This window comes from Domibacillus sp., from assembly GCF_031181085.1.
In the GTDB taxonomy this organism is placed as follows: Bacteria; Bacillota; Bacilli; order Bacillales; family Domibacillaceae; genus Domibacillus.
The window spans coordinates 1-56,241 of sequence record NZ_JAPSLE010000011.1 but is presented as its reverse complement, the minus strand read 5'-3'; the positions used below and the strand labels follow the sequence as shown (position 1 = coordinate 56,241).

General features: G+C 44.5%; 62 protein-coding genes, 10 tRNA genes and 1 riboswitch (1 of these 73 only partly in view). Of the genes, 53 read left to right on the top strand and 19 right to left on the bottom strand.

The genetic code is table 11. The features are described from left to right. The 4 genes from RIN81_RS14470 to RIN81_RS14455 all read left to right on the top strand — a co-directional run. Positions 1 to 648, top strand: partial view of a bile acid:sodium symporter family protein gene (locus RIN81_RS14470; RefSeq protein ID WP_309091337.1) — the 3' portion only. 303 nt of this gene lie to the left of the window's left edge; only the last 648 of its 951 coding nucleotides appear in the window; its start codon lies off the left edge, out of view; it ends in the stop codon at positions 646 to 648. Then, positions 645 to 2,222, top strand: a complete 1,578-nt coding sequence (dcuS, locus tag RIN81_RS14465; RefSeq protein WP_309091335.1) for a DcuS/MalK family sensor histidine kinase — start codon at positions 645 to 647, stop codon at positions 2,220 to 2,222. The genes RIN81_RS14470 and dcuS overlap by 4 nt, the downstream gene beginning before the upstream one ends. Further along, entirely contained in the window at positions 2,219 to 2,923 is a 705-nt protein-coding gene (locus RIN81_RS14460; protein WP_309091333.1) for a response regulator, read from the top strand. The genes dcuS and RIN81_RS14460 overlap by 4 nt, the downstream gene beginning before the upstream one ends. 117 nt (positions 2,924 to 3,040) lie before the next feature. Beyond that, a complete protein-coding gene (locus RIN81_RS14455; RefSeq protein ID WP_309091331.1) occupies positions 3,041 to 4,375 on the top strand; it encodes a 2-hydroxycarboxylate transporter family protein in 1,335 nt (444 codons plus the stop codon). A gap of 39 nt (positions 4,376 to 4,414) precedes the next feature. Here the strand turns inward: RIN81_RS14455 and RIN81_RS14450 are convergent, their stop codons facing one another. Beyond that, on the bottom strand, positions 4,415 to 4,639 hold the full coding sequence (locus RIN81_RS14450) for a hypothetical protein (RefSeq protein WP_309091329.1): 225 nt from the start codon (positions 4,637 to 4,639) through the stop codon (positions 4,415 to 4,417). A 165-nt stretch (positions 4,640 to 4,804) separates the two neighbouring features. Between RIN81_RS14450 and RIN81_RS14445 the strand changes: the two genes are divergently transcribed. After that, positions 4,805 to 6,214, top strand: coding sequence for a DHA2 family efflux MFS transporter permease subunit (locus RIN81_RS14445; RefSeq protein WP_309091327.1), 1,410 nt, complete (start codon positions 4,805 to 4,807; stop codon positions 6,212 to 6,214). Positions 6,215 to 6,691: 477 nt separating this feature from the next. On the opposite strand, the gene RIN81_RS14440 is transcribed toward RIN81_RS14445, so the two are convergent. The 5 genes from RIN81_RS14440 to RIN81_RS14420 are packed head-to-tail and all read right to left on the bottom strand — an operon-like array spanning position 6,692 to position 10,389. Then, positions 6,692 to 7,717, bottom strand: coding sequence for a ThiF family adenylyltransferase (locus RIN81_RS14440; RefSeq protein WP_309091325.1), 1,026 nt, complete (start codon positions 7,715 to 7,717; stop codon positions 6,692 to 6,694). After that, positions 7,714 to 8,481: a thiazole synthase gene (locus RIN81_RS14435; protein ID WP_309091323.1), complete on the bottom strand. Its 768-nt coding sequence runs from the start codon at positions 8,479 to 8,481 to the stop codon at positions 7,714 to 7,716. The genes RIN81_RS14440 and RIN81_RS14435 overlap by 4 nt, the downstream gene beginning before the upstream one ends. A 2-nt stretch (positions 8,482 to 8,483) precedes the next feature. After that, complete coding sequence (gene thiS / locus RIN81_RS14430) at positions 8,484 to 8,687, bottom strand: sulfur carrier protein ThiS (RefSeq protein ID WP_309091321.1); 204 nt, start codon at positions 8,685 to 8,687, stop codon at positions 8,484 to 8,486. Further along, positions 8,684 to 9,820: a glycine oxidase ThiO gene (thiO, locus tag RIN81_RS14425; RefSeq protein ID WP_309091319.1), complete on the bottom strand. Its 1,137-nt coding sequence runs from the start codon at positions 9,818 to 9,820 to the stop codon at positions 8,684 to 8,686. Before thiO ends, thiS begins: the two co-directional genes overlap by 4 nt. An 8-nt stretch (positions 9,821 to 9,828) precedes the next feature. Next, entirely contained in the window at positions 9,829 to 10,389 is a 561-nt protein-coding gene (locus tag RIN81_RS14420) for a thiamine phosphate synthase (RefSeq protein ID WP_309091317.1), read from the bottom strand. A 73-nt stretch (positions 10,390 to 10,462) separates the two neighbouring features. Then, positions 10,463 to 10,573: riboswitch (TPP riboswitch) on the bottom strand. Positions 10,574 to 10,740: 167 nt separating this feature from the next. On the opposite strand from RIN81_RS14420, the gene RIN81_RS14415 reads away from it, so the two are divergent. After that, positions 10,741 to 10,887, top strand: coding sequence for a Fur-regulated basic protein FbpA (locus RIN81_RS14415; protein WP_309091315.1), 147 nt, complete (start codon positions 10,741 to 10,743; stop codon positions 10,885 to 10,887). A gap of 7 nt (positions 10,888 to 10,894) precedes the next feature. Here RIN81_RS14415 and RIN81_RS14410 read toward each other — a convergent pair whose 3' ends face one another. Continuing rightward, positions 10,895 to 12,127: an MFS transporter gene (locus tag RIN81_RS14410; protein ID WP_309091313.1), complete on the bottom strand. Its 1,233-nt coding sequence runs from the start codon at positions 12,125 to 12,127 to the stop codon at positions 10,895 to 10,897. Positions 12,128 to 12,237: 110 nt separating this feature from the next. Between RIN81_RS14410 and RIN81_RS14405 the strand changes: the two genes are divergently transcribed. From RIN81_RS14405 to RIN81_RS14385, 5 genes are all read left to right on the top strand, one after another. Beyond that, on the top strand, positions 12,238 to 13,134 hold the full coding sequence (locus RIN81_RS14405) for a LysR family transcriptional regulator (RefSeq protein ID WP_309091311.1): 897 nt from the start codon (positions 12,238 to 12,240) through the stop codon (positions 13,132 to 13,134). A gap of 62 nt (positions 13,135 to 13,196) precedes the next feature. Continuing rightward, positions 13,197 to 14,201 carry a lactonase family protein gene (locus RIN81_RS14400; protein ID WP_309091309.1) on the top strand — a complete coding sequence of 335 codons (1,005 nt, stop codon included), beginning with the start codon at positions 13,197 to 13,199 and terminating at the stop codon, positions 14,199 to 14,201. 1 nt (position 14,202) lies between these two features. Then, a complete protein-coding gene (locus RIN81_RS14395; RefSeq protein WP_309091307.1) occupies positions 14,203 to 14,982 on the top strand; it encodes an SDR family oxidoreductase in 780 nt (259 codons plus the stop codon). 153 nt (positions 14,983 to 15,135) lie between these two features. Next, positions 15,136 to 16,005 (top strand): DUF6612 family protein, encoded by an 870-nt coding sequence (locus RIN81_RS14390; RefSeq protein WP_309091305.1) that lies wholly within the window; start codon positions 15,136 to 15,138, stop codon positions 16,003 to 16,005. A 77-nt stretch (positions 16,006 to 16,082) separates the two neighbouring features. Next, the gene (locus RIN81_RS14385) at positions 16,083 to 16,727 is read left to right on the top strand and encodes a uracil-DNA glycosylase (protein ID WP_309091303.1); all 645 of its coding nucleotides are present in this window, start codon (positions 16,083 to 16,085) and stop codon (positions 16,725 to 16,727) included. On the opposite strand, the gene RIN81_RS14380 is transcribed toward RIN81_RS14385, so the two are convergent. After that, positions 16,698 to 17,969, bottom strand: coding sequence for an MFS transporter (locus RIN81_RS14380; protein WP_309091301.1), 1,272 nt, complete (start codon positions 17,967 to 17,969; stop codon positions 16,698 to 16,700). The genes RIN81_RS14385 and RIN81_RS14380 overlap by 30 nt on opposite strands. 194 nt (positions 17,970 to 18,163) lie before the next feature. Between RIN81_RS14380 and RIN81_RS14375 the strand changes: the two genes are divergently transcribed. The 4 genes from RIN81_RS14375 to RIN81_RS14360 all read left to right on the top strand — a co-directional run bounded on the left by RIN81_RS14375 (position 18,164) and on the right by RIN81_RS14360 (position 21,788). Continuing rightward, positions 18,164 to 19,096 (top strand): manganese-dependent inorganic pyrophosphatase, encoded by a 933-nt coding sequence (locus RIN81_RS14375; RefSeq protein WP_309091298.1) that lies wholly within the window; start codon positions 18,164 to 18,166, stop codon positions 19,094 to 19,096. A gap of 127 nt (positions 19,097 to 19,223) precedes the next feature. Then, complete coding sequence (locus RIN81_RS14370) at positions 19,224 to 20,126, top strand: YitT family protein (protein ID WP_309091295.1); 903 nt, start codon at positions 19,224 to 19,226, stop codon at positions 20,124 to 20,126. A gap of 129 nt (positions 20,127 to 20,255) precedes the next feature. Further along, positions 20,256 to 20,786, top strand: a complete 531-nt coding sequence (locus RIN81_RS14365) for a YceI family protein (RefSeq protein ID WP_309091293.1) — start codon at positions 20,256 to 20,258, stop codon at positions 20,784 to 20,786. A gap of 387 nt (positions 20,787 to 21,173) precedes the next feature. Beyond that, positions 21,174 to 21,788 carry a PH domain-containing protein gene (locus tag RIN81_RS14360; RefSeq protein ID WP_251273277.1) on the top strand — a complete coding sequence of 205 codons (615 nt, stop codon included), beginning with the start codon at positions 21,174 to 21,176 and terminating at the stop codon, positions 21,786 to 21,788. A 33-nt stretch (positions 21,789 to 21,821) separates the two neighbouring features. Here the strand turns inward: RIN81_RS14360 and RIN81_RS14355 are convergent, their stop codons facing one another. The 3 genes from RIN81_RS14355 to RIN81_RS14345 form a co-directional block, all read right to left on the bottom strand. Next, the gene (locus RIN81_RS14355) at positions 21,822 to 22,247 is read right to left on the bottom strand and encodes a hypothetical protein (protein WP_309091291.1); all 426 of its coding nucleotides are present in this window, start codon (positions 22,245 to 22,247) and stop codon (positions 21,822 to 21,824) included. A gap of 70 nt (positions 22,248 to 22,317) precedes the next feature. Next, on the bottom strand, positions 22,318 to 23,103 hold the full coding sequence (locus RIN81_RS14350) for an HAD family hydrolase (protein ID WP_309091286.1): 786 nt from the start codon (positions 23,101 to 23,103) through the stop codon (positions 22,318 to 22,320). A 36-nt stretch (positions 23,104 to 23,139) separates the two neighbouring features. Then, positions 23,140 to 23,553, bottom strand: coding sequence for a MerR family transcriptional regulator (locus tag RIN81_RS14345; protein WP_251273279.1), 414 nt, complete (start codon positions 23,551 to 23,553; stop codon positions 23,140 to 23,142). Positions 23,554 to 23,690: 137 nt separating this feature from the next. Between RIN81_RS14345 and RIN81_RS14340 the strand changes: the two genes are divergently transcribed. The 6 genes from RIN81_RS14340 to RIN81_RS14315 all read left to right on the top strand — a co-directional run bounded on the left by RIN81_RS14340 (position 23,691) and on the right by RIN81_RS14315 (position 28,740). Beyond that, positions 23,691 to 24,821 (top strand): YegS/Rv2252/BmrU family lipid kinase, encoded by a 1,131-nt coding sequence (locus RIN81_RS14340; protein WP_309091284.1) that lies wholly within the window; start codon positions 23,691 to 23,693, stop codon positions 24,819 to 24,821. Between the two features lie 124 nt (positions 24,822 to 24,945). Continuing rightward, entirely contained in the window at positions 24,946 to 25,455 is a 510-nt protein-coding gene (locus tag RIN81_RS14335) for a DUF4178 domain-containing protein (protein WP_309091282.1), read from the top strand. Positions 25,456 to 25,475: 20 nt separating this feature from the next. Next, positions 25,476 to 26,147 carry a PspA/IM30 family protein gene (locus tag RIN81_RS14330; RefSeq protein ID WP_309091280.1) on the top strand — a complete coding sequence of 224 codons (672 nt, stop codon included), beginning with the start codon at positions 25,476 to 25,478 and terminating at the stop codon, positions 26,145 to 26,147. 57 nt (positions 26,148 to 26,204) lie between these two features. After that, positions 26,205 to 26,765, top strand: coding sequence for a DUF4247 domain-containing protein (locus tag RIN81_RS14325; RefSeq protein WP_309091278.1), 561 nt, complete (start codon positions 26,205 to 26,207; stop codon positions 26,763 to 26,765). 25 nt (positions 26,766 to 26,790) lie between these two features. Next, complete coding sequence (locus RIN81_RS14320) at positions 26,791 to 27,186, top strand: DUF350 domain-containing protein (RefSeq protein ID WP_242235291.1); 396 nt, start codon at positions 26,791 to 26,793, stop codon at positions 27,184 to 27,186. 12 nt (positions 27,187 to 27,198) lie between these two features. Further along, positions 27,199 to 28,740, top strand: a complete 1,542-nt coding sequence (locus RIN81_RS14315; RefSeq protein WP_309091276.1) for a polyamine aminopropyltransferase — start codon at positions 27,199 to 27,201, stop codon at positions 28,738 to 28,740. A gap of 85 nt (positions 28,741 to 28,825) precedes the next feature. Here RIN81_RS14315 and RIN81_RS14310 read toward each other — a convergent pair whose 3' ends face one another. Together RIN81_RS14310 and cls are read right to left on the bottom strand one after the other, a co-directional pair. Then, the gene (locus tag RIN81_RS14310; protein WP_309091274.1) at positions 28,826 to 29,008 is read right to left on the bottom strand and encodes an SE1832 family protein; all 183 of its coding nucleotides are present in this window, start codon (positions 29,006 to 29,008) and stop codon (positions 28,826 to 28,828) included. Positions 29,009 to 29,300: 292 nt separating this feature from the next. Then, entirely contained in the window at positions 29,301 to 30,773 is a 1,473-nt protein-coding gene (cls, locus tag RIN81_RS14305; protein WP_375164557.1) for a cardiolipin synthase, read from the bottom strand. 160 nt (positions 30,774 to 30,933) lie between these two features. Between cls and RIN81_RS14300 the strand changes: the two genes are divergently transcribed. Continuing rightward, positions 30,934 to 31,092 carry an Lmo0850 family protein gene (locus RIN81_RS14300; protein ID WP_309091272.1) on the top strand — a complete coding sequence of 53 codons (159 nt, stop codon included), beginning with the start codon at positions 30,934 to 30,936 and terminating at the stop codon, positions 31,090 to 31,092. An 18-nt stretch (positions 31,093 to 31,110) separates the two neighbouring features. Then, positions 31,111 to 31,995, top strand: a complete 885-nt coding sequence (locus RIN81_RS14295) for a diacylglycerol/lipid kinase family protein (protein WP_309091270.1) — start codon at positions 31,111 to 31,113, stop codon at positions 31,993 to 31,995. 57 nt (positions 31,996 to 32,052) lie between these two features. Here RIN81_RS14295 and RIN81_RS14290 read toward each other — a convergent pair whose 3' ends face one another. From RIN81_RS14290 to mgtE, 6 genes are all read right to left on the bottom strand, one after another. Further along, positions 32,053 to 32,667, bottom strand: a complete 615-nt coding sequence (locus RIN81_RS14290; RefSeq protein ID WP_309091268.1) for a DedA family protein — start codon at positions 32,665 to 32,667, stop codon at positions 32,053 to 32,055. Between the two features lie 92 nt (positions 32,668 to 32,759). Further along, positions 32,760 to 33,878, bottom strand: a complete 1,119-nt coding sequence (locus RIN81_RS14285; RefSeq protein ID WP_309091266.1) for an MGDG synthase family glycosyltransferase — start codon at positions 33,876 to 33,878, stop codon at positions 32,760 to 32,762. A gap of 15 nt (positions 33,879 to 33,893) precedes the next feature. Then, positions 33,894 to 34,478 (bottom strand): DedA family protein, encoded by a 585-nt coding sequence (locus RIN81_RS14280; RefSeq protein ID WP_309091264.1) that lies wholly within the window; start codon positions 34,476 to 34,478, stop codon positions 33,894 to 33,896. Between the two features lie 33 nt (positions 34,479 to 34,511). Next, positions 34,512 to 35,216: a polysaccharide deacetylase family protein gene (locus tag RIN81_RS14275; RefSeq protein WP_309091262.1), complete on the bottom strand. Its 705-nt coding sequence runs from the start codon at positions 35,214 to 35,216 to the stop codon at positions 34,512 to 34,514. Positions 35,217 to 35,308: 92 nt separating this feature from the next. Beyond that, positions 35,309 to 36,214: a hemolysin family protein gene (locus tag RIN81_RS14270; RefSeq protein ID WP_309091259.1), complete on the bottom strand. Its 906-nt coding sequence runs from the start codon at positions 36,212 to 36,214 to the stop codon at positions 35,309 to 35,311. Between the two features lie 192 nt (positions 36,215 to 36,406). Next, a complete protein-coding gene (mgtE, locus tag RIN81_RS14265; protein WP_309091255.1) occupies positions 36,407 to 37,765 on the bottom strand; it encodes a magnesium transporter in 1,359 nt (452 codons plus the stop codon). A 192-nt stretch (positions 37,766 to 37,957) separates the two neighbouring features. Between mgtE and RIN81_RS14260 the strand changes: the two genes are divergently transcribed. From RIN81_RS14260 to RIN81_RS14115, 30 genes are all read left to right on the top strand, one after another. Beyond that, positions 37,958 to 38,728, top strand: a complete 771-nt coding sequence (locus RIN81_RS14260; RefSeq protein WP_309091253.1) for a hypothetical protein — start codon at positions 37,958 to 37,960, stop codon at positions 38,726 to 38,728. A gap of 208 nt (positions 38,729 to 38,936) precedes the next feature. Beyond that, positions 38,937 to 39,992, top strand: coding sequence for a D-alanine--D-alanine ligase (locus RIN81_RS14255; RefSeq protein ID WP_309091251.1), 1,056 nt, complete (start codon positions 38,937 to 38,939; stop codon positions 39,990 to 39,992). A 12-nt stretch (positions 39,993 to 40,004) separates the two neighbouring features. Next, a complete protein-coding gene (locus RIN81_RS14250; RefSeq protein ID WP_309091248.1) occupies positions 40,005 to 41,381 on the top strand; it encodes a UDP-N-acetylmuramoyl-tripeptide--D-alanyl-D-alanine ligase in 1,377 nt (458 codons plus the stop codon). Between the two features lie 18 nt (positions 41,382 to 41,399). Continuing rightward, on the top strand, positions 41,400 to 42,086 hold the full coding sequence (locus RIN81_RS14245; protein WP_309091246.1) for an alpha/beta hydrolase: 687 nt from the start codon (positions 41,400 to 41,402) through the stop codon (positions 42,084 to 42,086). Between the two features lie 136 nt (positions 42,087 to 42,222). Beyond that, positions 42,223 to 43,689, top strand: coding sequence for a degradosome RNA helicase CshA (cshA, locus tag RIN81_RS14240; protein ID WP_242235261.1), 1,467 nt, complete (start codon positions 42,223 to 42,225; stop codon positions 43,687 to 43,689). A 66-nt stretch (positions 43,690 to 43,755) separates the two neighbouring features. Next, entirely contained in the window at positions 43,756 to 44,106 is a 351-nt protein-coding gene (acpS, locus tag RIN81_RS14235; protein WP_309091243.1) for a holo-ACP synthase, read from the top strand. 46 nt (positions 44,107 to 44,152) lie between these two features. Then, a complete protein-coding gene (locus tag RIN81_RS14230; protein ID WP_309091241.1) occupies positions 44,153 to 45,118 on the top strand; it encodes a LolA family protein in 966 nt (321 codons plus the stop codon). 150 nt (positions 45,119 to 45,268) lie between these two features. Next, complete coding sequence (gene alr, locus RIN81_RS14225; protein ID WP_309091239.1) at positions 45,269 to 46,429, top strand: alanine racemase; 1,161 nt, start codon at positions 45,269 to 45,271, stop codon at positions 46,427 to 46,429. 135 nt (positions 46,430 to 46,564) lie between these two features. Continuing rightward, positions 46,565 to 46,846: a CopG family ribbon-helix-helix protein gene (locus RIN81_RS14220; protein ID WP_050182177.1), complete on the top strand. Its 282-nt coding sequence runs from the start codon at positions 46,565 to 46,567 to the stop codon at positions 46,844 to 46,846. Positions 46,847 to 46,851: 5 nt separating this feature from the next. Continuing rightward, a complete protein-coding gene (locus RIN81_RS14215; RefSeq protein ID WP_018395451.1) occupies positions 46,852 to 47,202 on the top strand; it encodes a type II toxin-antitoxin system PemK/MazF family toxin in 351 nt (116 codons plus the stop codon). A gap of 171 nt (positions 47,203 to 47,373) precedes the next feature. Next, the gene (locus RIN81_RS14210; RefSeq protein WP_251273301.1) at positions 47,374 to 48,201 is read left to right on the top strand and encodes an RsbT co-antagonist protein RsbRA; all 828 of its coding nucleotides are present in this window, start codon (positions 47,374 to 47,376) and stop codon (positions 48,199 to 48,201) included. Beyond that, positions 48,198 to 48,560, top strand: coding sequence for an STAS domain-containing protein (locus RIN81_RS14205; RefSeq protein ID WP_172645569.1), 363 nt, complete (start codon positions 48,198 to 48,200; stop codon positions 48,558 to 48,560). Before RIN81_RS14210 ends, RIN81_RS14205 begins: the two co-directional genes overlap by 4 nt. A 4-nt stretch (positions 48,561 to 48,564) precedes the next feature. Continuing rightward, positions 48,565 to 48,960 (top strand): anti-sigma regulatory factor, encoded by a 396-nt coding sequence (locus RIN81_RS14200; protein ID WP_242235251.1) that lies wholly within the window; start codon positions 48,565 to 48,567, stop codon positions 48,958 to 48,960. Between the two features lie 10 nt (positions 48,961 to 48,970). Then, the gene (locus tag RIN81_RS14195; protein WP_309091233.1) at positions 48,971 to 49,981 is read left to right on the top strand and encodes a PP2C family protein-serine/threonine phosphatase; all 1,011 of its coding nucleotides are present in this window, start codon (positions 48,971 to 48,973) and stop codon (positions 49,979 to 49,981) included. Positions 49,982 to 50,064: 83 nt separating this feature from the next. Beyond that, the gene (locus RIN81_RS14190) at positions 50,065 to 50,394 is read left to right on the top strand and encodes an anti-sigma factor antagonist (RefSeq protein ID WP_242235246.1); all 330 of its coding nucleotides are present in this window, start codon (positions 50,065 to 50,067) and stop codon (positions 50,392 to 50,394) included. A 2-nt stretch (positions 50,395 to 50,396) separates the two neighbouring features. Then, positions 50,397 to 50,861: an anti-sigma B factor RsbW gene (gene rsbW / locus RIN81_RS14185; RefSeq protein WP_309091230.1), complete on the top strand. Its 465-nt coding sequence runs from the start codon at positions 50,397 to 50,399 to the stop codon at positions 50,859 to 50,861. Beyond that, entirely contained in the window at positions 50,839 to 51,633 is a 795-nt protein-coding gene (gene sigB, locus RIN81_RS14180; protein ID WP_242235241.1) for an RNA polymerase sigma factor SigB, read from the top strand. Before rsbW ends, sigB begins: the two co-directional genes overlap by 23 nt. Then, positions 51,633 to 52,229, top strand: coding sequence for a PP2C family serine/threonine-protein phosphatase (locus tag RIN81_RS14175; RefSeq protein WP_309091228.1), 597 nt, complete (start codon positions 51,633 to 51,635; stop codon positions 52,227 to 52,229). Before sigB ends, RIN81_RS14175 begins: the two co-directional genes overlap by 1 nt. A 64-nt stretch (positions 52,230 to 52,293) precedes the next feature. Further along, positions 52,294 to 54,444, top strand: a complete 2,151-nt coding sequence (locus RIN81_RS14170) for a Tex family protein (RefSeq protein ID WP_309091226.1) — start codon at positions 52,294 to 52,296, stop codon at positions 54,442 to 54,444. Next, positions 54,441 to 54,908 carry a SprT family protein gene (locus RIN81_RS14165; protein WP_309091224.1) on the top strand — a complete coding sequence of 156 codons (468 nt, stop codon included), beginning with the start codon at positions 54,441 to 54,443 and terminating at the stop codon, positions 54,906 to 54,908. The genes RIN81_RS14170 and RIN81_RS14165 overlap by 4 nt, the downstream gene beginning before the upstream one ends. 159 nt (positions 54,909 to 55,067) lie before the next feature. Beyond that, a tRNA-Asn gene (locus RIN81_RS14160) sits at positions 55,068 to 55,142 on the top strand. Between the two features lie 5 nt (positions 55,143 to 55,147). Beyond that, a tRNA-Ser gene (locus RIN81_RS14155) sits at positions 55,148 to 55,238 on the top strand. A 14-nt stretch (positions 55,239 to 55,252) separates the two neighbouring features. Then, a tRNA-Glu gene (locus RIN81_RS14150) sits at positions 55,253 to 55,324 on the top strand. Positions 55,325 to 55,376: 52 nt separating this feature from the next. Beyond that, a tRNA-Asp gene (locus RIN81_RS14145) sits at positions 55,377 to 55,453 on the top strand. 15 nt (positions 55,454 to 55,468) lie between these two features. Then, positions 55,469 to 55,543: transfer RNA gene (locus tag RIN81_RS14140), tRNA-Gln, on the top strand. A 7-nt stretch (positions 55,544 to 55,550) separates the two neighbouring features. Then, positions 55,551 to 55,626 (top strand) — tRNA-Lys (locus RIN81_RS14135). 101 nt (positions 55,627 to 55,727) lie between these two features. Next, positions 55,728 to 55,813, top strand: a tRNA-Leu gene (locus RIN81_RS14130). A 9-nt stretch (positions 55,814 to 55,822) separates the two neighbouring features. Continuing rightward, a tRNA-Arg gene (locus RIN81_RS14125) sits at positions 55,823 to 55,899 on the top strand. Positions 55,900 to 55,917: 18 nt separating this feature from the next. Next, positions 55,918 to 55,991, top strand: a tRNA-Pro gene (locus tag RIN81_RS14120). A 13-nt stretch (positions 55,992 to 56,004) separates the two neighbouring features. After that, positions 56,005 to 56,078, top strand: a tRNA-Gly gene (locus RIN81_RS14115). Positions 56,079 to 56,241: the final 163 nt, after the last annotated feature.

Sequence of the window (56,241 nt, the reverse complement as noted above, 5' to 3'; positions counted from 1 at the left end):
ACACTGGCGCTTGTGATTCCGACTGGAATTACAAGTGTGATCTGGGTAACGATGTACCGGGGCAGTGTACCGCTTGCGCTTGTAATTATTTTACTTGATACAATTCTGTCACCCATTGTTGTGCCGTTCAGCATGTCTGTGCTGGCCGGAAGTAAAGTGGAAATGGATGTTTTCGAGATGATGAGCGGGCTGTTTTGGATGATTGTGCTGCCGTCTTTGCTTGGCATGCTTGTGAACGAGTGGGTAAAATCAGAAAAAGCAAGCCGGATCAGCCAGACACTGTCGCCTTTTTCAAAGTTGTCGCTTCCACTCGTTATTGCGATTAACAGTGCTGTGGTCGCCCCTTATTTACGTGATATTGATTTGAAATTTGTTCAAATTCTCACGACTATTTTATTTGTCGTGTTGTGCGGCTATCTGCTTTCCTGGGCCCTTGCCGTAGCGTGCAGACAGCCGCATGAAACCATTGTGACGCTGATTTACACAGGCGGTATGCGCAATATCAGCGCAGGTGCCGTCATCGCCGTTAACTTTTTTCCACCGCAGGCAGCAGTGCCGGTTGTGGTATGCATGCTCTTTCAGCAAATGCTCGCGGCATTTCATGGGTTTCTGCTTAAAAGAGTGTACCCTAGGGAGGTAAGGGCATGAGAAAAGGAAGATGGAAGCTGCAGACCGTTATTATTGCTTTTGTTTGTGCAGTCGTTGCTTTTTCTCTGCTTGTCACAGATATTTTAGTTACAAAAACCGTTACCGATTCCGTTGAAGCAGGACAAGCAGAAAAAGCGCAAAATGCATCGCGCATGGTGGCGCATACACCGCTTGTCGCTCAAGCGCTTACGGGAGCACGAAGAGAAGAGGACATTCAGGCCTTTGCTAGCGATATCCGCAGGGAAACCGGTGTTCAGTTTGTTGTTGTCATGGATATGAATGGGGTACGCAAGTCACATCCAGACCCTGACAAAATCGGCCAGCCCTTTACTGGCGGCGATGAGGAACATGTACTCGCTGGTGAGGAATATGTGTCTACAGCTGAAGGGACACTGGGACCCTCTGTCCGCTCGTTTACCCCTGTCTTCGATCCAGCTGGAAAACAAGTTGGGGCAGTGGCCGTCGGCATTTCACTGGAAAGTGTTCAAAATGCGGTTGCCAGCAGCCGAAACAATATTCTGGCAGGAACAGCTGCTGGTATTTTGGCTGGTGTTCTCGGCGCTGTACTGCTGGCTCGTTACATCAAAAAAGTGCTGCTTGGCCTGGAGCCTTTTGCGATTGCCCGGCTCGTTGAAGAACGTGATGCCATCCTTCAATCCGTGCATGAAGGCATTATTGCAGTGGACCGCGATTCGACGATTACGCTCATGAACAGGGCAGCCATGTCCCTTTTTAGAGAGGGGAAAACAGAATCGATTCCTCTTCATTCTCTGCAGCGCGTAATGGAAACAGAGCAGCAGGAAATTGATAGGGAGCAGCGGATCAATGGGGTTGAGCTTCTCGTAAACAGCGTACCGATTCACGTGGGGGGAATGCTTGCCGGAGCAGTTGCTACATATCGTGATAAAACAGAAGTAAAACTGCTGGCTGAACAGCTGACAGGGGTTCGTTTATACGCAGACGCACTTCGGGCGCAGACACATGAATTTATGAACAAGCTTCATGTAATCCTGGGAATGGTTCAAATGAAGTCGTATGAGGAGCTTGCCTTGTTTATTCAAGAGACGGTTGATTTTAAAAGCAATGAAATTCAAATGCTGACAGAAAAAATAAAAGATCCGGTACTGGCCGGCTTTCTCGTCGGCAAGCTAAGCTATGCGCGTGAATCAGGTGCTTCTTTGCACCTGAAAAGCGATTTTCCGATTCCGCAGCCGGAAGATCCGGCGCTTACACATGATTTGATTACGGTCGTTGGCAATTTAATTGATAATGCGATCGACGCGGTACAAAAAAGCCGGAAAAAAATCATTCATGTTGCGTTCAGCTATGGAGATGATATTCTAACAGTCGAAGTCGCCGACTCCGGTACCGGTATTGAAGAAGAAAAACAGCATCTCTTATTTGAAAAAGGGTTTTCGACGAAAGGAACCGGCCGCGGGATCGGGCTGTCACTAGTGCAAGATATTCTCGCCCAGCGGGACGGTGAGTTTGATTTGTTATCAGAACTGGGCAAAGGAACAAAATTAACCGTTTATATACCATTCCAGGAGAAAGGAGAGAAAAGGAAAGCATGATACGCGTTTTATTAGTAGAAGATGAACAGCGGGTAGCTGCTCTGCACGCAAAGTATGTAGAAAGCATCAGCGGGTTTTCACTGGCAGCATCGGCTGGAACCGTGGAAGAAGCTATTTCGGTTATAGAAAACCAGGAAATTGACCTTATTCTGCTCGATATTTTCATGCCGGGTTCACACGGATTATCATTGCTTACGTATGTAAGGGAAAAAGAAAAAGAAATAGATGTATTCGTCATATCTGCTGCTTCCGATATGGAACGGGTACAAAAAGCGATTCGCTATGGCGCAGTTGATTATTTAATTAAACCGTTTCAATTTGACCGGTTTGAAGAAGCATTAAAAGAATATCGTGATAAAAGAGCATTTATGACACAATCCCGCCAGGTCAGCCAGGAAGAATTGGACCGCCAGCTGCTTGGCAGGGGAGAACAGGATAGGCCGAAGGATATTCCAAAAGGGCTGACGAAAGCTACACTCAATCAAGTGTGGGAAGAGATTCAAAAAATAGAGGATGCTTTTTCAACAGAAGACATTGTTAAAAGAGTTGGCATTTCCGGTGTGTCTGCACGCAAGTATTTAAAGTTTCTCGCAGATATCGAAGTACTTGATGTAAGGGTGGTTTATGGCACGGTAGGGCGCCCGGTTTATCAGCATACACGCAACCTTTCCAAGGAGTATATAATGAAAAACTTTCTGTAAGCAGTTTGAAACTGCTTACTTTTTTTAATTAAAAAACAATTAAAAAAAGTAAATAATATATGATAACGCTTTAATTCCGGATAAGATGAAGCAAGAAATAAACAGGAGGTTATTACCATGGGAGCAGAACGAAAATTGGAAACGTTTCCTTTAAACGAGCAAAAGCCATCTTTTTTTCAAAAATTAAATAGTATTACTGTAGGACCAGTTCCACTGCCGCTTTATGTGGTGCTGGCTGCTGTTATTTATGCAGCGTCTGTATACAATCAGCTGCCGCCGGACATGATTGGCGGATTTGCCGTTATTATGATTATGGGTATGCTGATGGGCGATCTTGGAATGAAAATTCCCATTTTAAAAGACATTGGTGGTCCAGCCATTTTAGCACTTCTTGTTCCATCTATTTTAGTTTTCTTTGATTTAATTAACCCTAGCGCAACAGAAGCTGTTACAACGCTTATGAAAACATCGAACTTTTTATATTTATATATTTCGGTGCTTGTTGCCGGAAGTATTCTTGGGATGAACCGCAAAGTATTGATCCAAGGGTTTACACGCATGTTTATCCCACTTGTATTGGGAACGCTGGCATCTGTTGTGGCAGGCTGCCTTGTCGGTATGCTGTTTGGCTACAGCATTAAGCATACGTTCTTTTACATTGTTGTGCCAATTATTGGCGGCGGTATTGGTGAAGGTATTCTGCCGTTATCGCTTGCTTACGCGCAAATTTCTGGCGGTGCAGCTGAATCATTTGTTTCTCAAATGATCCCTGCAGCGGTAATTGGAAATATCGTGGCCGTTGTATGTGCCGGCCTTATGATGCGTCTTGGAGAGAAAAAACCTGAATTAACAGGAAACGGTGTCCTTGTTAAATCAAAAGAAGGGGACCAGATTTCCTCAGAAACAACGATTAACAAACCGGTTGATTTCTCGTTAATGGGTGCGGGATTGTTAATTGCCTGCAGTTTCTTTATCTTCGGAAGCTTTGCCCACTTGTTCCTTGGTATCCCGGGCCCTGTATTGATGATTGTCGGGGCAACGTTAGTAAAAGTCTTCCAAGTTATGCCGGCACGAATGGAACAAGGCGCTTATCACTTGTACAAATTCGTTTCAACAAGCTTAACATGGCCTTTAATGGTCGGTCTTGGCATGCTGTACATTCCGCTTGAGGATGTAGTGAAAATTGTAACACCGGCTTACGTGATCGTATGTGCAGCTGTTGTCATTTCAATGGTTGCAACAGGCTACTTTGTCGGAAAGTTCATGAAAATGCATCCAGTTGATGCAGCAATCGTAACAGGCTGCCACAGCGGTCTTGGCGGAACGGGTGACGTCGCGATTCTCTCAGCTTCAAATCGTATGTCACTGATGCCGTTCGCGCAGGTAGCAACACGCTTAGGCGGCGCCTCTACGGTTATTTTAGCGACATTGCTAATGAAAATGTTTGGTTAAAAAAAGAAAAACGCTTATCTCAATCGAGACAAGCGTTTTTTACTTTTTTCTTCTGTTTTGGCGATCCCGGTGGGCGGCAGCCAGCTCTTCTGCATCACCTTTTAGTAAGAAAAATGAAATCACACCGGAAAAAAGGGCCGCTCCCGCTGAAATAAGCAGGCGGGTATCACGTGCAATCATTGCATAATCCTTGTTCAACATCCAGGTGGCAATGGGGAAAACAATTACCATAACAGGAATGACAAAAACAAATCGCTTCAGCATTCTGGCCGAGTCCTTTCCGCTTTTTTCTTAGTGTAGCACATTCTTTTCCAAAAAGCGGGCTGCGCTGGGCTAATGCAGATGAAGAAAAATCCGTCTAACATTTCGTGACACGAAGTTTTTTGTTATAATAGTGAAACAGAATAAACAGAAATCGGGTGTAAAAACGTGGAAGAAAAAAAAGAGACGGCCTTTTGGTCGATTATTTTCGCGGTTTTCTTCGGCAATTTTTTAGCTGTTATGAATACTTCTACTGTAAATGTGGCTGTCCCGGCGTTTATGAACCAATTTCATGCGGATCTGCCGGCAGCACAATGGACGGTAACAGGATTTATGCTGGCAGCCGGAGCAGTAGCGCCGGCGGCAGGCTGGTTCGGTGCGCGCTTTGGCTTTAAGCGTGTGTATTTGACTGCACTTATTGGCTTTTTTGTTTGTTCACTGATCAGTGTATTTGCCTGGAGTATTGAAAGCTTGATTGTGCTGCGTATTCTACAGGGGATATTTAGCGGCATGATTATGCCGTCAACGATGACACTTGTTTACAAAACGATCGAAAGAAAAAAACAGGCATATGGTATCAGCTTATGGAGTTTATCGGCTGTACTTGCTCCGGCTCTTGGCCCGGTACTGGCCGGCTTTTTTATCGATGCCGCAGGCTGGCCGGCGCTGTTTTATGTAAACCTTCCAATTGCAGCGGCAGCTATCTGGGCAGCTGCGGTATTTATTCCCGGGACCGATGCAGGAGCGAAAATGCCGTTTGATCTACCAGGGCTCCTTCTGTCTTTTATTGGCAGTATTCTTCTTTTAACTGCTTTTGCTGAAGGGGAGTCATGGGGGTTCACGAGTGCAAAAACGCTCGGCGTTGCCGGAATCGCACTCGTTTTGCTGTTTTTATTTGTGCGGCGCGAGCTCCGTATCCAGTTTCCGCTGCTGAACTTTGAAGTGCTAACGCACCGCCGTTATGCTTACAGTCTTTTGCTTAGTGCCGTTCTGTCTATTGGGCTGTACGCAGGGGCATTTCTCGTGCCGATTTTTCTACAAAGCTCACTTGGATTTGGCGCCCTGGAAACAGGACTGATTATGATGCCCGGTGCGCTTGTGATGGCGCTGTTTACACCGGTAACCGGCAGGCTGTATGACAAAACAGGTCCGGCGCCTCTTATATTATCAGGCCTTGTCATTATGATTATGGGCAGTTATATGATGGGGAATTTGGATATCGAGACAACGATCGCTTATGTCATTATCTGGACATCGGTGCGCTATCTTGGAATCGCTCTTTGTAATATGCCTATCACCAATGCAGGCATGTCGGCCATCCCAGTGGAGATTGCCGGGTATGCCTCTGCACTCAACAACTGGGCGCGCCAGTCGATTGCTTCTTTGTCTATCGCCTTGTTCTCAGCTCTGCTTGCTTTTCGTTCTTCGATTTATGCAGGAGAAGGAACAGAGGCTCACGCTTCTTCTGCTATGGCAGCAGGGGATGTGTTTGTATACTCGCTCGTTCCGCTTGTAGTAGCATTGCCGCTGTCGTTTTTGTTAAAAGAAAAACGCGCTCTGGCCGGGAAAAGAGGCTAGTTATTGGAACAGCTGAAAAACGAGTGAGCAGACTTTTCATCCTTGGCGGGTTGAGATCGTTCAGACTGTAGACAAATTATATGGATGACTGTGCACATGAATGGGATGGATCGGCGGCATCCAGGCAGCTCCGCTTTCCATGGGGCAGGCGCAGAGCCCGACTTCGCCTGACGGTTTCATCGGTCTCAGCTGCCCGCTCGTCCCATAGGAGTCTGCGCCGCCCTCCCGCCGCCAAGTGGCTTGCGACAAGATGGTATAGAGCTGATAAGGTCGTATCTCTCTGTTTAAAAAAGAGAAAATGTCTATCCGGTCCTTGCTTATGGATCTTCCACGCCACTCAGTGAAGCCTGCCGGACGAAGACTCCCGCACTGTCCTAAGGGGCGCGGAGTCCGGCAGGCTTCACTTATCGGCTCTTTTTTAAAAGCGAAAGACTTTATCTACACACTGAACGATCCGGGGATTCCGGATCGTTTTTTTTATTGGAAATATTGATAATAAACCCGCTTGCTTTCTTCAACAGAAGATACCCCTTGAATCAAAACGCGGCCGTCGCGGAAAGCCGTAACCGTATAAGGTGTTTGCTGAAAAGAAAGCAAAAAGCCATTTTGGTGCGTAATCGTGGTTGTTTGTTTAATATGATCCGCCAGCTGGGCCAGGTTTCGCTTCGTTACATCAGCCGGCCGGATTTGTACCGTGTCGCGTCCGCACAAAACCGCAAACTTGGTTGTCCGCTCGTACGATAAAAATGGATAAACAGGTTCTGTGCCGCAGGAAGGACAGTCTCGTTTTTTCATACGCTGCACATCAACCGACGAAAATTGGTTTTTCCATAAATCAAAGGAAAAAATGGTTCCACGCAGTGCCTCCGTGTTTCCTGAAAGCCATTTGAGCGCTTCCGCCGTTTGAACAGACGCAGTCATTTGCACAGCGGGCGAAATAATGCCGGCGGTGTCACAGGTGGCGCCTGTTCCCGGCATCGTATCCATCAAGCAGTGGAGGCATGGTGTTTCGCCCGGCACGATCAGCATGGATAAGCCGCCCGATGCTACACAAGCTCCATACACCCAGGGAATGCGCTTTTTTTGGGCGACATCGTTTAAGATAAAACGCACATCAAAATTATCGGTGCCATCCACAATCAAATCGATATGGTTTCGGGCCGTGATCTGCTCCAAAAAGGCCGCGTCGGCATCTTGGGTAAGGGCGGTGATGTGAACGTCAGAATTAACTGCGGCCAGTCTTTTTCGCGCTGCCTCTGCTTTTGGCATCCGGTCTACAGCATCTTGCTCAGTGTACAAGTTCTGCCGCTGTAAATTAGAAAAATCTACGTAATCCCGGTCTACAATCGTTACCTGCCCGACACCAGCACGGACAATCATTTCTGCATTAGCCGCACCCAGAGCCCCAGCGCCAATGATCAGCACATGTTTTGTCTGCAGCGAATTCTGTCCGCTTCGTCCAATGCCTGGAAACAACACCTGTCTTGAGTACCGGTCTGTCAAAGCACGCTCATTCCTTCAAGCGGGCTTGAAGCGTTCGCATGAAGTTTTTTAGGAATCCGCCCCGCCTGGAATCCACCCCGTCCGGCAAGCACCGCGTATTTCATTGCTTCGGCCATTTGAACCGGGTCGGCTGCGCCGGAAACCGCTGTATTAAGCAGTACGCCATCCGCCCCAAGCTCCATTGCTTTGGCTGCGTCTGATGGTGTGCCGATGCCCGCATCCACAATAACGGGTACATTCGCTTGCTCAATAATGTAATGAATATTGAGCGGATTGACAATTCCAAGGCCGGTGCCAATGGGGGATGCGCCCGGCATAATCGCATGGCAGCCAAGGTCTTCGAGCCGCTTGGCCAAAAGTACGTCATCTGATGTATACGGAAGAACAATAAATCCTTCTTCTAAAAGCATCTCGGATGCACGCAGGGTTTCAACAGGGTCAGGCAGCAATGTTTTGTCGCAGCCAATGACTTCCACTTTAATCATGTCGCATAAACCGGATGCTTTCGCGAGCTTGGCGATCCGTACTGCTTCTTCCGCCGTTTTGGCGCCCGCTGTATTTGGCAGAAGGGTATATTTTTTAACGTCAATTTTTTCTAAAAAGTTCGGCTGATTCGGCTCGAAAATATTCATTCGCCGCACCGCAAACGTTAAAATTTCTGTTTGAGACGCTTCGACCGCCGCTTTTTGTATATCAAAATCAGGGAATTTGCCCGTGCCGAGCAGCAGCCGGGATTCAAATGAGTAAGGTCCAATCTTTAACATGTTTATCCGCCTCCTACAAATTGTACAATTTCCACACGGTCGCCATTTTCCAGCTTTTGATCGTCCCGTGTTGTTTTATCTAAAATAGACTGATTCAATTCCACAATGGCCAGATCTTTATTTAAACCAAAGTGATCCAGCAGGTCACGTACCGTCCTTACATTTTCCGGTACATCCACTTCGCGTCCGTTTACAGTCATTTTCATACAGGTGCCGCCTCCTTTTGGGGTAAAAAGCGCGCTGGAGAAAACGGCGCAAGACGCGCCGCCGTTCTTGAACAGCCGCTCAAATATTTTTCCATTAATAGCCCAGTGGCAGGGCTCAGCAGGATGCCGTTTCGGTAATGCCCAGTGCATATGTATAAGCCGTCAATAAAAGGGTGCGCACCGATAACAGGAAGATGGTCTGCCGCTTGGGGCCGGACTCCGGACCAGGTGCGTTCGATCATGCCCGTATCTAAAACCGGGAGCAGGCGGGCTGCGCGGTTTAACAGCGAGCGAATGCCGCCTGCTGTAACAGATGGATCAAACGTATTTGGCGTGGAAGTCGCACCGATCAGCATTTCATTGTTTCTTTTTGGCACGATGTAGCAGCCATCAACTGCAAATACCGTTTTAACAGGAGCTTTTTCTGTCAGCTTCACAGATACACATTCGCCTTTTACAGGAATAACGGGCAAAGAGAAGCCGGTGTCTGAAAGAAGAGAAGAACTCCACGCACCCGCTGCGTTAATGACACGATTCGCGTAAACGTCACCCGATTTTGTTTGGACGCCAAGAACTTGTCCATTTTTGATAAGCAGCTTTTGAACGGCGGTGTGCTCATAAACATGAACGCCTGCATTAGCTGCTGAACGAAGCAATGCGAGCGCAAGCAGCGGCGCTTTAACTTGATTGTCTTTTTCTAAATAAATCGCACCGGCTGTACGTCCCGTTAACTGAGGTTCTGTTTTGGGAATCTCTTCAGGCTCAAGCCAGGAAACAGTCGGATCTTTTTCTAATAGAAAGTGGTATTGATGGTCTAAAGCATCCCGATCTTCTTCGGATGCGGCTACTTTCAGCAGGCCGGCTTTTCTGAGCTCAATGTCAACGCCGGACTCTTCAAAAAGCTCATCACGCAGATCGGGGAACAAATCCCTGCTTTCAAGAGCGATTTCCATAAGCGGGTTTTCACACTCAAACTCATTTTGCGCTCCAAGCATACCACCGGCGGCCATCGACGCTTTCCCGGCAGCGCCCGAATCAAACAGCGCAACTGAATAACCTGCTTTGGCAAGACGGTAGGCAATAGAACAGCCAATGACACCGCCGCCGATTAAAATATACTCGTACTTGTCCATATACGGTTTCACACCTTTCTGTTGAAAAAAGCTGAAATCATTGCAACACCGGAAGCACCTGCCTGCCGGACTGCTGGAATATTGCTTTGGTCAATTCCGCCAATAGCGATGACCGGAATGGCAACAGACTCGGTTACTTTATGGAGAGTGTCGAGCCCTCGTCCAGGCAGGTTTTTTTTGGAATTTGTAGCAAATACATGTCCAAAGTAAAGGTAATCAGCTCCTTCGGCTTCCGCCTTTTGGGCAGAAGAAACAGAATGAACGGACCGGCCGGCAAGCTTGTCAGGATGCTTCTGTTTAAAATGTGTCAGCCGTTCATCATATTCAGAAAAGTGAACGCCTAATACCGGCAGAAAGGGCACCAGATCGGGTGATGAGTGAAGAATCAGTTTTTCAGGCGGCATTCCCCGCTCAATCAAGCCGGTCAGGTGAGTGAAAAGCTGTTGTACAGACAATCCTTTTTCTCGGATACAAACAGCATCGATTTCGGGAAAAAGAGAAAGCAGCTTTGTTTGTACATGATCCGGCAGGCCGGCTCCATCAGTTACAGCATGAATCAGCTGCCTCACCTCCTAAAACAAAATAAAAAGCGCTGCTTTCTATAAAAGAAAGCAGCGCTGAATGCACAAAGATAAACCGTTAAAAAGGTTTTCGCCACTTTCCTACGCCAGTATGAACTGGATCAGGTTCCAGGAATCCCAAAGTCACTCACTTTGATCTCAGCCTTTTTAAAAGGCACCTCCAGTGGAAGAATATTTAGTTTTTTTTAGGATAGCACAAATGAAAACAGGTGTCACGATAAATTCGTAAACTAAAAAAGCGCTCTCTTTTTCTTGTCCTTATTTGTCGCAAAGTATGTTTCATAAAGTTTATTCCGGGGGAATAAAATAAAAGCAACAAGAAAAAAGGGGAAGCACACCATGCATACGACAGAAAATGAACAGATGATCTGGATTGAAAAGCTGATGGCTCAAGGGATTTTCAAGCATGGCGACCGCCAGCTTTATGAATTATCAATGGAAGAATTAATGCATTTAAGTAACCAAAGTGAATCAATAGATAATTAAAAACCGCTCAAGCGTTTCCGTGCGCTTGAGCGGTTTTGTTTTTCCAGATGCAATAAACACCGGGCTGTTTGTTTTCAGCATAGAAAATAAGAGGGATCGACCCGGCCAGAAGGGAAAGAATAAAGCCAATGACACCAATCCAATTGAAATGTGCCCAAAACCAGCCGCCGAATGATCCAACAACACTGGAGCCAAGATAATAAAGAAGTAAGTACATAGAAGACGCCTGTGTTTTGTTAAATCCTGCATATTCTCCTACCCATGTGCTTGCGGTCGAATGAGCGGCAAAAAAACCGAACGTAAAAACAGCAATGCCGATAATTTTCATGAAAAGAGAGAGGAAAAGGGTCAGTACGGCACCGGATGCCATGATGCCAATCGACCATTTCAGCAAAAGAGGAGTTCCGTACTTGTCTGCTTTTTTGCCCATATAAACCGCACTGAACGTTCCCGTTAAAAAAACAACAAAAATAAATCCAATCAGCGTCTGGCTAAGCGAATAGGGAGGAGTAATCAGCAAAAAACCAATATAGTTATACAGCGTAACGAAGCTTCCCATTAACAAGAAACCAAGCGAGACAACAGCCAATAAGGGGCGGTTATACAAATGAATTCGGTATGTGAATGCCATTTTTTTGAAAGAAGGCTGCTTCTTCACGGAATGGCGCGGGTTTGGCAGTGAAGTTAAAAAGAGAACACTGGCTGACAGCGCCGTCAGTCCAATTAATAGCAAAGCGATTCGCCAGCTGAAGAAATCGGTTAAAAGCCCCGTTAAGATACGTCCCGACATTCCGCCAATGGTTGTACCGCTAATATAAAGCCCCATAGCCGATCCAACGGCTTTCGGGTTGAATTCTTCCGCTACATATGCCATTGCAATAGCCGGTACACCCGCTAAAAAAAGACCGAGCAGTGCCCGAAAAGCCAGCAGCGTCCAAAAGTTTGGGCTCAAAGCTGTCAAGATTCCGATGATAGAGGCTGCAAACATCGAAACAGCCATCAGCTTTTTTTTACCGTAGATATCAGAAAGCGCGCCTGCTCCGATCATGGAAAGTGCCAAAACACCGGTAGACAGGGACAGAGCGAGACTTGCAGTTGAAGCAGAAACACCAAATTGCTCCGAAAACAGCGGCATGAGCGGCTGTGTGGTATACAGCGTCGCAAAGGTAACGAAGCCTCCTAAAAACAAAGCAAAGCTCGCTTTTTTTTGTTCCACGGTTCCTTTTTCAATAAATGACATGTGCATCCTTCTTTCCTCATCATCCTATGTTTTACTATACGCTTCTGAAAATGATAGTTCCAATTTATAATTAACATAGGAACAATGCGTTTTAGTTATGGAGGGATTCGATGGAATGGCATCAAATTGAAAATGCCGCAGCCGTGGCGCAGACGCGCAACTTTACAAGAGCAGCGAAAAAGCAGGCAATTTCCCAGCCCGCCCTCAGCCGGTCGATCATGAAATTAGAAGAAGAGCTTGGTGCACCTCTTTTTTTACGCGGAAAAAAAGAGGTTCAGCTGACGCAGGCAGGTGTCATTTTTGTTCAGAAAGCGCAGCAGGCACTTCAACTTATGAAAGAAGCAAAGGAAGACATTCAAGAAATTGTATCTCCCGATAAAGGCCATATATCGATTGCTTTTTTACCGACGTTTGGGCCGCATGTGCTGCCAAATTTAATTGCAGAGTACAAGCGGCTCTACCCGAACGTAACTTTTCAGCTTTCTCAGGGAGCAGGAGAAGTCAATATGAAAAAAGTACAGGAAGAAGAAGCAGATTTATGCATTACCGCACCGCCTTATAAACGCCATGACATCGAGTGGACGGTTATTCGGGAAGAGCAGTTGTATATAACCGTTCCCGCGAGTCATCCATTTGCAACACGGCCGTATCTTTCATTCCGTGAAGCAGCAGCTGAACCTTTCGTGACCTTTAAAAAGGGATTTGGCCTCCGATTCATGTTTGATGAGATGTGTGAAGAGCTGGGAATCGAGCCGCAGATCACTTTTGAAGGAGAGGAGGTCCCGACCATTGCCGGCTTTGTCGCAGCAGGGCTGGGCCTTTGTGTACTTCCAAAAAAACCGGAAATTGCTCATGAGCCGCTTGTTTTTATCCAGATCAGCGATTATTCTCTTGTTCGAAAAATTGCGATCGGCGTAAAAAAGCGTGGAGCCTTATCACCGGCTGCCCGCCAGTTTAAAACATTTGCAGAAAAATATCTGCAACAAAATCATGGCGGCCAGGTATGAAAAAGAAAAAGACGGGGTAATAAGAAGAAATAGAATGAAACCGTAAATGGAGGGATTAGCTGGTGAACCACACACTCTGGGCAGGCAGTTATGCCAAAAAAGAAGAGCCGGGTATTTACAAAGTAATCGTAGATACGGAGTCGGAAACGCTGACGATCACAAACCGTTTCAGCGGCGTAGAAAATCCGTCTTTCCTGGCAGAAGCAGATGGTTTTTTATATGCAGCCTCTGAATCAATGGATGGAAAAGCGGTTCTTTTTAGTATTGAGCCTGATGATCTCATTTTGAAAGCAGAAGCTGACGCAGGAGAAATGGCTCCCTGCCATATTTATGCAGAAGGTACATATGCATGGACAGCGAATTATGGAGGATCTGTAACGAAATACGAACGCAACGGTGATACGCTTCAAAAAAACGCTTTTTCAAAACATGAGGGAAGCGGTCCAAACAAAGAAAGACAGGATGCGCCGCACGTTCATTCGGTTACGCCTTTTCCAGACGGGCGTCACTTGCTTGTCTGCGATCTTGGAACAGATATGCTTGTGGTTTACGACAAACATAAACTGGAGATTATAAAAGAAGTTAAAGCGGCACCCGGAGCAGGACCGCGCATGGCTTTTTTTCATCCAGAGCAGCCCGTCGTTTATGTGATGAATGAACTGGATTCTACGGTTTCCGTTTATAAAGTCGGAGATGGGGGCGCTATTACGCATCTCGATACACTTGCCGGGCTGCCGGCCGGTTACAGCGGCGAACATACAGGAGCGGATGTGCAAATAAGTTCCGACCGTCGATTTTTATATGGAGCCATCCGGGGCTGGGATGGGCTGGCGGTTTTTGATATCGGCCCGGACGGCACCTTATCTGAACCGCGTCATGTAAAAGTGGATGGAAAAACGCCCCGCAGTTTTTATGCATTGCCGGATGAGCCTTTTTTAGTGGTGGCTTTCCAAGATTCGGATGAAATCTGCTTGTTTAAAATTCAGCCAAATGGCCTGCCTGTGTTTACAGGGGGAAGAGCCGCTGTCACAAAGCCGGTTTGTGTTATTAAGAGAGGAGAGAGGTAAGATGAATACATCCTTATCAGGTAAAACAGCACTTATCACAGGAGCGGGGTCAGGAATTGGCAGAGCCACCGTGATCAAAATGGCGGAAGCTGGTGCGAACATTATCCTGCTCGACCGCAGCCGGGAAGATTCAGACGAGCTTGTGAGTGAAATCGGCGAAGACCGCGCTTTTCACGTAACAGCTGATGTATCAAAAGCGGATCAGATGGAAAAAGCCATTCGAGAAGGCGCAGAAAGATTTGGCGGAATCGATATTGTTTTTGCCAATGCAGGGCAAAATGGCACTTTTACGCCGCTTGAGCATTTGGAGCCGGACGATTGGAATTCCGTCATGATGACCAATTTAACCGGCACCTTTTTAACATTAAAATACACCATTCCTTACTTGAAAAAGCAGGGCGGCAGCATTATTATCACGTCGTCCATCAACGGGACGCGTACGTTTAAAAACTTTGGATTTTCAGCTTACGCGACTACGAAAGCAGGACAGGTGGGTCTTGGTAAAATGGCTGCGGTCGAGCTTGCGCAGTTTAAAATCCGTGTTAATATCGTCTGCCCGGGAGCCATTGATACGAACATTGACGCCAGCACAAACAAAGAAGAAGAAAAACTGAAAGAAATTACGATTCCGATTGAATACCCAGAAGGCAATCAGCCGCTTGCCGGAGGGTCCGGACAGCCGGAGCAGGTAGCAGACCTTGTTCATTATCTGGCTAGTGACGCGGCCAGTCACGTAACGGGATCTGTTGTGTATGTTGATGGGGTTGAATCGCTTCTGTAAAGGACTTCAGTCATATTTTTATGAAAAAGGAAAACCGGTACAAGCTGGTTTTTCTTTTTTTATGGTCCTTTTTTACTTATTAGGCATTTTTCTAGAACTTTTTTCTTCTTCCTCCGTATGTAGGGTGAGAACCAATGAAAAGGAGAGAAAAAAATGAAAAAGTGGGCTCAGCTGACCGCAGCGGGTTTTCTGACAATGGGTCTTGCAGCATGCGGACAGACAGCGGAACCAACACCGGAAACAACGAAGGAACAAACAAGTGATATGACGCTTGGCGAAGTCTTCAATAAGTCAATGGAGGTTTCAAACGAAACGAAAAGCTTAAGTGCTAAAGTGGACATGACCCAGCAATTGGAGCAGCCGTCTCAAGATTTAAAAATGAAAACCGATTCTGTCATGGAAATGAATATTACGAACGATCCGCTCGCTATTTATCAAAAAGGAACAACGAATATGAATATGGATGGCGCAGAAGAGGGCCAGAAGATGGATATGGAGATGTACATGACGGAACAGGGCTTTTTTATGAAGGATTCAGCAAGCGGACAGTGGATGAAAATGCCATCTGAAATGTACGATCAAATTACGCAAATGACCGATCAGCAGTCGGACCCGTCCCAGCAACTGAAGCAGCTCGAAGTATTTAAAGATGATTTTACTTTTGAACAGACAGAGGATGCTTACATCCTAAAGCTGTCGGCTTCCGGCGACAAATTTAATAAGCTCATTCAAGACCAAATGAAGCAGTTTGTCCCGCAGCTTGAGGGAGAGGAAGACCAGGCGGCCATTGACGAAATGATGAAAGGCATGAACATTGAAAAAGTGGACTACACGATCAATGTAGACAAAGAAACCTTTCAGACTACAGCGGTTGATATGATCATGGATATGACGATGAAAATGGAAGGAGAGTCCATGAAAGTTAATCAAGTAATGAACGCGGACTACAGCAACTACAACAAAGTAAAAGCGATCACTGTTCCGGAAGATATTGTGAAAAACGCACAGGAAATACAGATGTAAAAGAAACCCGCCCTTAAAGGCGGGTTTTTCTTTTGAGGAAAAGGGAAAAATGAGTAAAAAAAGAAAGAAGCGATCGTATGAGAATTCCCGAAGAGCTTGCTGAGCTCGGCAAAAAAAGAATCGAGCCGTATCCGGTCGAAGGATTTGTCTACGGAAGCGGGCCAGAGCACCCAAAGCTTATGCTTGTTGGAGAAGCACCCGGTGAAACCGAAATTGGAAACGGCATTCCGTTCAGCGGCCGGGCAGGAAAAGAGTTAATGAAATTTCTAGAGATGGCAGGGGTTGGCCGGGAAGAGGTGTATATTACAAGTGCCGTACGAAGCCGCCCGTACAAATGGGGTGAAAAAAGGGGGCCGGACGGTGTGACCGTGAAAAGAAAATACAACCGTGCCCCGACCAGCCGTGAAATTCTTGCGCACGCACCGCTGCTTGATTATGAGATTGAGCATGTAAAAGCGCCGATTATTGTCACACTGGGCAATATCGGCTTAAAACGGCTGGTCGGAAATGACAAAAAAGTATCCGATCTTCATGGTGAACTGCTCGTACAGCCAGTACTGCAGCTAAAGGAAGAACAGTTTGAATGGACTAAAAAGAACTATCGGATTTTCCCCACTTTTCATCCAGCGTCCATCTTTTATAACCGCCGCCTGCTTGAGCTGATTCATGAAGATATGGAAAAGCTTCGCCTGCTACGCCGGGATTTTCCGATGTACGATTAAGCCGATTAACACAAACAGCATCAATGATGAAAGAGCTGCCCGGCTGGCAATGTCACCATGGTCAGCGAGCAAGAGCGTGATTGTGCCATACATAAGCGGGCCGACAATAGCGGACAGCTTGCCGGAAAAAGCAAACAGCCCAAAAAACTGGCCTCGCTTGTTTTCAGGAGAAAGCTCGATAATCAGCACGCGGGACGTGACCCAAACTGCGCCGAGTGCCACGCCGAATAAGCTGCCTGTTATCCAAAACATCGGCTGATTGATGGCAAAGGTCCCGAGCAAAAGGGCGGCGAACAAAATGATCCCGACGTAAAAAACAGCGCGTCTTGCACCGGCTGACCGCGTAACATAGCCGAAAATAAATGAACCGATGATGCTCGAAATGGTTGAAACAAGGTAAAGTAAAATAAATTCACCCGATGAAAAACCGACAATGGCTTTTGCATACACGGCCATCATGGCGATGGCAGTGGCAATGGCGTCATTGAGGAAGAAGTAAACGATCATAAACAAAAAGATTGGGCGGTATCTTTTCATATCTTTAAATGTTTCCCGCACATCCCGGTAACCGGAGAAAAAAGGGCGTTTTGCCTGCGCAGGGCGCGGCGTTTCTTTGTAAAACAGAACAAGCGGCAAAGTGAAAAGTAAAAACAAGCCCGCAGTCGGTAAAAAAGCATCCGCATACGTACCGCCGCTGGCGAGCGGATAAACAGCCAAGCCGACAAGTGTACCCATATAACCGATGGCCACTCCGAACCCTGACAGAAGCGGCATCGTTTCTTTTGTACTGATGTCAGGCAGCATCGCATCATAAAAAATTAAGCTGGACTGGTAGAAAAACTTGGCCGCCACAAACAATACAACAACCACCATAAAAGCTGCCGGCAGACCGTGCCAGTGTCCAAAGTTCTGCGGGGCGGCCAGCCCCATAAGAGCAGTGGACAAAATGGCAGCAAAAGCAAAAAACATGACGCAGCGCTTTTTGCGTCCGCTTTGATCAATCCATACACCGAATAAAGGAGAGAAAACAACGAGAAAAAAACTTGAAACAGCATTGGCATAAGACAAGAAGGTACTGGCAATTTGATCAAGCCGTTCGCTTCCGCCCGCGATTTCCTGTACATAAAAAGGGAAGAAAATCGTTGTAATATTCGATGAGAAAATCGTATTAGCGAAATCATATAAAGCCCAGGAAAGAATGGGCATGGTAAAAAACCATTTCCAGCCCCCTTTGTTTCGCATAAAAACACCTCCATAGTAATATAATTCCAATCGGCATTCTTTCATTCCTGCTCTTTACAATAATTTAACGTTTAAACCAATTAACCCTATAGGTTTTTAAAATCATTTCCGCTATACTGTAATTAAAGCGGGACACTTTTTTCGTTTTACGTTAAAATGAAACGGAATACTCTACATAAAGCGAGGGAAAACAATTGGGAAAAACATTTATTTTTGGCCACAAAAACCCGGATACGGATTCAATCTGCTCAGCAATCGTTTATGCTGACTTGAAAACGAAGCTTGGCTTTGACGTGGAAGCGGTTCGCCTTGGTGATATCAACGATGAAACGGCTTTTGTGTTAAAAACATTTAATGCGGAAGTGCCGCGTTTAATTGAAAAAGCGTCACCAGAAGTAGACTCTGTTATTTTAGTGGACCACAATGAGCGTCAGCAAAGTGTAGATGACATTGATGACGTACATGTTCTTGAAGTTATCGACCACCACCGGATTGCTAACTTTGAAACAGCAGATCCGCTTTACTACCGTGCGGAGCCAGTTGGCTGCACAACGACTATTTTAAACAAGCTTTACAAAGAGCATGGTGTGGAAATCGAAAAAGAGATTGCCGGTTTGATGCTGTCAGCGATCATTTCTGATTCTCTTTTGTTTAAATCACCAACATGTACAGAGCAGGACGTAAAAGCTGCGCAGGAACTGGCCCAAATTGCTGGGATAGATGCGAATGAATACGGCCTTAATATGCTGAAAGCGGGTGCGGATTTAAGCGGCAAAACAGCAGAAGAGCTTATCGGTATCGATGCGAAAGTATTCCCGATGGGCAGCAAAAAAGTAGAAATCGCACAAATTAACGCTATTGATCCAGCTGATGTGTTAGCGCTGAAAGCGGAGCTTGAGCAAGCGGTAACAGATGCGATCGTAGAAAAAACACTTGATCTATTCCTTGTAGTCATTACAGATATCTTAAACAGCGACTCTGTAGCTATCGCGATTGGTGCAGAAACTTCAGCTGTGGAAGAGGCGTTCAATGTAAAACTTGACGACAACCAGGCGCTTTTAAAAGGTGTCGTATCCCGTAAAAAACAAATCGTTCCTGTATTAACTGAAATTCTTCAAAATCGTTAAGTTCAAATGTCCTTGTTATGCAGGTTGTTAATGAACAGAAAAGCGTCTCTTTTCAAGAGGCGCTTTTTTTGCTTTTGGGAACTTGCTATAATAGAAAGAATAAATATAGAAATAAAGGGGTGAGCGGATGGAACAGCTACAAGCAGCACCACAAGAACCGAATCGTCAAAGGCAGCATCAAAAAGCAGGACCGAGGCGCTTATTGAAACGAACATTATTTATTTTTATCGGCGCTATATTAATGGCTATTGGCATTGAAATTTTCCTGGTACCCAACTCGATTATGGACGGTGGTATTGTAGGGGTTTCGATTATTTTATCTAGTATAACTGGAATCAAGATAGGTCTTTTTTTATTTTTACTGAATATTCCGTTCTTTTTCCTCGGCTATAAACAAATAGGCAAAACATTTGCGCTTTCGACGATTTTTGGGATTACCGTGTTAGCGATTTTCTCCACGTTCCTGCATCCAGTAGCAGCTTTTACAAGCGATATTCTGTTGGCTTCTGTGTTTGGCGGTATTGTGCTTGGGGCGGGGGTAGGAACAGTCATCCGGTATGGGGGCTCCCTCGACGGTACGGAAATTTTAGCGATTTTGATCAACAAGAGACTGCCATTTTCAGTTGGTGAAATTGTCATGTTTTTTAACGTATTTATTTTTTTATGGGGCGGCTTCGTATTCGGCTGGGACCGGGCCATGTATTCTGTGCTCGCGTACTTTGTAGCTTTTAAAACAATTGACGTAGTAATTCAAGGGCTGGATGAGTCGAAATCAGCCTGGATTATCTCTGATCAGTACAAAGAAATCGGTGAAGCGATTATCGCCCGCCTTGGCCGCGGTGTTACGTACTTAGATGGAGAAGGTGCTTATACTGGCGAAGACAAAAAAGTCATTTTCTGTGTCATTACCAGGCTTGAAGAAGCGAAATTAAAATCCATTGTAGAAGATTTGGATGAAGGAGCATTTCTTGCAGTGGCAGATATTGCGGAAGTGCGAGGCGGACGCTTTAAGAAAAAAGATATTCACTAAGCCAAAGGCTCGGCCAATGCCGAGGCTTTTTTTTCTGGAAAAAACTGTACTATTATCTTGAATTTTAAATATACATAGTTTGTACTAAGGTTACAAAGTTACTTTTATGAACTAGTAGGGGTATGCAAAATGGCAGTATTAACATTTGACCAGGTACACAGCGGGATTGCATTTCAAGTAAAACATATGATGGTATCGAAAACAAAAGGTGAATTTACAAGCTTTGATGTGCAATTTGACGGTGATGTCAATCAATTAGAAGCTGCAAAATGGATTGTATCGATTGATACGGCATCAATTGATACAAATAACGAAGATCGGGACAACCACCTTCGTTCAGGTGATTTCTTTAATGCGGAACAGCATCCGGAAATCACATTTATCAGCGATACGATCCAAAAGGTATCCGAAAATGAATACGAGGTAACTGGCCAGCTCACATTAAAAGGTGTTACAAATACAGAGACATTTACCGTTAAATATAACGGGACATCAAAAAGCCCAATAGATGGCAGCACAATTGCCGGTTTTGATGCAGAAGGCAAAATAAACCGTGAGGCATACGGTTTAACATGGAATGCTCCGCTTGAAACAGGTGGTGTTCTTGTAGGAAAAGACGTAAAATTCAGTGCGAATTTTGAATTTGTTGTTGTTGGGTAAAAAAGAAAAAGCATGTCCCTCAAAACAGGGGTATGCTTTTTCTTTAGCAGTCAGCACCGTTATTACGATTTAGGACTGTTTTCTGAATGTGAAAAAATGTATCCATGCATAAACAGGACTGAACGAAATAGTTGCGGATAAATGATGTTAGACCTCGGTTTAGAACACCGAACATATGGAAGACTGGGATAGATAATCCCAAATCGAAATGGCACGCTTATCGTCATGAATTATTTTTAACCGTTAAAATGCCCTCCTGGTGAATAATTGAACTCTTTCTTGAGTAAAAATAGTTTGTCGTGAAAGGGGCCTTTAAAAAAGTGAAACCTTTAGCGAGAGAATAGCGTATGCATTCATATACTTCGTTATAAAAGGAGCTGGTATATCGTGTTTGGAAAAGTAGCAGCAGATGTATTAGGATTGAGCGATGTCGGAGCGGTTATTAAGCCTGCAGACTATGATAAGGTCGATGCAGACGATTACATTATGCATGAAGACGATGAGAAAATTTATTTTCTGATCAAATCAAAAGCAGATGAATATTGCTTTACCAATCTTGGGCTTGTTCACGTAGATGGAGCGAACGCAGTCAGCAAAAAGCGGCTGCTTCGCCGGTATAACTATGTGGCAAACCGTGTTTCAAACGTGTACCTTGAAACAGCAGGTACTGTCGATCTGGATGTGGAAATCAAGTTTACGCTTGGAACCCAGACGTATTCGATTGATGTGCATAAAAAGCACCTGGAAGAGCTAAAGGATTTATACAAAGCGCTATTGAAAATTGCTGAAATGCAGCAGGAAAACGAAATGAATTTTGGCTATGCGCAGCAAAGCTTAGAAATGTCCGCCAATTCTATTAAAAACATTACAAAAACACAAATTGATTTGGCTGCCGAGTTTGAAAAGGTGAATGTATACGCTTTTGACTGGCTGAAAAAATCGAGTGATACGTACCGGGTAAAAGACTTCGGTGCCGTGTTTGAAAAATATATCAACAATTAAAAAATATCCCGCCGGTTACCGGCGGGATATTTTTTAATATTCTACAGTCACATTTTGCAGGTCAGCTTCTTCACACGGAAAAAGGGTATAGCCGAGCTCTTTAACTTTCTCTTTCATGCTGGCAGAGCAATCCGGCCCGAGCACAAGAAACGTCCGGTCGCGCTGTACGTTTTTGCGAAAAGACGACAGCATGCCAAACAGGGCAGATGCTTTTTCTTCCGACAGGGACTGAGTAAAAGAGGAAGTGGACTCTATTACGGGAACAATCCATAATTCACATGCGTTTTCCGTTTGAAGAAGCTGTTCAAATACATTTGCTTTTTCAAGCGGTGTTCGCATCGTATCATCCCGAAGCTCATACACTTCTTTATTGTCTAATGAAGCCTCCGCAAACGGGCGGCTGTTTTTTTTATCAAAAATTTTAATATCCAGCTTGGATGGTTCAAGATGCTTTTCCATTTAAGTCTCTCCTCTTAACAGGTAACTGTTTCTTTTCAACATTATTTACCCGTTTTTCGTCAGGATAAACCTATTCGATCAGTGAAAGAATATCTTTTAACCGGCTGAGTGTGTGTACAGGATTTGCTCCTTCAACGATTTTTCCTTCTCCGCCATGATTAATCCAGGCTGATTCGATGCCGGCGCGGGTCGCACCTAAAATGTCCGTGCCTTGATTATCGCCTACCATTAACACATCACCCGGCTCCAGGTCCATTAAGCGGAGGGCGTGGTCAAAAATTGCTTTTTCCGGTTTTCCAAAACCAAAATGCCCAGAGATAAGCACGTGCTCAAAATACGGGACAAGTTCCGGCGTCATCGTCAGTTTTTCCAATTGAAGCGAAGGAGCTCCATTGGTTAAAAGCAGGAGGCGGATGCCTTTATCGCGCAACGTGTTTAAAACATCAAAGGTTTCTTCGTACACAAAAGCAGATTTGCGGCGGACATTACGGAAACGATCGCGTGCCCATTCTGCTTCGGACGCAGGGATCCCGGCTTGTTTCAAGCCATTTTCCCAGGCTTTTAATTGATAATCGGCAATTTGATCTCCCATAGACCGGAAGCCGTTATGGTGCACGTCGCCGAAATTACCCCAAAGACCTTCGAACGGATTAATTCCAATGGAAAGAGTGACTGGGTAAAAGTCATATGTCTGATATTGCGCATGAGCAGCCGTGCGGACGTGCTTTTCTATCTCGGCTGCATCCTTTTCATATTTTTCCGCCAGCTCGCCGCAAGTCACATCAAATGCGGTTTGGATGCTTTTTCTGTCATCCAGCAGTGTATCATCAAGATCAAAAAAAACAGCTTTTTTCAATGTAACGTTCTCCTTCTTTTTAGCATAGTTCTTTACCTATTTCGACAAAAAATTCAAAAATCCTGCTTTTCGGCGCGGCAAAAGAAAAAAAGAAGGCGGTGAATAATCAGGAATATGGTGGGCAGGCAGGCGTGCAAGCTGGGAAGAAAGGTTATCGTATAAATGAATTAAATGCTCCTGACGTTGTTCAATGGCAGACAAGCGGTCTTCAATCAAAGACAGATAGGCGGTTTGTCCGATCATATTGGCTGCCTGGCCGGGAGGAAGGTCTTCGGAGGCGGCGGTTTCGATCATCTGGCGCAGCGTAGCCATTTCTTTTTCATCAAACATCCGGACATTCCGTTTTCCAGACTCGAACCGGAAGCCAGCTCCCTCAAGAGCAATTACATATTTGCTTAAGGTTGTTGGACTGATGTTTAAAGCAGCGGCCGCTTCTTTTGTAGTATGCACAGAAAATCCCTCCTTTGTTCTTTTTAAAATCATTCTTCACCGGACGCTGATTTCCTTTCACTAGTTTTGGCGAAAAAGGGCAGCCAGCTATGTTCTTTTCGTCAAAATCCGGGTATACAAGCGGTAGGTGACTTATTATGAAATTAATCAGCTGGACGTATACAAAGCGGTATAACGTTAAAGCCATATTTGATCGGTTTCCGCAATCGAATGTGATTTTCCGGCTTATAAACAAATATTATTTTATTTATATTGTGAACTGGTCGGAGCAGGATCCGCCGGTTTGTAAACAGGATTTGGAGAGGATGGAACTGCTGCTGAACGATGAACTTGGAACCGGGCAGTTTTACCGGAATCGACGATCGAGTAAACAAGGAGGCAAAGGAAGCATGAAAAGAGCCATGATAATTGCGAATCCTTCTTCTGGAAAAGAACAGGCGGAGGAATACATTGACTCTATTTATAAGCAGCTCCAGGTGTCAGGATATGAGGTGGAAACCCGTTTAACCAGAGGGGAAGGAGACGCCATGAGTTTTGCAAAAGAAGCCTGCGAACGGCATTTGGATGCAGTGATTGCAATGGGCGGAGATGGAACGATGAACGAAACTGTAAACGGCCTGGCTGAACAGCCGCACCGCCCTGTTATGGGGGTAGTTCCGCTCGGTACCGTCAATGATTTTGCGCGTGCGCTGCATATTCCGCTCGAGCCGGAGGAGGCTATTCAGGTATTAGGAGGCAGAACAAAGCCTGCTGATATTGGCAAAGTAAATGGTCGTTATTTTTTAAATATTTTAGCTATTGGAGGGATTGCAGAAGCAACCGGTGAAGTAACGTCGGCTCAAAAAACGACGCTGGGCGCGCTCGCTTATTTCGTAGAAGGCTTTAAAACCCTGCGGGATAAAACACCGTTTCCCCTGACAATTGAAACGAAGGACCGGACATTTGAAGAAGAAGCCCTTATTTTTCTGGCTGCTCTTACAAATTCAGTGGGCGGATTTGAAAAGCTTGCGCCTGAGGCAAAATCGGCAGATGGCTTTTTTCATTGCTTTATCGTTAAAGATGTGGCACTGCCAAAATTGATACGTATCGGTGCGAATTTATTAAAAGGAGACCTGGGAGAAGACCCAGATGTTTTATATTTCCGGTCCCAAAAGTTGAATGTCCGCTCTACAACGGAATTAAAAGCAAATGTAGACGGCGATATGGGGGATGCTGTTCCGCTGAGCCTCGAAGTACTGCAGGGCCATATTAAGGTGTTTATTCCATAAGCGATGTCTTTTAAAAAAGAACAACTGTTTCCATTTGTGAATAAAAATGACTTTTTCTTCGTTATAGTTAAAAAAGTGAAACGATTCTGCCATCAGTCCGTACATAAAAGAGAGGTGAGTAAAGATGGGGTTTTGGAAGAAGCTTTTTGGAAGCACCGCAGAAACCGTACCGGAAACAAAAGAGCGGACTTTATTGAATTTACGAGTTGGCGATTTTGTCACGTATGACTTAGCCGATTATGAAGTAACGGGAAAAATCCATTACAATGACAGCGGTTATACGTGGGATGCTTATCAGCTTGCTGCATCCGGTAAAACCCTCTGGCTGAGCGTAGAGCTCGATGATGAGCTGGAAGTTGGCATGTATGAAAAGGTCCGGATTTCCAAATTGGAGCCGGGAGCGAAAAAAGTAACGCATGATGGGCGCACATACTACCTTGAAGAAAGTGGACGTGCTTATGTAAAAGCAGAAGGCCGAAGTGAAAACGTCCACGGCCGAAACGTTGATTACTATGATTATACAGATGATTCGGAGGAACACTTTTTATCTGTGGAAGTATGGGGCGGCGATGTTGAAGTCAGCTATGGACACGAAATTGAAGAATATGAAATCACTATTTTAGCGGGAAGCTAACCAATACTGGAGGAGAGAATATGTTTCAATTTTTTAAACGTGTACAAACATACGTAGGCTCCGAACTGAATGCGGCACTTGATAAAGCGGAAGACCCGGTGAAAATGCTCGATCAGTTTATGCGGGAAATGTCAGCAGATATTCGTGATGCGGAAACAGCTGTTGCCAAGCAGCTTGCCAACGAAAAAATGCTGAAAAAGAAATATGATGACGCAAACAGCATGGTGGAAAAGCGCCAGCAGCAGGCTATTGACGCCCTTGAAGCAGGAAATGAGGATCTGGCACGCCGTGCGCTTGAGGATAAAAACAATCATGCAAAGCAAGCAGAGTCCATGAAAGAAGCACATAAGCAGGCGGCAGAGGATGTGGCTGTTCTCCGTGAGAAGCTGGCAGAAATGAAGCGTGAATATGATGAAATGCAGTTGCGAAAAGATTCATTAAAAGCGCGCGCTGAATCGGCTAAAACGCGCACAAAGATGAACCGCGCCATGTCCTCTGTCGGCGGGGATGAATCAAGACGCGGCTTTGAGCGGATGGAAGAAAAAGTGATGCAGTATGAAGCAGAAGCTGAAACGTCGGAGGATTTACGTGCAGGTTCGCGAAGCCTTGATGATGAACTTGCTGCTTTAAAGAAAAACAGCGCAGTAGATGACGAACTCGCCGCTCTTAAGCAAAAACTCGGAAAAGAATAAGGAACCGCGGTCCGCCTGTTGCGGCGGGCCGTTTCTGTTCATTTGGAGTGTTTTCATATGAAAATAAAAAAATGGATGATTGTCACCGCTGCATCGGTTTTTCTTTTTGCTGCCTGCGGTCTGCAGGAAGCAGATGACTATGTTGATGAAAATTATACATTTGTTGATGCTGTACAAAACAATATAAACACAAACGACCAGGCGATGCTTTACCGCACGAATCAAAGCTTGCAGGAAACGGCCGCTGAGCTGATTGATGTAGAGCAGCCGGAAAAAATCGGCCAGAAAGTGGACGGCCGCCAAGTGCTTGTCTACGACAATGAATTTATTATTTTAACGGAAGATCCGGAAAATCCAGCCTCCACGCTTGTGGAAGTAGCAGAAGATGAATTTGTCCGTACGCATTACAATCCTGGCTTTTTCTCAGGTATGCTGCTCGGTTCATTGTTGAATGGGCGTTTTGGTTCAAATTGGGAGCGGACACAAGCGAACCGGTGCCGGTATAACGATGACGGCTGCTATTCAGGCGGTGGCTATTACGGAGGCGGTGTGTTTTCTAACGGCTCTTATGGCCGTGGGTCGACATTCCGCGGCGGCGGACCGGGAGAAGGAAAATAATGAAACGAAATGAGGGAATGAAGCTGTGAATCCATTTTTACTGACATTTTTGTATTTTATCGTAGCCATTGCAGTGGTTGTAGTCGGATTGATTGTTTTTGAACAAATTACAAGAAAGTATAAAGACTGGGATGAAATAAGAGGAAACAATACAGCCGTTGCCCTGTCAATCGGCGGGAAAATTATCGGCATCTGTATTATTATTACTTTTTCTATTTTTCACAACGATACAATTACGGAAACGATTATATGGGGTTTATTCGGTATGGTACTGCAGCTTGCAGCGTATATCTTGTTTGAGCTGATGACAAGAAGCTTTTCTGTAGAAGAACAGCTGAAATCAGGCAACCTTGCGGTAGGAATTGTTTCCTTTTCTGTTTCAGTCGGGCTGGCGTTTGTTATTGGCGCTTCGATTTCATAAGGCGGTGTTTTGATGACTGAACAGCATTCCATCCGGCAAAGCCGGTCGATTTATTATGCATCGGGCATTGTCTCGATATGCGGCATTATCTTTGAAGTACTGTTCGGCGCACTCGGTTCGTACATTTTAGGAGATGGAGTGAAGCAGTATACACTCACCATCTCCCTTTTTTTAACCGGAATGGGCATCGGCGCATACATAAGCGAGAAAGTAACCCGCCGCTTAATTGCTTCGTTTATTTGGATTGAATACGGCATTGGTATCATTGGCGGATTTTCAGCTCTTCTTCTATTTGGCGTAACGGCTTATTTGCCGGAAGGAACAGACGCTTTATTTTTATACAGTGTAACGCTGCTTGTTGGAACGTTAACGGGCGTGGAGCTGCCCATTTTAATCCGGAAAGCAAATGAAATCGGTGTGTCGCTTCAAAAAAGTGCAGCTAAAGTGCTGTTTTCCGACTACGCCGGCGGTTTAATTGGCGGTCTGTTGTTTTTATTTCTGCTTCGGCCATACTTTGGACTTGTGAAAACGTCTTTTCTTGTCGCTTTAATTAACATCGCTGTCGCACTGTGGATTGTTTTTCAATTTCGTTCTGAATTAAAGCAATTTAAGCTTCATGCGGCGTGCGGCATTGCGTTTTTAGGGATTTTAACAGCCGGGGCTCTTTTTGGTGAGGAAGCGGCATTTCACTTCGAGCAGAAATTATACAAAGACCCAGTCATGTTTTCGGAACAAACGGCTTACCAAAAAATTGTGTTAACGAGAGAACAGGGAGATACCCGTTTATACTTGGATGGACAGCTTCAATTCAGTTCGTCTGATGAACACCGGTATCATGAAATTCTCGTCCATCCAACAATGGCAGCAGCTGCCCGCCACGAGCGTGTTTTAGTGCTTGGCGGAGGTGATGGACTGGCAGTAAGGGAGCTGCTGAAATATCAGGATCTTGGCCGTGTTACACTTGTGGACCTTGATCCTGCCATGACAGAAACCGCACGTACGAATCACTTATTAACCGATTTAAATAAGAGATCACTTGATGATCCTCATGTAGATATTGTTAATCAGGATGCTTTTCAGTTTTTAGAAAAAGCAGACGGATTTTATGATGTCATCATTATCGATTTGCCGGATCCAAACAACGAATCACTGAACAAATTATATACCCAGGAGTTTTACTCTCTCGCCCGCAATCACCTGCAGGCAGACGGTGCAATGATTGTCCAGGCAACAAGTCCCGTGTTTGCACCACAAGTTTATTGGACCATTGACCGGACCATCCAGGCAGCCGGATTAAAAACGGAAAACCTGCACGCGGACATTCCAAGCTTTGGCGGGTGGGGATATGTGCTGGCATCAAGAGAGGGCATAGATGTAGAAGGGCTTTCCTTAATAAAAGATACGCGCTATTTAACAGCTGACCTGCTGCCAGCTTTAACGAAATTCGGGAAGGACGAAGATGCAGAAATGGAAGATGGGGCCCAAATTGAGCCGAACACCCTTATTCGTCCAAATTTAATTGAAGTTTATGAAAAATCATGGCGCTACTATTAATAAAGAAAAAGCCGGTCCCTATTTAGGAGCCGGCTTTTGTTATGTTGTGATACGTCCCTTAACTATATACAAAGGGAAGACCGTTTTACTTTTCCGCTTTTAAAAGCAGTTCGTTTAATTCTTTTAACTCTTTTTCCATTTCAACGAGTCTTTCTTCTGCTTTTGATACGCCGTTTCCGGTAGATTCTAATTTTTCGATGTCGCCCTGTACACGCATATAGTCCATTTTTAATTCTTGAATCTTGTATTGAATTTGTGACTTGTTCATGAATAAACCGCCTTTTTTCTTTTAGTTTACCAAATGAAAAAGCTGCCTGCATAGGGCAGGCAGCTTTTAATATTTAGCGGGAAACCATAAATTCAACAGCGAGGCTTAAGAAAAAAGCCGTATGGACCACCGCAAAAACGAGCCCGTGTTTATTTAACTGCCGCATAAGTACTTGATCCATATCTATCACCTCGTAATTATTTTGTAAATATAATATATCATATGTTCACAAAATGTTCAAAACTTATTTACGAAATTTTAACAAAAAGAAAAAGAAGCGAGCTTCGCTTCTTTAAAGGATCGGCGATAGGAGCCGAGAAATAGATTCCTTGAATTTAATAACAGGAGAGCGCTGATAATACAGTTGAGGTGTTAATTCAAAACAGACCGTCATGTCATGACGGAAAATTTTTGCCAGCTGGCGGCCAGTTTCGTAATCATACATAAAGGCGTTCACTTCAAAATTTAAGCGAAAGCTGCGGACGTCAATATTTGCTGTACCGACCGAGCTCAGCTTTTCGTCTACGACAATGGTTTTAGCATGAATAAAGCCGTCGTCGTAAATATAAATTTTTGCTCCTGCTTTTAATAGTTCTCCGGCATAGGAGTAGGTAGCCCAGTAGACAAAAGGGTGGTCCGGTTTATTGGGCACCATAATTTTTACATCGATTCCAGACAAAGCGGCGATACGAAGTGCGTCTAAAATGCTGGCATCTGGAATAAAATAAGGAGTCTGGATATAAATAGACTTTTTTGCTGTTGAAATAAGCTGAAGGTAGCCGCTTTTAATTTGATCCCATTCTGAATCCGGCCCGCTGGTCACAATTTGCATGGCGGTATCACCGGTTGTAGCCGGCACGGGGAACAGTCGTTCATCGTACATAAAATCATGCCGTTTAGATGCTTGGTTCCAATCTAGAATAAACCGAGTCTGCAGTGCATGAACGGCGCTGCCTGAGACACGCAGGTGAGTATCTCTCCAATAGCCGAAGGCCGGGTCCTTTCCTAAGTATTCATCACCAACATTAAAGCCGCCTACATAGCCGATCTGTCCATCAATGACAACAATTTTTCTGTGATTTCTGTAATTCAGCCGTAAGTTAATTAAGGGAATGCGGGAAGGGAAAAAGGTCTCTACCACGCCGCCGGCTTCAATAAGCTTCCGAAAATGTTTACGCCGAAGCGTTCTTGAACCCATATCATCATACAACACGCGTACCTCCACACCTGCCAGTGCTTTTTCCGTTAAAAGAGTAATAATCTCTTTGCCAAGCCGGTCATTTCGGAAAATATAGTACTGTACATGAATATGGTTTTTGGCTCTGCGCATATCGTTCATCAGAGAATCAAATTTTTCAGCGCCATCTGTATAGATATAAACTTGATTATCTTCCGATAAAACTGCGTCATTATAGCTTAGCAGCATAGAAATAAGTTTCGTATTTTCTTTTGTATGAGGGTTGGCAAACGGATAAATACCGCGTTTTATAGCTCTTTTTTGATGGCTGATTTGTTCTTCAAGTCCTATTTTTTTCTTGTCTTCCCAATCGAATAACCGCTTTCTGCTTAAATTCTGTCCGAATATAAGATAAAGAACAAAACCAAGAAGCGGAAGGAAAAACAAGACCATCAGCCACGCCCATGTTGCGCCTGCATCGCGCCGCTCCATAAAAATAATGGCTGAAGCGAGCACTATGTTCAATGTGAAAAGCACGTAAGCAGCCCACGGGAAAAAATACAATTCAATGATCACGTTCATCACCATTCCGTTCAATTTAAATAGTCACTTTCACTATACACGAAAAAGTCATAAATATCCGGATTGAAAAAGGAAAAAAGGGGAACATAAAGAAGGATTATAAAAAAATGAAACGCTTTTGTATAAAGAACGTATAAACCATTAAACGTGAAAAGGATGGATGACCATGAAGAGTGCGGATCGGACGAGAAAAATTGTCGATAATCTTACCAGGCTGGGTGTAAAAGCAACCGTAACCAAATCAAGAACAGCGCTATGGAACGCTTTGAAATGCAGGGAAGCACAGAGCCAGTTGAAGGCGGTTACCTCCTGCCACTCTGGATAAGAAGGGAGCGTGGCAACGGTGCGTTTTACAAAAGGACTTTTTATACACAACGAGCATGCCGGAAGTCAAAGAGAACCGGTTATTGAACAAGTAATATCGGTTTTGAAGGAAGCGGTCGGGCATATTGAGCGGAAAGTGATTACCGAACCCGGAGAAGGAGAAAAACTGTGCTATGAGAACGTTCAGGATTATGATATTGTCATCATTTATGGGGGTGACGGAACGGTTCATGAATGTATCAATGGAATTGCCAGATTGGAAAAAAGGCCTGTTGTCGCCGTACTGCCAGGTGGAACCTGTAATGATTTCAGCCGGGCAATTGGAGTTCCGGAAGACTTGAACGCGGCCTGCCGCCTCTTAAAAACAGGTGTTGTCCGTAAAGTAGACGTCGGTGCCATGAACGATCGTTTTTTTGCAAACTTTTGGGGGATCGGCATGATTACCGATACTTCCAAAAATATCGATGAAAACAAAAAATCCATGATCGGCAAAATGAGCTACTATTTAAGTGCCCTTGGAACGGTCCGTCATCCATCTTTTTTTCATTATATGATCGAAGCGGACGGAAGGAAACTTGAAGGGGAAGCCGCACTGGTTGTTGCGTTGAATGGAAATTATATCGGGACAGTTGACCTTCCTTTTCAAGCGAATCATGAAGACGGTTACTTAGAACTTATCATCGTAAAAGACTCAGGCTTTCCGCTTATAAAAGAAGTGATTCAAACAAAGAAAATTAAAGCAACAGGAGAACATGCCGCGAATCTTGAACACTACCATGTTCAATCATTCACAATTCAAACCGATCATCCGATGCTTATCGACATGGATGGAGAAGTGTATGCTGTGACGCCGGCTGTCTGCAACGTTAAAAAAGGGCATATTGACTGTCTTTGTTCCGCATAAAAGCGCCCCGCCGAAGAAAGGCAGGACGCTTATTGAAAAAGAGCCGAACATTCCGTTTTAAGTAGAGCGGCTACGGAATTTGCGTATAAACCAAGTAACTGCCGCGATAAAAATAATAGCTAAAATCGCATAAACGATATTTGAATACACATCCATATAGTCAACGATCGTATGCCATGAATCGGAGAAAGCGGCACCCAAGTTTACAAGAACAGTATTCCATATTAACGTTCCAGCAGTCGTAAACAAAACAAATAAAAGAAAATTCATATTAGACATGCCGGCAGGGATAGAAATTAAGCTTCGGATAAGAGGAACCATGCGGCAGAGAAAAACCGTCCAAACTCCATATTTATCAAACCAGGCATCCGCCCGGTGAATATCCTCGTTTTTCACACGAAGAAGTTTGCCGTAACGGGCCACGATTTTCTCCATTGTTTGTACATCTAATATCAACCCGACACCGTATAAAATAATAGCCCCTATAACCGATCCGGCTGTTGAAACGAGTATAACTCCCGTAACAGTCAAATCTGTCTGGCTGGTCATTACACCGCCAAAGGTAAGAATAACTTCAGACGGAATCGGAGGGAATATATTTTCAAGTGCAATCAAGAAAAAAATGCCCCAGAGTCCATACTGCTCCATCATTGAAATAATCCAGTTTTCCATAATAACCCTTTCCATGAAGAAATTTTGTCGTCTCGGTTGACATTATAGCATGCTCCTTTATGCATTCACCAATAAAAACAGGACGCCTGCTTTTACAGCGGGACAGAAGAAGAGTTTTTCCCGAAAATAGACAGCAATGTCGTCGTTAAATTCTGCTCTTTTTCAAGACTGTATTGATGAAGCCTTTTTTTCCATTTGCCTCGTTCAATATCGCTGTCGATAATGGCAGTAATCTGCTGTTCAATAGGAAGATCATCCGTCAGTTCATAAATAAGTTCGCGCTTTTTTAAATAGTCGGCATTAAACTCTTCCTGGCCGGGCAAGGCGCCTGAAATAAAAACAGGCAGCTCTTTTTCAAGCACTTCACTGACAGTAATTCCGCCCGGTTTTGTAATAATGGCAGATGCTTCTTCGTAAAACCGATTCATTTCTTCACGGCTGCTCATATAAGGCAGAGCTTTAATGCGCGGATTTTTCAGCAGCTCAATTTGTGTGCGCAGCTTTTCGTTATGGCCGCACAGCACTTTATACGTGTAAGAAAGCGTTCTTTCGTTTAAATGCTGCAGCAATTTTTCAAGCTGTCCTAACCCGCTGTTACCGCCTGCAACAAGAATAGACCGGTGTTTAGTTCGGGCGTGTCCCGTTGCAAAAGAAGGATGAATCGGAATACCCGTTACGTAAATGCGGTTTGCAGAAACGCCGAGCCGGATAAGCCATTTTTTTGCTTCAAGATGAGGAACAAAATGGTAATCAATGCCGCGTTTTCCCCATACATCACTGACAAAGAAGTCTGTATATACGTTGATCACCGGAATTGTAATTTTTTGTTGGCGTTTCAAGTGGTTAAGCAGCTTTGATGGGTAGCTGTGTGTACAGATAATATAGTCGGGACGCTCTTTTTCTATGAGCCGGGCAAGACGGAACTCGAAGTATTTATCCCATACATGGAGAGGCATTTGATTGCTTCTTCTGCCATCAGGTGTGTAAATAAAAGATTTGTAAAACTTGCTGTAGGATTCGGGTTTTTTGCTGATCCACTGCATGTACATTTTAGAGACAACAGATTCTAGTGATTCGTGGCAATAACTGAGAATATCTACAGTTTGAATGTTCGCGTCCGGACAAACCATACTAATATGTTCGATAACCGCTTCCGCTGCTTTATGATGGCCCGATGACAGACGAAATAAAGGAAGCACAATAATTTTCATCTTAACTTGACTCCTTTAACGGCGGGAATGTGACGATTTTTTCCATTTTATAATAAAGTGAATAACAAACAAAACAAAAAAGACAGCACCGGCAATGGCTAGATATTCTGGTTTAATTTGAATATAAGAGCTGATTAAGAAACCAGCTGACATATACATAAGTACCCATACAGAACCGCCTAAAACAGAGAGCGCAAGAAAACCAGAAATGGAAAACTTAGCGATTCCGGCGAAATATGGATTAAACTGCCGAACACCCGGGATGAAAAAGCCAGCTAAGAGCGAGCGCGATAAATCCCAATGCATAATAGTTTTTCCAAGCCTTTTTTTCGTAACACCCAGGTATTTCCCGTAACGGTCCAAAAGCGGCTGTCCGACAATCCGCCCCAGCGAATAGCTGACAGCCATTCCGACCAATGTGCCCGCAAGAAGGGACGCAAAAGCTTTAGAAAAAGAAAGCGAGCCGTTCTTAGCAAGCATTCCCACATAGACGTATAAACTTTCTTCCGGCACCGGGATGCCGACAATGCCAAAAATACCAGCTAAAAATAAAATAGCGTATCCATATTTCGCTAAATAGGCAATGACTAATGATTCCATTTAATCCCTCACTTTAACACGAAGCAGCTTACTTTACGACTTGGAGCGGTACAAAGTGCTAACTGTTACAAATGAAAAAGCAGCCGATTCTTGATCCATTAAAAAAAGACGCAGGGCTTCCAGCATAACTGCAGGAGCTTTTTCATAGGCACCAAAGGTATGTCCACTGTCATGCAGGGTAATAACGGCGCCATTGGAACGGGCAAGGCGCAATTTTTGGGCCAGCTTCTCAGGAGTCATTTTTTTCTTCCAGTCTCCCGGAATAGCTGTCCACATAACCGTCTGAAAAGGCTGTGCTTTTTGCAGCGTGAACGGGTTGAAATGCCCCCAGGGCGGCCGATACAGCTCAGCGCGATTCCCCGTAATCGCTGTAATATGGCTGGCGGCTTGTACAAGTTCCCGTTCCAGCGCGGCTGGTGAAAGCAGCCAGCTGGATATATGGCGGTTATTATGGATCCCAACCTCGTGGCCTTCTTTTTCCATTCTACGAATCAAATCGGGATAAAGTTTCGCTTTTTCCCCGATAACAAAAAATGTAGCTTTTACATTATATTGTTTGAGCAGGTCTAATAGAAGAGGTGTATAAACAGGGTTTGGACCGTCATCAAAAGTCAGGGCGATTTCTCGACGGTCAGGTCCTTGTTTCTTCACTCTTTTGGCATATGACCGACCGTATACCGTCGGGAGCACTGTCCACGAGGCGGCAAGCAGAAGACCTGCAGCTAAAAGCTTTTTCATGCTAAAACTCCATTTCCGAATATCATTTCTTTCTCATTATAATAGCCCTTTTAGGAAAACACAAAAACCCGCCGGAAGGGCGGGTTTTTGCATTAGGCGTTATATGGTTCTATAACCGCAATGGATGAAGGCTCATCCCCGGTTTGTACGGCTTCCCGGTCCGGTACACGCTGAATTTCAACGTGACGGATCTGCTGATCTTCCATTTGTAAAACAGTAAATAAAAATCCACTGTGCTCGATTGATTCACCGGGCTGAATATCATACCTCTCTGTTAACATCCAGCCGCCAAGCGTGTCAACATCCTCGTCATTCATATAAATGCCGAGCAATTGAGCCGTTTCGGAAACGTGCATTTTGCTGCTCGCGATAAAGTGTAAGTCTCCAATTTGCTGAATAACGGGTGGTTCAGCCACATCAAATTCGTCATAGAGTTCGCCGACAATAACCTCAACGATATCTTCCGCTGTTACGATACCTGATGTGCCGCCGTATTCGTTCAACAGTATCACCATTTGTGTCCGCTCTGTCTGCATTTTCGTAAGCAGTTCATGAACGGGAGTGGAGTCAATTACCCGTGTAATGGGCCGGACAAAATGTTTAATGCTTTTTGAACCGACAACCGGGTCTGACACATACTCAGCAATGACTTCTTTAAAGTTGACAAAGCCAATGATACGGTCCTTATCACCGTCCGCTACCGGATAGCGGGTATGCTTTGTTTCACGGAAAATCTTTACACAATCCCGAACTGCATCTTCCTTATCAAAATACACCATCTCTGTTCGAGGCACCATCACTTCTGTTGCTGCCCGGTCATTCAACTGCGACAGGTGATTTTCAGGATCGGTCCCCGTTAATTCAGCGAGAAGAGCGGAAGAATGCTTTCTCGAGGGGGGTTCTCCTGTTTCATTTGTTTCTTTCCGTTTTACGTAACGAATGGCTGTAAATGACAACGCCAAAAGGATAACAGCAATCAGCCCAATCCATATGTCCAATCAGATTTCTTCTCCCGCAAGCGGCGAAAGAAGAAGTCACCTCCTATTTAATATGATGATCAAATTCGAAAAACCGGCAGTGTAGAAAAAGCGAGCTGCTGTCAATGTCCCATTTGATCACCCTCTTCCTATCAGCCTTTTTATTAATATTATTATAATAAGAACAGATAATTCGGTCAAACAGCGGCATTTTTACAAAAGATGTGCTAAAAACCAGGATGCAATCGTAAAATACGTAATAAGTGAAAAAATATCATTAATGGTTGTGATAAGCGGGCCGGATGCAACAGCCGGATCAATGTTTAATTTATACAGTACGAGCGGAATAACCGTGCCTGACAGGGTTCCGATGATCAATGTCAGCAAAAGAGACGATGCTACCACAAATCCAAGAACGGCGCTGCCCTGCCAGAAAAACGCAATAAAAAAAATCAAAATACCGCACACCGCGCCGATAATCAAGCCAACGCCAAATTCGCGGCCGACCAAGGCAAGAACAGTCCGCATATCGATGTCTCGTGAAGCAAGTCCGCGCACGACAACGGCCAACGACTGCGTGCCGGTATTTCCGGTCATGCCTGAGATCATAGGCATAAAATAGGTGAGTGCTACTACTTGATTGATTGTATTTTCAAAGCCGGAAATAATGCTGCCGGACACAAGTCCGATAAACAGGAGCAGTACAAGCCACGGCAGACGCCTGAAAGCCGCGATGCCTGCTTTTGTATCAAAATCAATCGACTTCCCGGAAGCAGAAAGCTTTTCGATGTCTTCATTTGCTTCTTGAATGACGACATCAATAATATCATCAAATGTAACAATTCCAATTAAAATGCCGGCTTCGTCCACAACCGGGATTGCGAGAAAGTCATACCGTTCAATCAAGCGGGCAATTTCCTCCTGGTCGGTATATACATCAACGGAAATCACCCGCCCATACATGATATCGGCAATTTTCTCATGTGTATCTGCAAGAAGCATGTCCCGGTAAGAAACAACGCCAACGAGTTTTTTTTCGTCGTCAATCACATAGAGGTAATTGATCGTCTCCGCAAACTCAGCGAATGTTTTTAATTTTTCCACCGCTTCCCGTACGGTATAGGAATGTTTAATCCAGACAAATCGGTTTGTCATAAGCCGTCCGGCTGTTTCCGGTGGATAGCTCATCATATTGTGGATGATGGTTGACTCTTCTTCTTTCATACCAGATAAAAACTGCTCCATGTTTTCTGGAGACATATCGTCAAGGAGAGACGCCAAGTCATCATTGTCCATATCATCGAGTACTTTACGAGAGCGTTCTTTTCCGACTTTTTTCAGGACGGCCATCTGCTCATCATGCTCAAGCTCCTGAATCATGTCGGTTAAGATTGGAATCGTTAAATGAAGCAAAAAACGTGTCTGGTGCTTGTTCGGAAGGTTCCGATAAATAGCCGCCATATCATAAGGGTGGAGTTCATCGATCAGCTGCTGCAAATCTGTTTTCTTACCTTCTTTTAAATGCTTGATAACAAGCAGGGTCAGCTGATCCTCGGTTAAGTTCGAAATCACAGGCATCCCCTCCTTTAACGTGAAATTTGAGCTGCTTCTTCAGTATAAAGTGAAACTATTTAAAAAGTAGTACTGTTTTGTAAAGTTCCTTAAAATTTACATACGCAGCGAGACGAATTTTGATAAGATAAAAGTATAGCAAAAAAAGCTGGTTTCAGCTATGCACTTTGTCATGATGTGGAGGTAAGGCGATTGAAAAATCCCGGAAACGTGAAAGAGCTCATTTATATACATTTACATCCTATTAATCAGTATGTGATTTCATATGGAATTGAATTCCAGGAATTTTTGAGGTCTCTTCCGGCAACGCCGCCTCATCTGCTTTTGTTAAAACATAAGTTTGAAGGCAGCGACTTTAATATGCATACCCGTTTTGATTATATCGAAGCAGGAGAACTTCCGCGTCTGTTAAAAGAAGATGTCGGTGAGTACGGCGATTTCTGCTGGGTTGACTTTGAAGATTCGGATGGATTAAACGAAATGGAAGGGCCCGAAATTGCCGAACTTCTTTATTTGGCACATAGTAAAGAACATCTGCGCCGCCCCTTTTACAGCAAGCTGAATAACCGCTATGCATACTTATCACACGATGATGAATGGTTTAATAAAACCTATTATCGAAATATGCAGGACTTTTACGGAATGCTCGGCAAGCTCATTGCCTTAAAGCTCGGACTTTTTCGAAGTGAGCGGTCATTTTTCGCATTAAAAAAGGGATCTGCTTTTCCGCCGATACCACCTGATATGATTGCGAGACTCAGCAGCGGAATGAAGGAAGGGATTGTTATTTCTCTTTCTAAAGCGGAGCAAAGCCGTTTTAAAGTGGAGGTACCGATGTGGATTGTTGGAGACCACACAAGCATGGACGATGTCTTTGATGATTACGTGACGAGCTTCCGAACACCACCGAATGCCCGGCTTATATTTGATAAGAAAACACACGAATGGAGTATTTTCTCTTGAAAAGCGGATTCTCTTTTTGAGAATCCGCTTCATTATTATGCAAAAGCTCGTTACAGATGCAAGGGCCTAAAGCAACAGGCAAAAGAGAGTTATTTCTTTTAAGCATTATGCATATACATAAATTGAGTATGAAGTCGGATGGAAAGATTCTGCTTATTAAATGAAAGCATGGTAGAATAAGAGAGACCGACTTTTTTGGAGGATGACTATGAAAACAAAACTTGGATTGCTTTACGGGGGAAAATCAGCAGAACATAACGTGTCATTGCAAACAGCAAAAGCTGTTACAGCAGCGATCAATTTAAATAATTTCGATGTATATCCAATTTACATTTCAATAGATGGTACCTGGACAGAAGGAGAGAAGCTTCAAGGGCCGGCTGAAACAGTAGAAGAACTGAAACTGACTGGTAACGGCGGAACGGAGCATGTTTTATCCATGCTTGCACAAAATAAATATGATGTTGTCTTTCCACTTTTGCATGGGCCAAATGGGGAAGACGGAACGGTGCAGGGCCTTCTGGAAGTATTAAATGTTCCTTATGTAGGAAACGGTGTGCTTGCTTCATCGGCGGGCATGGACAAAATTATGATGAAAAATGTATTTGCTCAAGCCGGCTTAAAGCAGGTAGATTATACACATATAACGAAAGTAAAATGGGAACAAAACAAGGAAGAGGCATGCCGCCGCATTGAAGAAAAGCTTGGCTGGCCGTGCTTTGTTAAGCCGGCTAACCTCGGTTCAAGCGTCGGGATCAGTAAATGTCAAAGCCAGGATGAGCTAATGGCGGCGATGGAAGAAGCTTTTCAATTTGACCGGAAAGTGATCATTGAAGAAGGGGTAACGGCACGCGAAATCGAAGTCGGCATCCTTGGCAATGACGAGCCGGAATGCTCGGTAATCGGAGAAATTGTACCGAAGAAGGATTTCTATGATTATAAAGCAAAGTATGAAGACGGTGATACCGGGTTGATTATTCCGGCGGACCTTACCGAGGCACAGCAAAAAGAAATGAAGGAACTGGCCATCCGGGCATACCAGTCACTTGACTGTTCAGGCCTTGTGCGGGCGGATTTCTTCTTAACCAAAACGGGTGATTTCCTTATTAATGAAGTGAATACAATGCCGGGCTTTACACCATTCAGCATGTTCCCGCTTCTTTGGAAAGAAGCGGGCGTGGAATATCCGCAGCTGATTGAGAAAATGATTGATCTTGGTATTGAACGACATAAAGAAAAACAATCGATTAAATACACGGTTTAAAGGTGGGCGCTCATGATTGAAAAAACAGTCGAGCAAATAACAGACATGATCAATGTCGAAAATGATGTAACAAAATGGTACAACCAAAAAATTAAAGGTGTTTCGATCGACTCCCGCAAAGTGGACGGCGGCCGCCTGTTTATCCCGTTTTCCGGAGAGAATACAGATGGGCATCAGTACGTACGCCAGGCGATCGAAAGCGGGGCAGGTGCAGCGCTTTGGCAAAAAGACGTGCCTGGAATGCCGGAGGATTTGCCTGTATTAGTAGTAGAAGATACGCTGCTTGCTCTGCAGCAGCTGTCAAAATCTTATCGTGATTCCCTGGAAGTGAAAGTGATTGGAGTTACTGGAAGTAACGGCAAAACGACAGTCAAGGATATGACAGCTTCCGTTTTTGGAGAAAAGTACCGCGTACAAAAAACAGAAGGCAATTACAATAATCATATCGGCCTGCCGCTTACGATGCTTTCTCTCCAAGAGAGCACTGAAATTGCAATTTTAGAAATGGGGATGAGCGGCAGAGGAGAAATTGAACTTCTCTCCAAGCTCGCCTCCCCTGATGCTGCGATTATTACTAATATCGGTGAAGCGCATTTGCAGGACTTGGGCTCGCGTGAAGCGATTGCAGATGCGAAGCTGGAAATAACGGCAGGAATGTCTGAAGACGGTACGCTTGTTTATTTAGGAGATGAGCCGCTTCTTTCAGAACGCGTAACAGAAGAAGCAGATTTCCAGACAAAAACATTTGGTATGGATAAAAGCAATGATATGCACCCAATCTCTATTGAGCAAACAGAAAGGGGCAGCCGCTTTACCATGAATCAAGCACCTGCTCTTGCGTTTGAGCTTCCTGTTCTTGGCCAGCACAATGTAACCAATGCGCTTGCGGCTGTTTCGGCAGCATCTTTGTTTGATGTACCATTCGAAGCGGCTGCTAAAGGCTTGAAAAAAGTCGAGCTGACTAAAATGCGCATGGAGTGGGTAGAAGGCAAAAATGGCGTGAAAATCATTAATGATGCTTACAATGCGAGTCCTACATCTGTGAAAGCGGCCGTTTCTCTTGTGGCGGATTTACCGTCAACCTCTAAAAAAATTGTGGTGCTTGGCGATATGCTGGAGCTTGGTTTGGATGAAGAGCTGTTTCACTATCAGACAGGGCAGGCAATCGATGCGGAAAAAATTGATTACGTATTCACATACGGAACACTCGGGCAGTTTATTGCCTCAGGTGCAAAAGGCTCGTTTGGCTCTGAGCGTGTTTTTTCTTTCCAGGACAAAGATGAATTGGTGCAATCCCTTCAAGGGATGCTCCAAGGCGGTGAGCTGATTCTTGTAAAAGCGTCAAGAGGCATGAAGCTTGAAGAGGTTGTGGAAAGTCTTTCACATTAAAAAAGGCGGTGGATCATCATGAACGGATGCTTATGCATTCATGGCTTCACTGGCTCCCCATATGAAGTACAGCCGCTTGCTGATTACTTGCGTGCCCATACGGATTGGAAAATTGCCGTGCCCGTTTTGCCGGGGCACGGCGAAACACTGTCCTTGAAAAAAGTTTCCTGTAATGAGTGGCTTGACTGTGCAGAAGCAGCACTGCTGGAGCTCTTAGAGGAATGCGAGACGGTTTACCTGATCGGTTTTTCGATGGGAGGACTGATCGCTGCTTACTTAGCGGCTCGTTATCCGGTGCGGAAGCTGGTGATGCTGAGTGCAGCGGCTAAATATTTGAACCCGTCCCAGGCTAAGCAGGATATCCGGGTGATGTTCCAGGATTTACGAGAGAAAAAACTCCACGAAAATGAATTGTTTTTAAGATACCGGGAGAAGCTGTTAATGACTCCGCCAAGTGCAGCACGTCAGTTTCAAAAGGTAGTCGGGCTTGCGCGGCCATCCTTGAGGAAAATTAATATTCCGGTGTTTATTGCGCAGGGAACAGCAGACGGAATCGTGCCTGTTAAAAGTGCTGCGTATATTTACCGCCGCCTTTCCTCGGCTGAACGGCACTTGTACTACTCGCCTGACGCGAAGCATTTAATTTGCCATACAGGGAATACTGAAGAGCTTTTCAAGAAAGTCTTTACTTTTCTTTCCGAATAACGTAAAGTTATACAAATGCGCATTGAAAATTCGGACGTGAAATGATAAGATGGAAAAGACATGTTGCTCTTCGCATAAATGTAGAAGGGTATTTTTTTGTGCGGATGGCAGTTTAACATAGAAGGAGAAGAAACTATTGACAAAATTTAAAGATTTAAATTTAAGCGAAGCAACGCTGAAAGCAATTGACAAAATGGGCTTTGAAGAGGCGACGCCGATTCAGTCTGAAACGATTCCTTTAGGCTTAACCGGAAAAGACATCATCGGACAGGCACAAACAGGAACGGGTAAAACAACAGCGTTTGGTATCCCGATGGTAGAAAAAATTGACACAAAAAATGAAGCAATCCAAGGGTTGATTATTGCACCGACACGCGAGCTTGCCATTCAGGTTTCAGAAGAACTTTATCGAATCGGCAGCGGCAAACGTGTCCGCGTGCTGGCTGTTTATGGCGGACAGGACATTCAACGCCAAATTCGCGCGCTTAAACAACGCCCGCATATTATCGTTGGAACACCGGGACGTATTCTAGACCATATTAACCGCCGTACATTAAAACTTGAAAATCTTGAAACGCTTGTTCTTGACGAAGCAGATGAAATGTTGAACATGGGCTTTATTCAGGACATTGAATCAATTCTTTCAAATGTTCCTGCAGAGCGCCAGACACTTCTTTTCTCAGCAACAATGCCGGGTCCAATCCGGGCGATCGCTGAGCGCTTTATGAAAGATCCAGAAATGATCAAAGTAAAAGCGAAGGAAATGACAGTTTCTAACATTGATCAGTATTACGTGAAAGTACCGCAGCGTGAAAAATTCGATGTTCTTGCCCGTTTGATGGATTCTCATTCACCGGAGCTTGCAATCATCTTTGGTCGTACAAAGCGCCGTGTTGATGAGTTGGCAAATGCACTTAGCCTGCGTGGCTACCAGGCGGAAGGTATTCATGGTGACTTGACACAAGCAAAGCGTTTAACAGTATTAAACCGTTTTAAAGCAGGAAAAATCGATGTGCTGGTAGCAACAGACGTTGCGGCGCGCGGTCTTGATATTTCTGGCGTTACACACGTTTATAACTATGATATTCCACAGGATCCTGAAAGCTATGTTCACCGTATCGGCCGTACAGGACGCGCTGGTAAAGAAGGTATGGCGATTACGCTGGTTGACCCACGTGAAATGAGCTATCTGCGTGAAGTGGAACGTACAACGAAAAAACGTATGAACCCGATGGAAGCTCCATCTTGGGATGATGCGCTTAGCGGTCTGCAGCAAGCGGCTGTTACAGAGCTTGAAGAAGCGATTGCTAAAAATGAATGGGCAGAATACCGCTCATTTGCAAAGGAAATGCTTGACCAGTACGGTGCAGAAGATGTTGTAGCGGCGGCATTAAAACTTATTACAAAAGAGCCGGACCGTACACCGGTTCATATTACAAATGAAGCGGCACTTCCACAAAAACGTGACAAGTTCCGCAGCAAAAACTCAGGCGGATACCGCAAATCTGGCGGAGGTGGACGCCAGGGCGGCGGACGCTCTTACGGAAACCGTGACCGCAAAGGCGGATCAGGCAGCGGTCGCCGTAAATATTCATCTAACTAATCAATGATCGACGAAAGCCGTTCCGGAAGCCCGGAACGGCTTTTTTTTTAAGAAAGGATGGCTGTTATGATTAAGGGCATTGGGATGGATATTGTTGAAATTGACCGGATCAAGCGGCTGATTGATCGACAGCCGAAATTTTTAGAGAGGGTGCTGACACCGGCGGAGCTCGATTCTTATCTCCAAAAAAAAGGCACACGCCGCTTTGAATATGCTGCCGGGCGCTTTGCGGTTAAAGAAGCATTCTCAAAAGCGGCCGGGACAGGCATTGGCGGGGAGCTGTCGTTTCAGGATATTGAAGTAGGTGCAGACGAGAGAGGCAAGCCGATTCTCATCCAGCCGTACAGTGAAGGCGTTCATGTCACGATTACCCATAGCCAGCATTATGCCGCAGCAGTTGTAATCATTGAATCATAATTGTACAGGCCTCCTCATATAGTGCTAGTGAGGAAGGGGTGCGGGGATGAAAAAGTGGATCGGATTGCTGTTGATGGTGCTTCTTTTATCTGCGTGCGGAGGGTCGCCGTCACAAGAAGACGTTGTAAAGGAAATTTCCGACAAAGCAAGAAATGCCGCCGGTTATAAAGCGAAAGCTATTTTAGAAGTGCAGGCAGGTGAAGAAAAGCAAACGTATAACGTAGACATTTGGAATCAGCGTCATACGAATTACCGCGTTCATCTTTCATCGGTAACCAATAAGCACAGCCAGACGATTGTTAAAAACAAAACAGGGATTTATGTGATGACTCCATCACTCGGCAAAAGCTTCCGCTATGAAAATAATTGGCCGGAAAATAGCAGCCAGTCCTACCTGTTTGAATCGCTGGCTGCCGATATCCAAGCTGATGGAGAAGCTGTTTTTAAAGAAACAGAGGATTACTATGTGTTCCAAACAAAAACGCGCTACACAAACAGTCAAATGCTTCCAAAGCAAGAGATTTCATTTCACAAGAAAAATTTCACCCCAGCGCTTGTGAAAGTAATGGATACGAAGGGGAAGGTTGTTATTTCGGTTGTATTTAAAAAGATGGACTTAAAGCCGAAATTTGCAAAAGATGATTTTAGTGAAAAGAAAGCCGCCGCCAAAGAAACAGCTGGCGCATCGCCTTCGGAATTCATGATTCATTATCCAACAGAGACCGGAGGAGCAGAGCTGGCAGATGAAACCCGGATTGATAACCGTGTGATCTTAACTTATGAAGGCAGCAAGCCATTCACATTGATTGAGCAGCCTGCCGTTCCTAGTGAAGAAGGAATCGCCCGTGCGTCCGGCGACTTGTCCGATATGGGCTTTGCGGCCGGGGAGGCAGAAGACGGGTCACTTCATTGGGTATATAATGGTGTGGAATTTATGCTGGCGTCAGATAAACTGTCCCAGGGCGAGATGGCGCGCATTGCCGCTTCGATCTCACCGGAATCAATTAAATAAGAGGCAGCGGTGCAGTTTACCGCCGCTTTTTTTTTGTTTAAAATAGGAAATGCGTAAGAATCCCGATTAGCGCTGAATGGTCTGGAGCGCTCCGGTTTGGATAAGAAGAACCACAGGCTGAGGACTAGGGAGTAAAGAGCAAGACGATAAATGAACTGGGAAGTGACATCAATGGAATTCTACCGGGACACCTGGGCAGAAATTGATTTGGATGCAATAAAATGGAACGTGGAAAAAACATTAGAACAGCTTGATTCTTCCGTATTTTTATATGCAGTTGTAAAAGCAAACGCATACGGACATGGAGATGTGCAGGTCGCCCGGGCAGCTGTTCAAGCTGGCGCAAAAGGGCTGGCGGTCGCTTTTTTAGATGAAGCGTTAAAGCTGAGAGCATCAGGGATTAAAGTGCCTATTCTTGTGTTAGGTGCAAGCCGGCCGGAGGATGCCCATTTAGCAGCAGCCCAAGGTATCTCACTTACGGTGCATAATGAAGAGTGGTTTGAAAAAGCTGCTGTACATAAAGGGCAGCAGCTGAATATACATTTAAAATGCGATACTGGAATGGGCCGTATCGGTTTTAGGGATGAATCCGAGCTGCTTCAAGCGATCAGTCGGATTGAAGCGTCAGACCGGCTTATTTTTGATGGGATCTTCACTCATTTCGCAACAGCGGACGAAGAAGAAACAAACTACATGGAGGAACAGCTTACACGCTTTCAAGAGATGCTTGACGCATTAAAAGAAAAGCCTCAGTTTATTCATTGCTCAAATAGCGCAGCCACGCTTCGGTTTAAAGGAGTGGGCTTTAACGCGGTCCGGCTTGGTATTGCTATGTATGGGTTGACGCCTTCGACTGAAATATCCGCGCAACTGCCTTTTCCGCTTAAGCCGGCTTTTTCGTTGAAGTCAAAGCTTGTTCATGTAAAAAAGCTTAAGCCTGGTGAAAAAGTAAGTTATGGAGCCACCTACGAAGCTGCTGAGCATGAATGGATCGGCACCCTTCCCATTGGTTATGCAGACGGCTGGATTCGCAAGTTAGGCGGGCAGGATGTGTTAATCGACGGCCGGAGGATGCCAATTATAGGCAGGATTTGCATGGATCAGTGCATGGTAAGGCTTTCAGAGGAATATAAAACCGGAACATTGGCAACACTCATTGGACAACAGCAAAATGAAGAAATTTCAATGGAAGAAATCGCCGAGAAAAGAGAAACCATTAATTACGAAATTCCATGTGTGATTACGTCACGTGTGCCAAGAGTGTATGTAGAAAACGGAAAAAAAGTGTCTGTGACCAATCCTCTGTTGTAATAGATTTGACCGTCAAAGGTCCTGTTGTGTAACATTTTTTGAAAATGTCTTTCCAAACCCTTTCAGTGAATGGTATGATAAGTGGGACAGTAATAAGCAAAGAGATGTGTGCAGTGATTGGTGGAGGTGTAGTTCTTGTCTGAATCCGGTACGACGACAGATGTGTTAGTAAACTTGCCAAAGCAGTTTGTGAATGAACTTGACTGTTTTGCGGAACAGGAAGAAATTAGCCGCAGTGAATTCATTTACCGCGCAACAAAAATGTATTTACGCGAGCGAAAAAAACGTCATATTCAAGAATCGATGCGGCGTGGTTATATGGAAATGGCCAAGATCAACCTTGCTATTGCATCAGAAGCGATGCAAGCCGAATTTGAGGCAGGAAACACAGTCGAACGTTTAGTAAGTGGAGGATAAACCGTGTGATCGTAAAACGTGGTGACGTATATTTTGCAGACCTGTCCCCTGTTGTCGGCTCCGAACAAGGCGGCGTCCGGCCTGTTCTTGTCGTTCAAAACGACATCGGGAATCGGTTCAGTCCCACTATTATCGTCGCAGCCATTACAGCTCAGATCCAAAAAGCCAAACTGCCGACGCATGTGGAAATTAATGCGGAGCGGTATGGATTTGAAAGAGACTCCGTTATTTTACTCGAACAGATTCGAACGATCGACAAGCAGCGGCTTACAGATAAGATCACGCAGCTTGACGACGGAATGATGGAGAAAGTGGACGACGCTTTGCAAATTAGTTTAGGTCTTATACAATTTTAACAAAGCACCTCTCGTTTAAACGGAGGTGCTTTTTTTCTTTAAACCATAATTTTTCACGCCTGTCAGATGATACGGCTTTTTAATTACTCAAATAACCTTTATAATAAAAATAATGAACGTTTTTGACGAAAACCGCAGATTTGGAGCGGAACGACGATTGGAGAGAACCGAATGCGGAAAAAGATTTTTCAATATGTACAGTCTCACAATGATGACATATTAAACGAGTGGATTGAATTGATGCGCACAGAAGCTGACGAGCGCGCTGTTCAGGCTATGTCTGACCATATGTTTGTAAAAACAAGTTCAGAGTTTATCCAGCTCGTTATGTCGAACTTTTCAGATTCCGAGGAAAAATTCCAAGAGCGTGCTGTTGACTTCTCAGAGAAGATTGTCCGTCTTGGATGGCCTTTGACAATGATTACAGATGGTCTTCGTGTTTTTGGGAAGATTGTTGAAAACGGCATGCAGCGCTCAGGTGAAATTAATCAACAAACTTATATTGATTTTACAGCAGAGATCAATAACTGGATTTTTCCGATGTATAAAACCATCACAGAAGCGTACACCACATCTTGGGAACGGACGATTTCTCTTCAAAAAATTGCCCTTCAGGAATTATCTGCACCACTGATTCCGGTTTTTGACAAAATTTCTGTTATGCCGCTTGTCGGCACAATTGATACGGAGCGGGCAAAGCAGATTATGGAAAACTTGCTTGAAGGGGTCGTCAGCCATCGAGCCGAAGTGGTATTAATTGATATTACCGGTGTACCGGTTGTAGATACAATGGTTGCCCACCATATTATCCAAGCGGCAGAAGCGGTCCGTCTTGTTGGAGCAAAGTGCACCATTGTCGGCATTCGTCCAGAAATTGCTCAAACGATTGTAAATTTAGGTATTAATCTTGAAGATGTAACAACGACGAGCACAATGAAAAAAGGCGTAGAGCAGGCGCTTGCATCGACGTCAAGACAAATTGTGGAGGTACAAGAATGAACATGAGAATTCCGATTTTAAAACTGCACGATTGTTTACTCATTTCGATCCAATGGGAGCTTGATGATCAAACAGCTCTGCAATTTCAAGAAGATCTTCTTCATAAAATCCATGAAACAAGTGCAAGAGGAGTCGTCATTGATTTTACATCCATTGATTTCATCGATTCATTCATTGCAAAAGTACTGGGCGATGTAATCAGCATGTCTAAGCTAATGGGAGCTAAAGTGGTAATTACAGGTATTCAGCCTGCCGTTGCGATTACGCTGATCGAGCTTGGTATTCGTCTGGAGGAAGTGATGACCGCACTGGATCTCGAAAAAGGTTTGGAGAAACTTCAACGGGAACTGGGGGACTGACACGATGGACTCTAGTGTGAAAATTATAAATGAATGGGATATCGTAGCGGCGAGACAACTTGGCCGGAATGTAGCGAAAGAGCTTGGTTTCGGTACGGTTGACCAGGCTCGTATTACGACTGCGATCAGTGAACTGGCTCGTAATATTTATTTGTACGCAGGCCAGGGAGAAATAACAATAGAGAAAGTAGAGAATGGAGCGAAAAAAGGAATGACCATTGTTTCCCGTGACGAGGGGCCGGGTATTCCGGATCTTCGAAAAGTCATGGAAGACGGTTTTTCAACTTCGGGTGGACTTGGAGCTGGACTTCCCGGTGTAAAAAGGCTGATGGATGAATTTTCTATTGAATCTACGCCGGGCGAAGGGACGCTTATTAAGTCGGTGAAGTGGCTCCGTTAGGAGGACAAGGATGAATTTCAGAGATACGATGCTCGATGAATACAAAGAAATATTAAAGACGTATATTAATGACCAAACTGAACAGGCTTTATACATGAGCCAAAAATTCAGCCGGAAGTCAATCGAGTATAAAATATCGCCGGAGGAAATGATCAGCCTTCATAAAACATCCATTATGGATCTTGAACCGGACCTTCCGGAATCGCTTCTTCTGTCGCTTGATATTCTGCTTGAGGTGATGATGAGTTATGGCTTGGCGTATCGTGAGCATCAAAGCTTGCGTACAATCCAGCGAGAACTGATCAATGAAATCGAAGTAGCTGCGAGCATGCAGCAGACACTTCTTGGCACACAGATTCCTTGCATTCCCTCTATGGACATCGGGGCAATCAGTGTGCCGGCCAAGCAAATGAGCGGAGACTATTACCATTTTGTATCACATGAAAATGGCGCGATCAGTGTAGCGATTGCTGATATTATTGGCAAAGGAATTCCTGCAGCCCTTTGTATGTCGATGATTAAGTATTCGATGGATAGTATGCCGGAGGATAGCCAGGCCCCGGGCGATGTACTTGAGCGCCTAAACCGCGTTGTAGAACAGAATGTAGACCCGACAATGTTTATTACGATGTTCAGTGGTTTGTATAATCCGGAAACACATGTTTTTTCTTACTCATCTGCCGGCCATGAACCAGGCTTTTTTTATCATGCCGATACAGGAGAATTTGATGAACTGCAGGCAAAAGGTCTGCTGCTCGGCGTAGACAAGAAAACAAAGTACAAAGAGTACGAACGGAAAGTAGAAGTTGGGGATATTATTCTGCTCATGTCAGATGGTGTAACAGAATGCCGAACAGAAGAAGGTTTTTTAGAGGTAGACACACTTATTGGGTATATTAAAAAATACATACATCTTGACGCGCAGGATATCGCCGACAAAGTATACAAAGAGCTGGAGTATTTACAGGATTTTCAGCTTCGTGACGATTTTACGCTCATTATTTTAAAAAGAACTTCTTAATGGGTTTAATCCTTATATACGAAGGGTATAAAAGGGATATTGAGTAATGAAGCGATTAATATGTTAAAGGTGGTTTATCCTAAATGAATATTTCAATTGACGTACAAGAACAGGAACAACAGACAACGATCAAACTTGCAGGTGAAATTGATGCCTACACGGCACCAAAATTGCGTGAAACAGCGTTTCCTTATACAGAGAAAAAAGAAGCGGATCTTGTCGTTGACCTGTCTGGTGTTACATATATGGACAGTACAGGTCTTGGCGTTTTCGTCGGACTTTTTAAAAGCTTAAATGCGAATGATGGAACCATGAAGCTAGTTGGGTTATCTGATCGCTTAAAGCGTCTTTTCGATATTACGGGCCTTGCGGACATCATGAACATTAATTCTGGATCAGAAGGTGGCGTGTAAGAATGACGTATGCTGATTATGTAGAAATGAAAATCCCGGCCAAGCCAGAATTTGTCGGTATTACAAGATTAACGCTCTCCGGTATTGCCAGCCGGATGGGTTTTTCATATGACACGATTGAAGATTTGAAAATTGCAACAAGTGAAGCGATTACGAATGCTGTCCAGCACGCTTATAAAGGGGAAGAAGGAGAAGTGCTGATCGGCTTTCGCCTTTATGAGGATCACCTGGAAGTGATTGTATCGGATAACGGAAATAGTTTTGATTTTAAAGAAACAAAAGAGGCACTGGGGCCCTATACAGAAAAGTCAGTTGAATTCCTTCGTGAAGGAGGGCTGGGCCTTTATTTGATCGAAACACTGATGGATGAAGTGAGAGTACATCAAAATGAAGGGATTACTTTGTTTATGACAAAGTATCTCGAAGGAGAGCAGGTGGAGAGGGATGCAGAAACCATCTCGACCTAACCAAGCTGCAAAGCTTCAGGCAATCGAATGGATCAAGGCTTTTCAGGAAAACGGAGACCGGGACGCTCAAGATAAGCTTGTGAAACATTATCATGGATTGGTGGAGTCTATTGCTAGAAAATATTCAAAAGGGCGTTCCCACCATGAAGACATCGTGCAAGTAGGGATGATGGGACTGCTGGGAGCAATCCGCCGATATGACGATTCTTTTGGGAAAAGCTTTGAAGCATTCGCCATTCCGACTATTGTAGGAGAAATCAAGCGATTTTTGCGCGATAAAACATGGAGTGTACATGTACCGAGGCGTATAAAAGAACTAGGCCCAAAAATTAAATCAGCGAATGAAGAATTAACCACTTCTCTTCAACGGTCACCCCGCGTTGATGAGATCGCCCATTATCTTGATATTTCAGAGGAAGAAGTATTGGAAGCAATGGAGATGGGCAAAAGCTATCAGGCGCTATCAGTGGATCATTCCATTGAAGCCGATTCGGATGGAAGTACGGTAACGCTTCTTGATATTGTTGGAAACCGTGAAGAAGGATATGAGCGTGTCGACCAGCGCCTTGTTCTTGAAAAAGTATTACATGTGTTATCCGACCGGGAAAAGCAGATTATACAATTTACCTATCTTGAAAACCTGAGTCAAAAAGACGCGGGGGACAAGCTTGGTATTTCCCAAATGCATGTTTCCCGGCTACAAAGAAGGGCTATTAAAAAGTTGAAAGAAGCGATCCATGCTGAAGCCTATTCGACGGAGCACCTTTCTTAATGGAAAAAATACAAAATGAACAGCTAGAATTAATAGCAGGTACACATTCAAAAAACAGAAATTCTTTTTGTGGGGATACCTATTATTTCGCGCAGGAGGGAAACTCGTTTGTTTGTTTGCTTGCAGACGGCCTTGGAAGCGGCCGCTACGCCTATGAGTCATCACAAGCAGCGGCGGAAATTGTGAAACGGGATTGGCAGGAAGAATCGGTCGAAGGAATGATGAATTTAATTAACACCGCTATGTTTCAAAAACGTGGAGCGGCGGTTGCGCTGTTTAAAATTGATTTTAATGCACGAAGTTTTGAATATACGTGCGTCGGCAATATTCGTTTCTACTTATATGCTAAAGATGGAAAACTTACGTATCCTCTGCCTGTCACCGGTTATTTATCCGGCCGTCCGCAACGGTATAGAATGGAACGCTTTACGTATGAGCCGGGCAGCAAATTTCTTGTTCATTCAGATGGCGTTAATTTGCTTAACACAAAAGAGCTGATGCGCTACCGGAGTGCAGAACAGATTGCAGCAGAACTGGACGCTGTCGCTTTAAAATCAAATGACGATGCAACCTTTTTAGTTGGCAACCTGCTGTGAATCAGCGGGTTTTTTCTTTTTTTGCTACAATATGAATATTCAAGAAAGAAGCGGAGGCACCTGTATGGAGGAACAGTTAATTAAAGCAGCGGCAGCAGATACAAAAATCAGTGTGAAACAAGTAAAAGCTGTTATTCAGTTAACAGAAGAGGGGAATACAATTCCCTTTATCGCCCGGTATCGAAAAGAAATGACCGGATCACTGGATGAAGTAGAAATTCGAACAATCTTAGAGAAATATACATACCGCAAAAATCTTGAGCAGCGGAAAGAAGAGGTTGTCCGTTCGATTACCGAACAGCAAAAAATGACTCCTGAGATCGCAACAGCTATTGAGGCAGCAGCAACATTGCGGGCTGTAGAGGATATCTATCGTCCGTTTAAGCAAAAAAAGCGTACAAAAGCGTCCGTTGCAAAAGAAAAAGGTTTAGAGCCTTTAGCCAAGTGGCTTCTATCCTGTCCTAAAGGCGCGCAAATTGATCAAGAAGCTCAACAATATACAAATGAGCAAGTAGAAAACATAGAAGCCGCTCTTCAAGGCGCAGCGGATATCATTGCAGAGACTATTGCAGATGATGCAGCGGTTCGGGAGCGTATACGGCTTGACTTGACGAAATATGGAAAAATAAAAACAGAGTTAAAAGGTGAAGATGAAAAAGAAGTCTTTAAAATGTATTACGATTATGAAGAGCCAATTAACAAAATTGCTCCCCACCGCACGCTTGCTGTGAACCGAGGCGAAAGTGAAGGAGTCCTAAAGGTTGCTGTCTCTTTTGATGAAGAGCGTGTAATCCGCTATTTAACAAAGAAATTCATTCAAAATGAACAAAGCCCTGCAGCCCCGATTCTAGTGGATGCGGCCCGGGATGCATACAAGCGTCTTATTCGCCCCTCTGTAGAAAGAGAAGTGCGGAATGAACTGACAGAAGCAGCAGAAGAACGGGCTATCCACATTTTTTCGGAGAACTTAAAAAATCTTCTGCTCCAGCCGCCGTTAAAAGGAAAAGTGGTTCTTGCAGTCGATCCGGCATACCGAACAGGATGTAAAATGGCGGTTGTAGATGAAACGGGAAAAGTTCTAGCGATTAAAGTCATGTATCCGCACACAGGAGAAGGAAAGAGAAAAGAAGCGAGAGAGCTGTTTAAACAGCTTGCAGAAGAGTTTGAAGCAGACATTATTGCTATTGGAAACGGGACGGCTTCAAGGGAAACCGAACAATTTGTAGTAGAAATGCTGCCGAGCCTCAAGAAAAAAGCTGCTTATATAATTGTAAATGAAGCAGGGGCCAGCGTGTATTCTGCGTCTGATATTGCACGCGAGGAGTTTCCTCACCTTCAAGTAGAAGAAAGAAGTGCTGTATCGATTGGGCGCCGCATTCAAGACCCGTTGGCGGAGCTGGTAAAAATCGATCCGCAATCGATTGGCGTAGGCCAGTACCAGCACGATGTATCTCAAAAGAAATTATCCAGCTCGCTTGCATTCGTGGTAGAAACAGCCGTAAACCGTGTGGGTGTGGATGTGAATACAGCTTCTCCTTCGCTGCTTGAACACGTAGCAGGGTTAAATAAAACAGTAGCCAAAAATATTGTTCAATATCGAGAAGAAAACGGAAAATTTACGAAGCGTTCTGTGATCAAAAAAGTGCCGCGTCTTGGCGGGAAGACCTTTGAACAGTGCATCGGCTTTCTGCGTATTACAGATGGAGAAGAACCGCTTGACCGGACACCTATTCATCCGGAAAGCTATAAAGAAACAACCGCTCTGTTGAAATCGCTTAGATTTAAAACGACAGATATTGGTTCAGAAGAGCTGGGAGCTGCTCTTCAGACGGTGAATACAGAGCAAATAGCAAAGGAGCTTGGCATTGGCGAGCTGACATTGAAAGATATTATTGACTCACTTCAAAAGCCGGGACGCGATCCGCGTGACGAAATGCCGGCGCCGCTTTTAAAAACAGATGTCCTGAAAATGGAGGATCTTCAAAAGGGAATGGAGCTGCAGGGAACCGTTCGGAATGTAACAGACTTTGGCGCTTTTGTAGATATCGGCGTAAAGCAGGACGGACTCGTTCATATTTCAAAATTGAAAAAAGGATTTGTGAAAAATCCTTTCGACGTTGTGTCAGTTGGGGATATCGTAACCGTCTGGGTAGATGCTGTAGAAGCTGGAAAAGGAAGAATTTCATTGACGATGGTTAAAGACGAATCTAAATGAAAACGAGCGATAAAATGATTCAAAAGCTGACAGAAGAGCTGTCAGAACGTTTTTTTAATCGGCCTTTTCTGCACCGGGCATATATTAACAAGCGGCTTCGGACAATCGGAGGCCGCTACCTGCTTGTATCTCACAATATTGAAGTGAATGAAAAATACATTGAAGCTTTTGGAGAAGAAGAGCTCATTGGTATTTTAAAGCACGAGCTGTGCCATTACCATCTTCATCTGCAAGGGAAAGGGTACAAGCATGGGGATGAGGACTTTAAAGAGCTGCTGAAACAAACCGGATCGCCGCGTCACTGCCGGACACTTCCAGAACAGGAAGGGAAGCAGAAACAAAGAAAGATTGTTTTTTATAAATGCTCAGGATGCGGAATAAAGTATAAAAGATACCGGCGTATTAACACATCAAAATATGTATGCGGGGCATGCCGGGGAGTTTTAAAAGAAATTATCGAATAATGATGTTGACAATTGCTGCTTCAATTGATATTTTAATTGAGCAGCTTTTTTTATAAAGGTGTTCAATTAATAAATATTGAAAAATAGCTAAAAAAGTTGTTGACTATAAATGAGTAATTGGTTTATAATACTAAGTGTCGATAAGATAACATTCGTTATTCCGCAGTAGCTCAGTGGTAGAGCAATCGGCTGTTAACCGATCGGTCGCAAGTTCGAGTCTTGCCTGCGGAGCCAAATTTGGGGAAGTACTCAAGAGGCTGAAGAGGCGCCCCTGCTAAGGGTGTAGGTCGGGTAACCGGCGCGAGGGTTCAAATCCCTCCTTCTCCGCCATATTTTACTTTTAAGGCCCCTTGGTCAAGCGGTTAAGACACCGCCCTTTCACGGCGGTAACACGGGTTCGAATCCCGTAGGGGTCATCGTCGGGAAGCCGGCTTCACCGGTTTCCCTTCTTTATGTTTAATATTCCATGGTCCGGTAGTTCAGTTGGTTAGAATGCCTGCCTGTCACGCAGGAGGTCGCGGGTTCGAGTCCCGTCCGGACCGCCATTTTAAAGAAAGTATTGGGCTATAGCCAAGCGGTAAGGCAACGGACTTTGACTCCGTCACGCGAAGGTTCGAATCCTTCTAGCCCAGCCATTTTTTCGAGCCATTAGCTCAGTCGGTAGAGCATCTGACTTTTAATCAGAGGGTCGAAGGTTCGAGTCCTTCATGGCTCACCATTCCTTCGAAACCTTTTAAAAAAGTGTTGACAAGGCAATGAAGTTCATGTAAAATATTATTTTGTTGGCAAACGACAATTTGGTGCGCGGAACGCTTTTATGCGGTCGTGGCGGAATGGCAGACGCGCTAGGTTGAGGGCCTAGTGGGGGCAACCCCGTGGAGGTTCAAGTCCTCTCGGCCGCACCAAATAAATAAGCGCCCGTAGCTCAATTGGATAGAGTACTTGACTACGAATCAAGCGGTTAGAGGTTCGAGTCCTCTCGGGCGCGCCATTTTATTATATTACTTAACGGGAAGTAGCTCAGCTTGGTAGAGCACTTGGTTTGGGACCAAGGGGTCGCAGGTTCGAATCCTGTCTTCCCGATCTTCATTTTTATGCGGGTGTAGTTTAATGGTAAAACCTCAGCCTTCCAAGCTGATGTCGTGGGTTCGATTCCCATCACCCGCTCCAGAATATTGAACATTGAAAACTGAACAAAATCAATAAAAACGTCAACGTTTTAATTTTTATCTTCCATTAAAACACCCCGTGTTTTAATGGAAACAAATGAGCAAGTCAAACACTTTTTGGAGAGTTTGATCCTGGCTCAGGACGAACGCTGGCGGCGTGCCTA

Bases quoted from the DNA above. Each gene is read 5' to 3' on its own strand.
- dcuS (WP_309091335.1), top strand. From the start codon at position 645: ATGAGAAAAGGAAGATGGAAGCTGCAGACCGTTATTATTGCTTTTGTT.
- RIN81_RS14460 (WP_309091333.1), top strand. From the start codon at position 2,219: ATGATACGCGTTTTATTAGTAGAAGATGAACAGCGGGTAGCTGCTCTG.
- RIN81_RS14455 (WP_309091331.1), top strand. From the start codon at position 3,041: ATGGGAGCAGAACGAAAATTGGAAACGTTTCCTTTAAACGAGCAAAAG.
- RIN81_RS14450 (WP_309091329.1), bottom strand. From the start codon at position 4,639: ATGCTGAAGCGATTTGTTTTTGTCATTCCTGTTATGGTAATTGTTTTC.
- RIN81_RS14435 (WP_309091323.1), bottom strand. From the start codon at position 8,481: ATGTTAAAGATTGGACCTTACTCATTTGAATCCCGGCTGCTGCTCGGC.
- thiS (WP_309091321.1), bottom strand. From the start codon at position 8,687: ATGAAAATGACTGTAAACGGACGCGAAGTGGATGTACCGGAAAATGTA.
- thiO (WP_309091319.1), bottom strand. From the start codon at position 9,820: ATGGACAAGTACGAGTATATTTTAATCGGCGGCGGTGTCATTGGCTGT.
- RIN81_RS14415 (WP_309091315.1), top strand. From the start codon at position 10,741: ATGCATACGACAGAAAATGAACAGATGATCTGGATTGAAAAGCTGATG.
- RIN81_RS14410 (WP_309091313.1), bottom strand. From the start codon at position 12,127: ATGTCATTTATTGAAAAAGGAACCGTGGAACAAAAAAAAGCGAGCTTT.
- RIN81_RS14405 (WP_309091311.1), top strand. From the start codon at position 12,238: ATGGAATGGCATCAAATTGAAAATGCCGCAGCCGTGGCGCAGACGCGC.
- RIN81_RS14395 (WP_309091307.1), top strand. From the start codon at position 14,203: ATGAATACATCCTTATCAGGTAAAACAGCACTTATCACAGGAGCGGGG.
- RIN81_RS14390 (WP_309091305.1), top strand. From the start codon at position 15,136: ATGAAAAAGTGGGCTCAGCTGACCGCAGCGGGTTTTCTGACAATGGGT.
- RIN81_RS14385 (WP_309091303.1), top strand. From the start codon at position 16,083: ATGAGAATTCCCGAAGAGCTTGCTGAGCTCGGCAAAAAAAGAATCGAG.
- RIN81_RS14380 (WP_309091301.1), bottom strand. From the start codon at position 17,969: ATGCGAAACAAAGGGGGCTGGAAATGGTTTTTTACCATGCCCATTCTT.
- RIN81_RS14370 (WP_309091295.1), top strand. From the start codon at position 19,224: ATGGAACAGCTACAAGCAGCACCACAAGAACCGAATCGTCAAAGGCAG.
- RIN81_RS14365 (WP_309091293.1), top strand. From the start codon at position 20,256: ATGGCAGTATTAACATTTGACCAGGTACACAGCGGGATTGCATTTCAA.
- RIN81_RS14355 (WP_309091291.1), bottom strand. From the start codon at position 22,247: ATGGAAAAGCATCTTGAACCATCCAAGCTGGATATTAAAATTTTTGAT.
- RIN81_RS14340 (WP_309091284.1), top strand. From the start codon at position 23,691: ATGAAATTAATCAGCTGGACGTATACAAAGCGGTATAACGTTAAAGCC.
- RIN81_RS14335 (WP_309091282.1), top strand. From the start codon at position 24,946: ATGGGGTTTTGGAAGAAGCTTTTTGGAAGCACCGCAGAAACCGTACCG.
- RIN81_RS14330 (WP_309091280.1), top strand. From the start codon at position 25,476: ATGTTTCAATTTTTTAAACGTGTACAAACATACGTAGGCTCCGAACTG.
- RIN81_RS14325 (WP_309091278.1), top strand. From the start codon at position 26,205: ATGAAAATAAAAAAATGGATGATTGTCACCGCTGCATCGGTTTTTCTT.
- RIN81_RS14315 (WP_309091276.1), top strand. From the start codon at position 27,199: ATGACTGAACAGCATTCCATCCGGCAAAGCCGGTCGATTTATTATGCA.
- RIN81_RS14310 (WP_309091274.1), bottom strand. From the start codon at position 29,008: ATGAACAAGTCACAAATTCAATACAAGATTCAAGAATTAAAAATGGAC.
- cls (WP_375164557.1), bottom strand. From the start codon at position 30,773: ATGGTGATGAACGTGATCATTGAATTGTATTTTTTCCCGTGGGCTGCT.
- RIN81_RS14300 (WP_309091272.1), top strand. From the start codon at position 30,934: ATGAAGAGTGCGGATCGGACGAGAAAAATTGTCGATAATCTTACCAGG.
- RIN81_RS14290 (WP_309091268.1), bottom strand. From the start codon at position 32,667: ATGGAAAACTGGATTATTTCAATGATGGAGCAGTATGGACTCTGGGGC.
- RIN81_RS14285 (WP_309091266.1), bottom strand. From the start codon at position 33,878: ATGAAAATTATTGTGCTTCCTTTATTTCGTCTGTCATCGGGCCATCAT.
- RIN81_RS14280 (WP_309091264.1), bottom strand. From the start codon at position 34,478: ATGGAATCATTAGTCATTGCCTATTTAGCGAAATATGGATACGCTATT.
- RIN81_RS14275 (WP_309091262.1), bottom strand. From the start codon at position 35,216: ATGAAAAAGCTTTTAGCTGCAGGTCTTCTGCTTGCCGCCTCGTGGACA.
- RIN81_RS14255 (WP_309091251.1), top strand. From the start codon at position 38,937: ATGAAAACAAAACTTGGATTGCTTTACGGGGGAAAATCAGCAGAACAT.
- RIN81_RS14250 (WP_309091248.1), top strand. From the start codon at position 40,005: ATGATTGAAAAAACAGTCGAGCAAATAACAGACATGATCAATGTCGAA.
- RIN81_RS14245 (WP_309091246.1), top strand. From the start codon at position 41,400: ATGAACGGATGCTTATGCATTCATGGCTTCACTGGCTCCCCATATGAA.
- acpS (WP_309091243.1), top strand. From the start codon at position 43,756: ATGATTAAGGGCATTGGGATGGATATTGTTGAAATTGACCGGATCAAG.
- RIN81_RS14230 (WP_309091241.1), top strand. From the start codon at position 44,153: ATGAAAAAGTGGATCGGATTGCTGTTGATGGTGCTTCTTTTATCTGCG.
- alr (WP_309091239.1), top strand. From the start codon at position 45,269: ATGAACTGGGAAGTGACATCAATGGAATTCTACCGGGACACCTGGGCA.
- RIN81_RS14210 (WP_251273301.1), top strand. From the start codon at position 47,374: ATGCGGAAAAAGATTTTTCAATATGTACAGTCTCACAATGATGACATA.
- RIN81_RS14205 (WP_172645569.1), top strand. From the start codon at position 48,198: ATGAACATGAGAATTCCGATTTTAAAACTGCACGATTGTTTACTCATT.
- RIN81_RS14200 (WP_242235251.1), top strand. From the start codon at position 48,565: ATGGACTCTAGTGTGAAAATTATAAATGAATGGGATATCGTAGCGGCG.
- RIN81_RS14195 (WP_309091233.1), top strand. From the start codon at position 48,971: ATGAATTTCAGAGATACGATGCTCGATGAATACAAAGAAATATTAAAG.
- RIN81_RS14190 (WP_242235246.1), top strand. From the start codon at position 50,065: ATGAATATTTCAATTGACGTACAAGAACAGGAACAACAGACAACGATC.
- rsbW (WP_309091230.1), top strand. From the start codon at position 50,397: ATGACGTATGCTGATTATGTAGAAATGAAAATCCCGGCCAAGCCAGAA.
- sigB (WP_242235241.1), top strand. From the start codon at position 50,839: ATGCAGAAACCATCTCGACCTAACCAAGCTGCAAAGCTTCAGGCAATC.
- RIN81_RS14175 (WP_309091228.1), top strand. From the start codon at position 51,633: ATGGAAAAAATACAAAATGAACAGCTAGAATTAATAGCAGGTACACAT.
- RIN81_RS14170 (WP_309091226.1), top strand. From the start codon at position 52,294: ATGGAGGAACAGTTAATTAAAGCAGCGGCAGCAGATACAAAAATCAGT.
- RIN81_RS14165 (WP_309091224.1), top strand. From the start codon at position 54,441: ATGAAAACGAGCGATAAAATGATTCAAAAGCTGACAGAAGAGCTGTCA.